At 66.1% G+C, this 57,671-nt stretch carries 47 protein-coding genes and 3 pseudogenes (2 of these 50 running past the window's edge); 22 read left to right on the top strand and 28 right to left on the bottom strand.

Features of this window, described 5'->3' with window-relative positions; genetic code table 11:
- Together sdhC and BBJ41_RS32610 are read right to left on the bottom strand one after the other, a co-directional pair.
- Positions 1-150, bottom strand: partial view of a succinate dehydrogenase, cytochrome b556 subunit gene (gene sdhC, locus BBJ41_RS32615; protein ID WP_034185792.1) — the 5' portion only. The gene continues 267 nt to the left of window position 1, outside the view; only the first 150 of its 417 coding nucleotides appear in the window; it begins with the start codon at positions 148-150; its stop codon lies beyond the left edge, outside the window.
- A gap of 170 nt (positions 151-320) precedes the next feature.
- The gene (locus tag BBJ41_RS32610) at positions 321-1,136 is read right to left on the bottom strand and encodes a GntR family transcriptional regulator (RefSeq protein WP_069750487.1); all 816 of its coding nucleotides are present in this window, start codon (positions 1,134-1,136) and stop codon (positions 321-323) included.
- Between the two features lie 297 nt (positions 1,137-1,433).
- Here BBJ41_RS32610 and BBJ41_RS32605 point away from each other — a divergent pair, with 297 nt between their 5' ends.
- The 5 genes from BBJ41_RS32605 to acnA all read left to right on the top strand — a co-directional run bounded on the left by BBJ41_RS32605 (position 1,434) and on the right by acnA (position 8,606).
- Positions 1,434-2,420, top strand: coding sequence for a malate dehydrogenase (locus BBJ41_RS32605; protein ID WP_069750242.1), 987 nt, complete (start codon positions 1,434-1,436; stop codon positions 2,418-2,420).
- 185 nt (positions 2,421-2,605) lie between these two features.
- Entirely contained in the window at positions 2,606-3,613 is a 1,008-nt protein-coding gene (locus BBJ41_RS32600) for an HpcH/HpaI aldolase/citrate lyase family protein (protein WP_069750241.1), read from the top strand.
- 230 nt (positions 3,614-3,843) lie between these two features.
- Positions 3,844-4,362: a hypothetical protein gene (locus BBJ41_RS32595; protein ID WP_069750240.1), complete on the top strand. Its 519-nt coding sequence runs from the start codon at positions 3,844-3,846 to the stop codon at positions 4,360-4,362.
- Between the two features lie 22 nt (positions 4,363-4,384).
- Entirely contained in the window at positions 4,385-5,836 is a 1,452-nt protein-coding gene (locus tag BBJ41_RS32590; RefSeq protein ID WP_069750239.1) for a bifunctional 2-methylcitrate dehydratase/aconitate hydratase, read from the top strand.
- A 52-nt stretch (positions 5,837-5,888) separates the two neighbouring features.
- On the top strand, positions 5,889-8,606 hold the full coding sequence (gene acnA / locus BBJ41_RS32585) for an aconitate hydratase AcnA (RefSeq protein ID WP_069750238.1): 2,718 nt from the start codon (positions 5,889-5,891) through the stop codon (positions 8,604-8,606).
- A gap of 131 nt (positions 8,607-8,737) precedes the next feature.
- On the opposite strand, the pseudogene BBJ41_RS32580 reads toward acnA, so the two are convergent.
- The 8 genes and pseudogenes from BBJ41_RS32580 to BBJ41_RS32550 form a co-directional block, all read right to left on the bottom strand.
- Positions 8,738-9,150: pseudogene (locus tag BBJ41_RS32580) on the bottom strand (DUF1801 domain-containing protein).
- On the bottom strand, positions 9,147-9,578 hold the full coding sequence (locus BBJ41_RS32575; RefSeq protein ID WP_069750237.1) for an SRPBCC family protein: 432 nt from the start codon (positions 9,576-9,578) through the stop codon (positions 9,147-9,149). The pseudogene BBJ41_RS32580 and the gene BBJ41_RS32575 overlap by 4 nt, the downstream one beginning before the upstream one ends.
- Positions 9,578-9,901 (bottom strand): ArsR/SmtB family transcription factor, encoded by a 324-nt coding sequence (locus BBJ41_RS32570; RefSeq protein ID WP_069750486.1) that lies wholly within the window; start codon positions 9,899-9,901, stop codon positions 9,578-9,580. Before BBJ41_RS32570 ends, BBJ41_RS32575 begins: the two co-directional genes overlap by 1 nt.
- 206 nt (positions 9,902-10,107) lie before the next feature.
- Positions 10,108-11,526, bottom strand: a complete 1,419-nt coding sequence (locus BBJ41_RS32565; protein WP_069750236.1) for a hypothetical protein — start codon at positions 11,524-11,526, stop codon at positions 10,108-10,110.
- Positions 11,523-11,795, bottom strand: coding sequence for a PAAR domain-containing protein (locus tag BBJ41_RS32560; RefSeq protein ID WP_236872100.1), 273 nt, complete (start codon positions 11,793-11,795; stop codon positions 11,523-11,525). The genes BBJ41_RS32565 and BBJ41_RS32560 overlap by 4 nt, the downstream gene beginning before the upstream one ends.
- A 23-nt stretch (positions 11,796-11,818) precedes the next feature.
- Entirely contained in the window at positions 11,819-12,532 is a 714-nt protein-coding gene (locus BBJ41_RS39910; protein ID WP_083282076.1) for a T6SS immunity protein Tli3 family protein, read from the bottom strand.
- Positions 12,532-14,459 (bottom strand): annotated as a pseudogene (locus tag BBJ41_RS41730) (T6SS effector phospholipase Tle3 domain-containing protein). The gene BBJ41_RS39910 and the pseudogene BBJ41_RS41730 overlap by 1 nt, the downstream one beginning before the upstream one ends.
- A gap of 3 nt (positions 14,460-14,462) precedes the next feature.
- Complete coding sequence (locus BBJ41_RS32550) at positions 14,463-16,976, bottom strand: type VI secretion system Vgr family protein (protein WP_069750235.1); 2,514 nt, start codon at positions 16,974-16,976, stop codon at positions 14,463-14,465.
- 1,039 nt (positions 16,977-18,015) lie between these two features.
- Between BBJ41_RS32550 and BBJ41_RS32545 the strand changes: the two genes are divergently transcribed.
- Complete coding sequence (locus BBJ41_RS32545; protein WP_069750234.1) at positions 18,016-19,749, top strand: S53 family peptidase; 1,734 nt, start codon at positions 18,016-18,018, stop codon at positions 19,747-19,749.
- 99 nt (positions 19,750-19,848) lie between these two features.
- On the opposite strand, the gene BBJ41_RS32540 is transcribed toward BBJ41_RS32545, so the two are convergent.
- The 5 genes from BBJ41_RS32540 to BBJ41_RS32520 form a co-directional block, all read right to left on the bottom strand.
- Entirely contained in the window at positions 19,849-21,255 is a 1,407-nt protein-coding gene (locus tag BBJ41_RS32540) for an MFS transporter (RefSeq protein ID WP_083282073.1), read from the bottom strand.
- Positions 21,256-21,619: 364 nt separating this feature from the next.
- Entirely contained in the window at positions 21,620-22,456 is an 837-nt protein-coding gene (locus BBJ41_RS32535) for an ABC transporter permease (RefSeq protein WP_069750483.1), read from the bottom strand.
- Positions 22,457-22,499: 43 nt separating this feature from the next.
- On the bottom strand, positions 22,500-23,753 hold the full coding sequence (locus tag BBJ41_RS32530; RefSeq protein ID WP_069750482.1) for an ABC transporter permease: 1,254 nt from the start codon (positions 23,751-23,753) through the stop codon (positions 22,500-22,502).
- A 100-nt stretch (positions 23,754-23,853) separates the two neighbouring features.
- Positions 23,854-24,900, bottom strand: coding sequence for an ABC transporter substrate-binding protein (locus tag BBJ41_RS32525; RefSeq protein ID WP_069750233.1), 1,047 nt, complete (start codon positions 24,898-24,900; stop codon positions 23,854-23,856).
- 77 nt (positions 24,901-24,977) lie between these two features.
- A complete protein-coding gene (locus BBJ41_RS32520) occupies positions 24,978-26,084 on the bottom strand; it encodes an ABC transporter ATP-binding protein (RefSeq protein ID WP_069750232.1) in 1,107 nt (368 codons plus the stop codon).
- A gap of 211 nt (positions 26,085-26,295) precedes the next feature.
- Here BBJ41_RS32520 and pdxR point away from each other — a divergent pair, with 211 nt between their 5' ends.
- Positions 26,296-27,828: a MocR-like pyridoxine biosynthesis transcription factor PdxR gene (gene pdxR, locus BBJ41_RS32515; protein ID WP_069750231.1), complete on the top strand. Its 1,533-nt coding sequence runs from the start codon at positions 26,296-26,298 to the stop codon at positions 27,826-27,828.
- A 22-nt stretch (positions 27,829-27,850) separates the two neighbouring features.
- On the opposite strand, the gene BBJ41_RS32510 is transcribed toward pdxR, so the two are convergent.
- The 5 genes from BBJ41_RS32510 to BBJ41_RS32490 all read right to left on the bottom strand — a co-directional run bounded on the left by BBJ41_RS32510 (position 27,851) and on the right by BBJ41_RS32490 (position 33,479).
- Complete coding sequence (locus BBJ41_RS32510; RefSeq protein ID WP_069750230.1) at positions 27,851-28,885, bottom strand: lipase secretion chaperone; 1,035 nt, start codon at positions 28,883-28,885, stop codon at positions 27,851-27,853.
- Positions 28,886-28,888: 3 nt separating this feature from the next.
- Positions 28,889-29,983: an esterase/lipase family protein gene (locus BBJ41_RS32505; RefSeq protein ID WP_069750229.1), complete on the bottom strand. Its 1,095-nt coding sequence runs from the start codon at positions 29,981-29,983 to the stop codon at positions 28,889-28,891.
- A 218-nt stretch (positions 29,984-30,201) separates the two neighbouring features.
- A complete protein-coding gene (locus BBJ41_RS32500; RefSeq protein WP_069750228.1) occupies positions 30,202-32,334 on the bottom strand; it encodes a TonB-dependent copper receptor in 2,133 nt (710 codons plus the stop codon).
- A gap of 83 nt (positions 32,335-32,417) precedes the next feature.
- Positions 32,418-32,786, bottom strand: a complete 369-nt coding sequence (locus BBJ41_RS32495) for a DUF2946 domain-containing protein (RefSeq protein WP_069750227.1) — start codon at positions 32,784-32,786, stop codon at positions 32,418-32,420.
- A gap of 156 nt (positions 32,787-32,942) precedes the next feature.
- A complete protein-coding gene (locus tag BBJ41_RS32490; RefSeq protein ID WP_069750226.1) occupies positions 32,943-33,479 on the bottom strand; it encodes a cytochrome b in 537 nt (178 codons plus the stop codon).
- A 227-nt stretch (positions 33,480-33,706) separates the two neighbouring features.
- Between BBJ41_RS32490 and BBJ41_RS32485 the strand changes: the two genes are divergently transcribed.
- The gene (locus BBJ41_RS32485) at positions 33,707-34,345 is read left to right on the top strand and encodes a Pr6Pr family membrane protein (protein WP_069750225.1); all 639 of its coding nucleotides are present in this window, start codon (positions 33,707-33,709) and stop codon (positions 34,343-34,345) included.
- 47 nt (positions 34,346-34,392) lie between these two features.
- Here the strand turns inward: BBJ41_RS32485 and BBJ41_RS32480 are convergent, their stop codons facing one another.
- Positions 34,393-35,127 (bottom strand): peptidoglycan DD-metalloendopeptidase family protein, encoded by a 735-nt coding sequence (locus BBJ41_RS32480; RefSeq protein WP_069750224.1) that lies wholly within the window; start codon positions 35,125-35,127, stop codon positions 34,393-34,395.
- Positions 35,128-35,531: 404 nt separating this feature from the next.
- On the opposite strand from BBJ41_RS32480, the gene BBJ41_RS32475 reads away from it, so the two are divergent.
- Entirely contained in the window at positions 35,532-35,852 is a 321-nt protein-coding gene (locus BBJ41_RS32475; protein ID WP_011694691.1) for a hypothetical protein, read from the top strand.
- Between the two features lie 112 nt (positions 35,853-35,964).
- Here the strand turns inward: BBJ41_RS32475 and BBJ41_RS32470 are convergent, their stop codons facing one another.
- The 5 genes from BBJ41_RS32470 to BBJ41_RS40815 all read right to left on the bottom strand — a co-directional run bounded on the left by BBJ41_RS32470 (position 35,965) and on the right by BBJ41_RS40815 (position 39,945).
- The gene (locus tag BBJ41_RS32470) at positions 35,965-36,309 is read right to left on the bottom strand and encodes a DUF4148 domain-containing protein (RefSeq protein WP_069750223.1); all 345 of its coding nucleotides are present in this window, start codon (positions 36,307-36,309) and stop codon (positions 35,965-35,967) included.
- A 200-nt stretch (positions 36,310-36,509) separates the two neighbouring features.
- On the bottom strand, positions 36,510-37,922 hold the full coding sequence (gene gndA, locus BBJ41_RS32465; RefSeq protein ID WP_069750222.1) for an NADP-dependent phosphogluconate dehydrogenase: 1,413 nt from the start codon (positions 37,920-37,922) through the stop codon (positions 36,510-36,512).
- Between the two features lie 97 nt (positions 37,923-38,019).
- Positions 38,020-38,661, bottom strand: a complete 642-nt coding sequence (locus tag BBJ41_RS32460; RefSeq protein ID WP_069750221.1) for a DUF938 domain-containing protein — start codon at positions 38,659-38,661, stop codon at positions 38,020-38,022.
- The gene (locus BBJ41_RS32455) at positions 38,658-39,554 is read right to left on the bottom strand and encodes an NAD-dependent protein deacetylase (protein WP_069750220.1); all 897 of its coding nucleotides are present in this window, start codon (positions 39,552-39,554) and stop codon (positions 38,658-38,660) included. Before BBJ41_RS32455 ends, BBJ41_RS32460 begins: the two co-directional genes overlap by 4 nt.
- Before the next feature lie 250 nt (positions 39,555-39,804).
- The gene (locus BBJ41_RS40815) at positions 39,805-39,945 is read right to left on the bottom strand and encodes a hypothetical protein (RefSeq protein ID WP_156814918.1); all 141 of its coding nucleotides are present in this window, start codon (positions 39,943-39,945) and stop codon (positions 39,805-39,807) included.
- 656 nt (positions 39,946-40,601) lie between these two features.
- On the opposite strand from BBJ41_RS40815, the gene BBJ41_RS32450 reads away from it, so the two are divergent.
- From BBJ41_RS32450 to BBJ41_RS32440, 3 genes are all read left to right on the top strand, one after another.
- Positions 40,602-41,333 carry a GNAT family N-acetyltransferase gene (locus tag BBJ41_RS32450; protein ID WP_069750219.1) on the top strand — a complete coding sequence of 244 codons (732 nt, stop codon included), beginning with the start codon at positions 40,602-40,604 and terminating at the stop codon, positions 41,331-41,333.
- A gap of 94 nt (positions 41,334-41,427) precedes the next feature.
- Positions 41,428-42,387, top strand: coding sequence for a TIGR03571 family LLM class oxidoreductase (locus tag BBJ41_RS32445; protein ID WP_069750218.1), 960 nt, complete (start codon positions 41,428-41,430; stop codon positions 42,385-42,387).
- A gap of 370 nt (positions 42,388-42,757) precedes the next feature.
- Complete coding sequence (locus tag BBJ41_RS32440) at positions 42,758-45,232, top strand: mechanosensitive ion channel family protein (RefSeq protein WP_069750217.1); 2,475 nt, start codon at positions 42,758-42,760, stop codon at positions 45,230-45,232.
- Positions 45,233-45,259: 27 nt separating this feature from the next.
- On the opposite strand, the gene BBJ41_RS32435 is transcribed toward BBJ41_RS32440, so the two are convergent.
- Positions 45,260-46,093: a CerR family C-terminal domain-containing protein gene (locus tag BBJ41_RS32435; RefSeq protein WP_069750216.1), complete on the bottom strand. Its 834-nt coding sequence runs from the start codon at positions 46,091-46,093 to the stop codon at positions 45,260-45,262.
- A 92-nt stretch (positions 46,094-46,185) separates the two neighbouring features.
- On the opposite strand from BBJ41_RS32435, the gene BBJ41_RS32430 reads away from it, so the two are divergent.
- The 6 genes from BBJ41_RS32430 (at position 46,186) to BBJ41_RS32405 (ending at position 53,524) form a co-directional block, all read left to right on the top strand.
- Positions 46,186-47,304: an HlyD family secretion protein gene (locus tag BBJ41_RS32430; protein ID WP_069750215.1), complete on the top strand. Its 1,119-nt coding sequence runs from the start codon at positions 46,186-46,188 to the stop codon at positions 47,302-47,304.
- Positions 47,297-48,883 carry an MDR family MFS transporter gene (locus tag BBJ41_RS32425; protein ID WP_069750214.1) on the top strand — a complete coding sequence of 529 codons (1,587 nt, stop codon included), beginning with the start codon at positions 47,297-47,299 and terminating at the stop codon, positions 48,881-48,883. Before BBJ41_RS32430 ends, BBJ41_RS32425 begins: the two co-directional genes overlap by 8 nt.
- A 13-nt stretch (positions 48,884-48,896) precedes the next feature.
- Positions 48,897-50,384, top strand: coding sequence for an efflux transporter outer membrane subunit (locus tag BBJ41_RS32420; RefSeq protein ID WP_069750213.1), 1,488 nt, complete (start codon positions 48,897-48,899; stop codon positions 50,382-50,384).
- A gap of 364 nt (positions 50,385-50,748) precedes the next feature.
- The gene (locus tag BBJ41_RS32415; RefSeq protein WP_069750212.1) at positions 50,749-52,284 is read left to right on the top strand and encodes a catalase; all 1,536 of its coding nucleotides are present in this window, start codon (positions 50,749-50,751) and stop codon (positions 52,282-52,284) included.
- A gap of 77 nt (positions 52,285-52,361) precedes the next feature.
- Positions 52,362-52,973: an ankyrin repeat domain-containing protein gene (locus BBJ41_RS32410; RefSeq protein ID WP_069750211.1), complete on the top strand. Its 612-nt coding sequence runs from the start codon at positions 52,362-52,364 to the stop codon at positions 52,971-52,973.
- Positions 52,974-53,053: 80 nt separating this feature from the next.
- Entirely contained in the window at positions 53,054-53,524 is a 471-nt protein-coding gene (locus tag BBJ41_RS32405) for a VirK family protein (RefSeq protein WP_069750210.1), read from the top strand.
- Between the two features lie 113 nt (positions 53,525-53,637).
- Here BBJ41_RS32405 and BBJ41_RS32400 read toward each other — a convergent pair whose 3' ends face one another.
- Positions 53,638-54,432 (bottom strand): APH(3')-II family aminoglycoside O-phosphotransferase, encoded by a 795-nt coding sequence (locus BBJ41_RS32400; protein WP_069750481.1) that lies wholly within the window; start codon positions 54,430-54,432, stop codon positions 53,638-53,640.
- 247 nt (positions 54,433-54,679) lie between these two features.
- Here BBJ41_RS32400 and BBJ41_RS32395 point away from each other — a divergent pair.
- From BBJ41_RS32395 to BBJ41_RS32380, 4 genes and pseudogenes are all read left to right on the top strand, one after another.
- Positions 54,680-55,087, top strand: a pseudogene (locus BBJ41_RS32395) (hypothetical protein); the annotation flags it as partial.
- A gap of 32 nt (positions 55,088-55,119) precedes the next feature.
- Entirely contained in the window at positions 55,120-55,812 is a 693-nt protein-coding gene (locus BBJ41_RS32390; protein ID WP_069750208.1) for a response regulator, read from the top strand.
- A 2-nt stretch (positions 55,813-55,814) separates the two neighbouring features.
- On the top strand, positions 55,815-56,150 hold the full coding sequence (locus BBJ41_RS32385; protein ID WP_069750207.1) for a hypothetical protein: 336 nt from the start codon (positions 55,815-55,817) through the stop codon (positions 56,148-56,150).
- 599 nt (positions 56,151-56,749) lie between these two features.
- Positions 56,750-57,671: the 5' portion of a S53 family peptidase gene (locus BBJ41_RS32380; protein WP_069750206.1), read on the top strand. The gene runs 911 nt beyond the window's last position; the window shows 922 of its 1,833 coding nt (coding positions 1-922); its start codon is at positions 56,750-56,752; its stop codon lies beyond the right edge, outside the window.

The raw sequence follows: 57,671 nt of genomic DNA, 5'->3' as shown, positions 1-57,671 counted from the left end.
CAGGAACGGCAGGAACAGGAACAGCAGCGCGCCGCTGACTCGATGGAGAATCGACAATATCGCTGCCAGCGGCATGCGATATTTCATCGTGATATCGCCGAATCCGATGTTCCGGTATTCCGGCCTCGGCTTTCTTACTGCGTCAGTCATGCTAGACCCCTACTATGTTGTCACACTAATCCGCGATTTTAGCGCCTTTTTATATCGCGCTGCAGCGAAAGTCTGCTCTGGATAGTTGCGCGATCGAGAACAAAGGCGGCCCGAAACGTGCTTCGCGAGCGTGGGAAACGCGAATGCACGCGGCCTGAGCCGAATCATCGTCAACTCAAGTCATTTTGATAGTAATACCCGGTTGTGACATACCAGCCGCGTCGCACTTCCACCGGCCGGTCTCCGTATGTATAGGACACGCGCTCGACCGACAGCAACGGGAAACCCGCCGGCACGTGCAGCAGGTCCGCCACCGACGGCTCCGCCGCCACCGCGCGGATCTTTTCCGTCGCGCGGATCATCCGTGTGCCGAACTCCGTCTCGAACATCGCGTAGAGCGGCCCCTTGTACTCGCTCAGCCGTTCGAACGTGAGCCCGCGGAACATCGCGCCCGGCAGCCAGATCTCGTCAAGCACCGTCGCTTCGTTCTCGAACTCCAGCAGGCGGCGCACCTGCACGACGGGATCGGCCGGCTTCAGGTCGAGCTGCCGCGCGATCTCGGCCGGCGCGCGCAGGCGCCGGCATTCGAGCAGGCGACTCACGTGCGGATGCTCGGCGCCGTCGTCGGCCAGCAAGCGCAGGAAGCGGAATTGCGCGCGATCCTCGTTGTGCGTTGCAACAAACGTACCCTTGCCCTGCCGCCGGACCACGAGGTTTTCGGCGGCCAGTTCGTCGATCGCCTTGCGAACGGTGCCCTGGCTGACCTTGTAACGGGCCGCGAGCTCCACTTCGCTCGGGATGATCTCGCCCGGCTTCCATTCACCGGATTCGAGGCTTTGCGTGATCAATGACTTGATCTGCTGGTATAAAGGGCTGAACGTCGGCGACGCAGAGGCCGCGGGCACAGGCGCGGAATCACCCGCGCCGGGCTGCCCTGGGCCGCCTGCGCCGGTCTGATTCGCGTTATTCGCCTGGTTGGATGTCATGGCGCGCATTTCATCACAAACCGCACTTTTTCGTCCACTCAAATTCCGCAAAACATCTGTCTTATATAAGACATATGATACCGTTTGACTTTGGGCGCTTCGGCTCCTACACTCCGGGGCGAGCAAGGGTTCGCGGGTGCAAGAGCGCGTCCCCGGCTACGTGCCACGGCCGTCTCCAGGTTCACCGCGTCTGCCATCGCGAGTCCTCCGCCCTGCTTCAATGCAACGCTGCCCACAACGCGCATAGAATGGCGTTTTCGCTAGCGTCCAACGCTTCACCCGTCCTGGAGATTTTCAATGGCTAAGCCCGCAAAGCGCGTTGCCGTCACCGGCGCCGCAGGTCAAATCGCTTACTCCCTGCTGTTCCGCATTGCGAACGGCGATCTGCTCGGCAAGGACCAGCCGGTCATCCTGCAACTGCTCGACCTCCCGCAAGCCCAAGCCGCCGTCAAAGGCGTCGTGATGGAACTCGACGATTGCGCGTTCCCGCTGCTCGCGGGCGTCGTGATCACCGACGATCCGAAGGTTGCATTCAAGGATGCAGACGTCGCGCTGCTGGTCGGTGCACGTCCGCGCTCGAAGGGCATGGAGCGTAAGGATCTGCTGTCGGCAAACGCCGAAATCTTCACGGTTCAGGGCGCTGCGCTGAACGAAGTCGCAAGCCGCGACGTGAAGGTGCTGGTCGTCGGCAACCCGGCGAACACCAACGCGTACATCGCGATGAAGTCGGCGCCGGACCTGCCGAAGAAGAACTTCACGGCCATGCTGCGCCTCGACCACAACCGCGCGCTGTCGCAGCTCGCCGCCAAGTCGGGCAAGCCGGTCGCATCGATCGAGAAGCTCGCCGTGTGGGGCAACCACTCGCCGACGATGTACCCCGACTTCCGCTTCGCGACCGCCGAAGGCGAATCGCTGCTGAAGCTGATCAACGACGACGTGTGGAACCGCGACACTTTCATCCCGACCGTCGGCAAGCGCGGCGCGGCGATCATCGAAGCGCGCGGCCTGTCGTCGGCAGCGTCGGCAGCCAACGCGGCGATCGACCACGTCCGTGACTGGGTGCTCGGCACGAACGGCAAGTGGGTCACGATGGGCATCCCGTCGGACGGCTCGTACGGCATCCCCGAAGACATCATCTACGGCGTGCCGGTCGTTTGCGAAAACGGCGAGTACAAGCGCATCGAAGGCCTGGAAATCGACGCGTTCTCGCGCGAGAAGATGGACGGCACGCTGAACGAGCTGCTCGAAGAGCGCGACGGCGTCGCCCACCTGCTGAAGAACTAAATTCGGCACCGTGCCGGGCCGCCTCCGGGCAGCCCGGCACCGCGGGGCCGGCACGCAGCACCGCCGTCCCTGCAGCCCGATCCGATCCGGGCACGTTTTGCCGCCCCGTGCGTACCGCGCACCGGCCCAGAGCGCGCCCGAATCCGATTTTCTCCACGTTGACCCGCTCCCCTGACGTCGAAGAGATGGCCGCGCTCACTCCTGCACAAGTGCTGTACGACGGGGCGTCCCCGCCCGCGATCCTGCCATGCTGCGATCACTACGCGGGCAGCGAAAAGCTGATGCGCAAGTCGCTCGCGCTGCAGGCCGAAACCGGCCCCGTGTTCGACATCACGCTCGACTGCGAGGACGGCGCGGCCGTCGGCCAGGAAGCCGCCCACGCGGCCCTCGTCGCCGACATGCTCGGCAGCGCCGAGAACCGCTTCTGCCGCGTCGGCGTCCGCATCCACGACTTTTCCCACCCGCACTGGCGCGACGACGTGCGCATCGTGCTGCGCGCGGCGCGCGCGCCCGCCTACATCACGCTCCCGAAGATCGCGAACGCCGCCGACGCGGCCGAAATGACCGCCTTCATCGAAGGCGCGCGCCGCGAGCTCGGCATCGCGCAGCCGATCCCGGTCGACGTGCTGGTCGAGACGCACGGCGCACTCGCGCACGCGGCCGCCCTCGCCGCGCTGCCGACGGTCGGCACGCTGAGCTTCGGGCTGATGGATTTCGTGTCCGCGCACCATGGCGCGATTCCCGATTCCGCGATGCGCTCGCCCGGCCAGTTCGAACACCCGCTCGTGCGCCGCGCGAAGCTGGAAATCGCCGCGGCCTGCCACGCGCACGGCAAGACGCCGTCGCACAACGTGACGACCGAAGTGCGCGACATGAGCGTCGTCGCCGGCGATGCGCGCCGCGCGCGCGACGAATTCGCGTTCACGCGCATGTGGAGCATCCACCCCGCACAGATCCGCCCGATCGTCGACGCCTTCGCGCCGCGCACCGACGAAGTCACGCTGGCCGCCGAGATCCTGCTCGCCGCGCAGGCCGCCGACTGGGGCCCGACACGTCATGGTGATACGCTGCACGATCGCGCGAGCTACCGGTATTACTGGTCGGTCCTGCGCCGTGCGCGGGCGACCGGCCAGCCCGTACCGGCCGAGGCCGCGCCGCTGTTCGGCCCGGCCGCCGCGGAACGCGCGCAGTGAGCGCGCGCCGCCGGCCGGCACATGAATTCGATGCATTCGCCGGGACGCAGGACGATCACAGTTTTGCGAAACGACAAAAAACGTAACGGAGCCCGAAAACCTGAAATATGCGCGGCCAAATAGGTGAAAATAGCGGCCGCTGCGCGCTTTCGGGGCGCGTGCAGTTTCAAACCGGCCGGCAGTTTCGATTGCCTGCCCTTGTCAACTGATTATCGAAAGGTTCTGACTCCATGAAGAAACTCCTGATCGCTACCGCCATCGGCGCCTTGTCCGCCACGATGCTGGTGTCGGCTCCGAGCGCGTTCGCCCAGGGTACGGCCACCACCACGACCGCGAAGAAGGCCGCGGCCAAGCGCCCGGCGCCGGCCAAGCGCATCATCCCGCGCAGCAAGAAGGCGCAGGCGCGTGCCGCCGCCAAGGTTGATCCGGTACCGGACGGCGCGGTCAAGTGGGCCTGTAAGGAAGGCCTGTCGTTCGACCTCGCCGGCGACATGAAGCGCGACCAGGTCGTCACGGTTCACTGGGCGAAGAAGAACTACAAGCTGCCGCGTCAGGCCACGACGACGGGCGCCGACACGTTCTACGATCCGGCAGCCGGCTTCAAGCTGGTCGTGATCCCGACCAAGGCGATGCTGTTCTCCGACGCGAACGGCGGCGAGCGTCTCGCCGACGAGTGCGTGACGCCGGAAATGGCGCAAGGCACGCCCGCGCCGACGCAGTCGAACGAACTGAAGCCGGCAACGAACTAAGCGCGTTCCCTCCGGCCCCTCGATGTCCGCCCCGGTCTCCAACGTCCGCCCTGCTCCGGATACGGTACTCGTCGATATCGTCGACTACGTGCTGAACGCCGGCATCGACAGCGCGCTCGCGCTGGAGACGGCGCGTCATTGCCTGATCGACACGCTCGGATGCGGACTCGAGGCGCTGTCCTACCCTGCCTGCACCAAGCTGCTCGGCCCCGTCGTGCCCGGCACGATCGTGCCGAACGGCGCGAAGGTGCCCGGCACGTCCTTCCAGCTCGATCCCGTCCAGGCCGCGTTCGGCATCGGGGCGATGATCCGCTGGCTGGACTTCAACGACACCTGGCTCGCCGCCGAATGGGGTCATCCGTCCGACAATCTCGGCGGAATCCTGGCGACGGCCGACTGGCTCTCCCGCACGGCCGTCGCGGCCGGCCGGAAGCCTTTGCTCATGCGCGACGTGCTGGTCGCGATGATCCAGGCCCACGAGATCCAGGGCTGCCTCGCACTCGAAAATTCATTCAATGCGGTCGGGCTCGACCACGTGCTGCTCGTGAAGGTCGCGTCGACGGCCGTCGTCGGCCGGCTGCTCGGGCTCACGCGCGACGAGCTGATCAACGCGGTATCCAACGCATTCGTCGACGGCCACGCGCTGCGCACCTACCGCCATGCGCCGAACACGGGCTCGCGCAAGTCATGGGCGGCCGGCGACGCCACGTCCCGCGCGGTACGCCTCGCGCTGATCGCGAAAACGGGCGAAATGGGCTACCCGTCGGCGCTCACCGCAAAAACCTGGGGCTTCTACGACGTGCTGTTCGACGGCAAGCCGTTCCGCTTCCAGCGCCCGTACGGCACGTACGTGATGGAAAACGTGCTGTTCAAGATCGCGTTCCCCGCCGAATTCCACGCGCAAACGGCAGCCGAGGCTGCGCTGCAACTGCATGCGCAGCTTGCCGCGGCGGGCCGCACGACCGACGAGATCAGCCGGATCACGATCCGCACGCACGCGGCCGCGATCCGCATCATCGACAAGCAGGGCCCGCTCGCCAATCCGGCCGACCGCGACCACTGCATCCAGTACATGGTCGCCGTGCCGCTGCTGTTCGGCCGGCTGACCGCGGCCGATTATGAAGATTCGGCCGCAGCAGATCCGCGTATCGACGCGCTGCGCGCGAAAACCGTGTGCGTCGAGGATCCGCAGTTCACGAAGGATTACCACGACCCGGACAAGCGCTCGATCGCGAATGCACTGACGATCGAGTTCACGGACGGGTCGAAGCTTGCCGAGGTGGCGGTCGAATACCCGCTCGGCCATCAGCGGCGGCGCACCGAAGGCATCCCGCTCCTGGTCGAGAAGTTCAGGACCAACCTTGCCCGCCGCTTCCCGGCAAAGCAGCAACAAGCGATTCTCGACGTGTCGCTGGACCAGGCAAAGCTCGAAGCAATGCCGGTCGATGAGTACGTCGACTTGTATGTGATATAGCCGTCATCTACAGGACTCTTTGTTTCCTAGCCTTAAACCCAGGAAAATCACCATGGCCCACAATCTCCACAAGACCCTCAAGGAATTCGACAGCGGTTCCGGTAAAGGCAAGTTCTACTCGCTGCCGCAACTCGGCAAGGAACTGAAGACGAAGATCGAACGCCTGCCGGTGTCGATCCGTATCGTGCTCGAGTCCGTGCTGCGCAACTACGACGGCAAGAAAATCACCGAGGAGCACATCGAGCAGCTCGCGAACTGGAAGCCGACCGCGAAGCGCATCGACGAGATTCCGTTCGTGGTGTCGCGCGTCGTGCTGCAGGACTTCACGGGCGTGCCGCTGCTCGCCGACATCGCGGCCATGCGCGGCGTCGCCGAGCGCACGGGCAAGAACCCGAAGAAGATCGAACCGCTGGTCCCGGTCGATCTCGTCGTCGACCACTCGGTCCAGATCGATTACTTCCGCCAGAAGGATGCGCTCGACCTGAACATGAAACTGGAATTCCAGCGCAACAACGAGCGCTACCAGTTCATGAAGTGGGGCATGCAGGCATTCGACACGTTCAAGGTCGTGCCGCCGGGCGTCGGTATCGTCCACCAGGTGAACCTCGAATACCTCGCGCGCGGCGTCCACAAGAAGGCGGAAGGCGGCGACACCGTGTACTACCCGGACACCCTCGTCGGCACGGACAGCCACACGACGATGATCAACGGCATCGGCGTGGTCGGCTGGGGCGTGGGCGGCATCGAAGCCGAAGCCGGCATGCTGGGCCAGCCGGTGTACTTCCTGACGCCGGACGTCGTCGGTGTCGAGCTGAAGGGCAAGCTGCGCGAAGGCGTGACGGCCACCGACCTGGTGCTGACGATCACCGAAATGCTGCGCAAGGAGAAGGTCGTCGGCAAGTTCGTCGAGTTCTTCGGCGAAGGCACGAAGTCGCTGTCGCTGCCGGACCGCGCAACGATCGGCAACATGGCGCCGGAATACGGCGCGACGATGGGCTTCTTCCCGGTCGACGAAAAGACGATCGACTACTTCGAAGGCACCGGCCGCACGAAGGCGGAAATCGCCGCGTTCGAAAACTACTTCAAGGCGCAGAAGCTGTTCGGCATTCCGAAGGCCGGCGACATCGACTACACGAAGACGGTCACGCTCGACCTGGCGACGGTCGCACCGTCGCTGGCCGGCCCGAAGCGCCCGCAGGACCGCATCGAGATCGGCAACGTCAAGTCGACGTTCACCGACCTGTTCTCGAAGCCGGTCGCTGAAAACGGCTTCGCGAAGAAGGCGGACGACCTGAACACGCAATACACGACGAGCAACAACGTCGACGTGAAGAACGGCGACGTGCTGATCGCCGCGATCACGTCGTGCACGAACACGTCGAACCCGAGCGTGCTGCTGGCTGCCGGCCTGCTCGCGAAGAAGGCCGTCGAAGCCGGTCTCACGGTCGATCCGAAGATCAAGACCTCGCTCGCACCGGGGTCGCGCATCGTCACCGAGTACCTGACGAAGACGGGCCTGCTGCCCTACCTGGCGAAGCTCGGCTTCGAAGTCGCGGCCTACGGCTGCACGACCTGTATCGGCAACGCCGGCGACCTGACGCCGGAGCTGAACGAAGCGATCACGAAGAACGACATCGTCGCGGCAGCCGTGCTGTCGGGCAACCGCAACTTCGAAGCGCGTATCCACCCGAACATCCGCGCGAACTTCCTCGCGTCGCCGCCGCTCGTCGTCGCGTACGCGATCGCCGGCAACATCACGCGCGACCTGATGACCGAGCCGGTCGGCAAGGGCAAGGGCGGCCGCGACATCTACCTCGGCGACATCTGGCCGACGAGCGATGAAATCCACGCGCTGCTCAAGTTCGCGCTCGATCCGAAGAAGTTCGAGGACAACTACTCGAAGCTGACCAAGAAGGGCGACCTCTGGAGCAAGATCGAGGGCGAATCGGGCCAGGTCTACGACTGGCCGAAGTCGACGTACATCGCGGAGCCGCCGTTCTTCGGCAAGGACTTCTCGATGGAACCGGCCGACTCGATCCCGACGGTCAAGGGCGCGCGCGCACTCGGCATCTTCGGTGATTCGGTCACGACCGACCACATCAGCCCGGCAGGCTCGATCAAGGAAGACTCGCCGGCAGGCAAGTGGCTGAAGGAAAACGGCGTGCAGAAGGCCGACTTCAACAGCTACGGCTCGCGCCGCGGCAACCACGACGTGATGATGCGCGGCACGTTCGCGAACGTCCGGATCAAGAACCTGATGATCCCGGTGAAGGCAGACGGCACGCGCGTCGAAGGCGGCCTGACGATCCATCAGCCGAGCGGCGAACAGCAGTCGATCTACGACGCAGCGATGCAGTACGTCGCCGCCGACACGCCGACCGTCGTGTTCGCGGGCGAAGAGTACGGCACGGGCTCGTCGCGCGACTGGGCCGCGAAGGGCACGCAACTGCTCGGCGTGAAGGCCGTGATCGCACGCAGCTTCGAGCGCATCCACCGCTCGAACCTGGTCGGCATGGGCGTGCTGCCGCTGCAGTTCAAGGGCTCGGACAGCGTCCAGTCGCTCGGCATCACCGGCGACGAGACGTACGACATCGAAGGCCTCGGCGACGAATTCAAGCCGCAGCAGGACGTGACGCTCGTGATCAACCGCAAGAACGGCGAAACGCAGCGCGTGCAGGTGCTGCTGCGTATCGATACGCCGATCGAAGTCGACTACTACAAGCACGGCGGTATCCTGCCGTTCGTGCTGCGCTCGCTGCTCGCAGCGTAAGCGCCCTGCTTTTGCAGGTGCCGTAACCGCCTCGCGGCGGTTGCGGCCGATTTGGATGCCCGACCTCGTGTCGGGCTTTTTTTTGCCTGCGTTATGCCTGCGTTATGCGGCAGCGTCGGGCAGACGGCACGTCACGCCGCCTTCGCCCTCGTCCGGGTGTTCTTCTTCAGATGCGTCCGGTTGTATTCGATCGCCGCGCGGATGAGCGTCTTCAACGCCCGCTTGTCGATCCGGTCGCCTTCGAAGAAGTCGATCGCGCGCCGCGCGTTGCCGTTGAGACCGTCATTGAACAGCCCCCGGGATCGGGTAGATGCGCGCCGTGCATGAAGGTCAGCTTCACTTTGCCCTTGTGCGCGTTCGCGACCGCGATCATCCCGTCGCACGACCACACGGGGCTGCCCATCCATTTCCAGTCCTCGACGATGCCGTCGTCGGCCGCGAGGATCGTTTCGCGGAGATCGGCGAACGTCTTGCCGCGCCAGTCGGCGATGCCGGCGATCAATGCGTCGATGCGCTCCGAAGGGTTGAGGTCCGTGGTACTCATGCGCGGGCCTCCGTGCCTTCGTCGGGGCGCGCCAGCACCTGTTCAAGCGACTCGAAGAACCGCACCCAACCGTGTTGCGCGCCGCGGTACGCCTGCTCCTGATCCGGGCGGAAGCCCACCTGCTCCATGCGCAGGTGCGTGCCCGCGTGCGTCGGCGTGAGCGTCCACGTGACGACGCTTTCGAGACCGTACGCGGCCCACGTGTAGGACAGCTCGCGGTGCGGCTCGATCGTCAGGACCTTGCAATCGACCGAGCCCCAGTCCGCGCGGAAGCTGAACGCGTGGCCCGCGACGGGCTCGAAGTCGCTCTTCATCAGCCACGCCTCGATCAGGTGCGGTTGCGTGAGCGCGCGCCAGATCTTCTCCGGCGGATGCGGCAGCTCCCGGTCGACGACGACGGAGCGCGTTTCGATAGAGGCTTGGTTCATTACTGGTCCATCCTTTTGAGCAGATCTTCAAGGGCGTCGAACCGGTTCTGCCAGAAGCCTGCCATCTGGCTCGTCCAGTCGATCAGCGGGGCCAGCGCTTGCGGCTGCGCGCTGTAGTGCGTCTGCCGGCCTTCGTGACGGTCATTCACGAGCCCGGCCTGCTTCAGTACGCCGAGATGCTTCGACACGGCCGGCTGCGACACGCCCGCATGGGCGGTCAGCGCGGCAACCGTCAGCTCGCCCTCCGCGCATAGCCGCTCAAAGAGCGCGCGGCGCGTCGGATCGGCAAGCGTCCTGAAAAGCATGTCGTGAGCGTTCTGCATGTCCATTCAAATCAATAACCCGTTGGTTATGGATCGAAGAATAAACGCTCGTCGGCGAGAGTCAAGGAGGAAATTCGCGGATGCCGACGATTGCGGCGACGCAATTAGGAAAAAAGGGCCGACCGAGGCTCCGCACCGCGCATCCGGATTCGAGGTTCTGCTCTAACTCTCATTCGATCGTCGCTCGCGTGATGCCGTGCCACACATCACATGGCCTTATATCCGGCGTCGAGATCCCGCAGTTGCCGGTAAAAATCGTCTTCCAACAGCTCACGCCTCAGGAACGAACCACCAAGCTGGATCAGGAGCAGCAATACGAACCCGGTCATGCAGGCCCAGAACCATCCTCTGGATGCATTGAGAGCATCAAGCGCGACCATGATCAGGATCAGGCAACAACTCCCGCCCAGGCTAACCGACAGGCTAAGCCGACGCATATAGCCCGCCTCGACGCGAGGCACCGGTGCGCACTGCGCTCCGATCAAATTCAGCCGTACCTGTTGAGCGCTCGGCGAAGCAACCAGTTGTGCGCCCTGGCCATGTGCCACCATCTGCGCCGCGAGCGCCTGAAGCAACAAGCCACTCACCGGCCCGGGTTTGCCGATCGCGCGATCAACATCATGCGTCGGTAGCTCCAGTCCGGCATCCTTGACGGCGCCGAGCGCCGCGTGACGGCTCTGGGGCGGCAAATCACTCAACCACACATGACGGATGCGCCCGCGAGGCGTCTGCTCCGAAGCCAGCAGCGTTTCCAGCGCGTCCGCCACGGAATCGGACGGCATCGCAATCGGCCGGAATAACCGCGCCTGAGGCCTGAGCTTTCCCTTGACGCTCTCGACCGCGCGCGGTGAAGCAAGCAACATCGCCACGGCGGCCTCGGACCAAGTCGGCTCCGTGCCCTCCGCATGCAGTTGGCAGGCCAGCAACAGTCGAAAATCGGCTTTCCCTGCCTCGTCGAACCACGTCTCGATATTTGTCTGCTTCGCACCGAAAGGCACCCATCCGAACTGCACGAGGTCAGGCAGATTCAGTTTCTTCCAGACCGCTCGTAGTTCGGTCAGATCCTCCTTGTCGGCGGATTGCAAGATCACGTCGACGACCCGGGTCGGCGCATAACGTGCGAGGCTCACCGCAAACGGCGTCACCAGTTGCTCCAACACCCGCCCAAGCCGCGATGCCCCTGCCGAGCTTTCCGTCACCGGCAAGGACAGGATCTTGCCGGGATTAATCGGCGTACTGCCCTCCAGACCCAGCAGACGTTCGGCCAACTCGGGCTCAGGCGTCAACGCAATGCTATTGACGATCGCCATGTGCGCTTGCGCCCATTGCCGCCATGCAGCCCGCTCGCTGCGGCACAGGAAATTCCACCAATCAACCCGCTCGATCCACTCCTCGTAGCCGACATAGATCACCCCGCACACGGCTCCCGACACCAGCAGCGGCAACAGCACCGCGCGCTCGAAGAGGAGTTCGGACATCACCGGCTTGCCCTGCTCCCAGTTGAGTACCGCGATGAGCATGCCCGCGGCCTGGATGACAACGATGGCAAGGACGCACCACCAGATCGACGGTGGCTTGCCGTACTGATACTCCCCGATGTTCGGGATCGTCCACGTTCGACTCATGCGATTTTCATCCCTTTGCTGCTGGCGATCACCTGGCTGCCACACCGCGTCCGGCACATATGCACCGCCCATTTTCGGCCGCCTTCGCTGTAGCCCTCGGTGCACTCGATGATCGAGTTGTCGCCGTGCTCCGGGCACGAGACGACGTCATGCAGCAGCGCCACCTTGCGGCCGTCGAGATCGAATGTCGATGATGCGGTCTTGACGACGCCGCCATGTGTCGTCGCATCGCCCAGGCACACTGGGTTTTTCATGATGGTGTGCTCCATGAAGGGTGGTGAAACCGAGTACGTCATTGGGGTACCAGCGGTGCATCCGGGTTAGACGGCTTGATCGACGCGTCGCAGGTGATGCGGTCCTGGCCGGAGGGCGTGCGAAGCTTTGAAAAAACACCTGGTCGCTTTGATGCTGCAAAGCTCCCGCCCCTGACACCAGGCGGATAGGGCCTGTTTAAGTCAATACCCGGCACCATCGGAGATACAACGACGTAGGCATCGTCGTCTCCCCACTTCTTCGCGACATAGACTTTGTCTTCGGTTACGAACACCGAATAGTTCTTCGAGTCCTCGAACGGATCAAAACTGTTCTTCATATAAACCATTGCAGCGAAGCTTCTCCCGCCGTCCGTCGAATACAACAATCCAACATCGACGCCGTGATCCGACGTTCCAAGATGCGGCGGCGCACCGGACGGAAAGGCTAAATTTCGCCCAGTCAGATCAGCATTAATTAGTCGACCTTGGTAATCTTCGACACTCGCTCTACCCAAGCCTGTTTTTATCCCAGCGTGCGTATCGTTGTAATAGGCTTGACCGTAATTGCAGTCTCGATAGTTCTCGAGTGTCACAAAACGGTGGTCATCGATTCGGTAGATGATCTGGGGTGGTGAATCATAGGGCAGCACGTTTGCACGCAGAAAATTACCCAATGAAAATATCTGCCTCTGCTGTGTCACGCATCCCTGTATCAGGGCAGCCAGTACAATGACAACAATCGAGTACCTCATCACGCTCCCCCTTTCCATTGTTGTTGCCGAAGTTGCTCGACTTCGGCCTTGCTTTGTTCCTCGGCCACCGTAGCCCAATCGATATAGGTAGGTTTGACAACGCTTTGGGGGGCGCCAAGCTCAAAGTAATCGTCATAGCCTTGCGTCCAGTCGGCAAATTTCATCAGACGGGTCCAGAACGCCGGTCTCTCATATGCATCACAAAAGCCGACTGGGAGATCATAGGCAGCCACCCGACGCATAAACGCGTGATGCTGCGGCAACGTGCTGTGATTGGTTGGCTCGGCGAGATAGGTGTCGAGTCGCTGCAGCATTTCGTCCTGGGTCTCAGGCCGCGTCATGCGTCTAGAGCTGTAGATATCCTCGGTAGTAACGGTACGCTCCGGCTGATAAATCGAGCGCATGTAACGGTAGTCAGGATCAGCGTATTGCCCCTGGTTTGGATCGATTGGATTCTTGACCCACTTACCCATCTCAGGCGCAACCAGACGAGACGCATCGAAGTATTTCATTTCTTCTTCCGTGACCGGGTTCGGCACCTGCTCGGCGTTGATCATTACCGTTTTATCGGGATGCGGTACCGCCCACAGCTTCAGGAGAGGCGTAAAAATAGCCCGGTTACCGTTCCAGAAATCGGTCGACTTTGCTCCGGACACAAGCTTGTCTTCGGGAGTAGGCGGCAGCGTGCCGAACTTCCTCACGCCCGGCGCGTCGCCCACCGGCGTACCGCGCGCCAGCATGCGCTGCTTGACGGTATCGCCCAACTCGGCGAGCAATTTGTCATCCACGCCCTGCCAGCCGATGCTTTGCAGCGGCGTGGCGCCCATCACGCGATCATGCGGCGTGAAGTACACGTACAGTCGGCCATGATTGTCGCGCTCGTGCACGCCGGACTTGCGCCGGTTGTCGGGCCGCCAGAAATCCATGTCCTCGGACGCGCCGCACTGAAGCTGCTTCAATTCCGTCTCGGTGAAAACGTGCTTGTCCTGCTTGATCCGGTTTGCGATGTTCCGGAAAGTGTTGATGCGCGCCTCCGGAGTGGGGCGTTCCGTACCGCAAGTCAGAGCGTCCGTGATCTTGTCATCGAGGGCATACGGCGAGTTCATCACAAACACCGCATCGGGCGCGCGTGTCTTGCATAAGGCGGTCGCCGCGAGCGCGATCATCGTCCCTTGGCTATGCGACATCACAGTCACCGTATCGCGCGGACACTCGTCGCGAATCCGGTCGATCAGGTCGGCCAACCGTTGGGCCGCATGCGCGTAGTAAGTGCGCGGCGGAGAGTCCTGCAGTTGGCGATCGGACTCCGTGTTCAACGACTCCATATCGAACCTGAGCACGTGACGCTTGAATCCCTCGGAGCTCCACAATTGCGGCAGGTTGTTGGTGCCGTTCTGGAAAGGACCGCCCCCCCAATACCACGGACCTTTTTCATTCGTGCACACGGGCGCCCACGCATCGAAGCCGCGCGGGTTGCGCATCGGGATGCGCCAATTGCGCTCGGTGCCGGGGCCGCGCTGTAACCCCAATAGAAGCGGATCACGGGGGAATTTCCGGTCGCGTCGGGATCGAGCTGACGAGGAATCGGCTTCTTCGTATCAGGATCAACCGCGATGTAATTGTTAGCTTTCAGCTTCGCGCCTTCAGGCCGCTTTAACCGGTCATTCAACCCATCGCACAACGCCTGTTCCGCCGCGTCATACCACTCCCCCGTGGAATTAACGCCATGCACAAAGATGATGACGCTCGGCATGTGCGGTGGAATGCGGCACTCGGCGCGCACCTGAAAACTGCTCGGAGTGTGATATGACTCCCAATAAGGTTGCCCAAGATGATCGCGCTGCATCGGCACGATGCGCGTTGCGGTGTCGTGCCGGTAGGGTTTCGGCGTATCCGCATCGTCCGGCTGGTTGGACTGGTCCATCATGAATCAGACCTCCTTATTGTTCTGAAGCAGCAACTTGAGCCCCCGCGCAACATCCTGCCGGCTCAACGAGGTCTCCCCCTTGTCGCTGGTTATGCCCTCGATAATCTGTCCGCTGGCGAGCTGAATCTTGTACGGTCGGTTTGCGACCGGCCGGCCGGTGATGTCGTCGCTGAGAATGAACCGCTCGTCATTCGCGATATCGATCTGGTCAAACTTCGGAACCGGCAGCGACAGCGCACCCGGCCCTTCCTTCTGGATTTCGATGATCTTGAGGATCAGGCAGCCGGCCCCGCCAATCTCGACGTTATCGCCCTGCACCTTGATGTAGGCCGTGCCGCCACCGCCAAGCACAACCCCGTTGGCGGCATTGACCGTCGTGGTGCCATCGGCACTGGTGATCCGCATGTCCTTCTGCGACACCAGCTCCATCGTGTCCGACTGCGCCTGGATTTGAACCTTGCCGCGCGCGGCGTAAAGCTTGATGCCGAACTTGTGTGCAAACAGCGACAGCACCTCGCCCGCCGCGATCGCGACGTTCCGGAGCGCATTCACGTTGAACCGCGACGACGTGCCGACGCTCACGTCCTTGCCCGCCGACACCATCACTCGATCCGGCGTCGCCAGGCCAATGCCGTTCGGCGCGGACAGCGCGATCACGGCCGTCTTCAAGCTCGCCAGCTCGTCCTTCAGCCATGCGTTTTCCGCCCTCAGGTCCGCGATTTCCGCCTGCGCCACAGCTGCGGCATCGGTCAACCCCTGAGCTTGTGCCTGCGTCAGCGCAAACTGATTCGTCGCGGGCCTCATGTAGGTCATCTGCCCGACCGCCTTCTCCTGCCTGTCGGACGACACCAGCAGACCACCACTCGCGCGCACGTGCCCCCGATCGTCCGTGCGCAACTCGAAACCCTCGCCTCGCCGCTGCTGTTCCCGGTCCACCGTATAGCCCAGATTCAACTGCGTCTTGCCGTGCTCGGTCGCGACCTTGATGTGTTCCTTGCCTTTCCGGTCGTCCAGCTCGACGGTGTTGTTCGAGTGCGTGCGAATCGTATTGCGCGTGCCCCACGGTACGCCCGCGACGATCGGATCCGTGTGTTGAGCGGTATGCAGCACGTGGCTGATGAACGGCAAATCCACGCAGCCCCACAGGAAGCTCACGCCGACAACCGTGCCCTCGACGAGCCCGAAGTGAAAACCGGTCTGGTTCGGTCCCGCGAACGGCTTCGCCAGCCTCATCGGGCAACTTTGCAGCCCCGGCGCCCGCGTGTCGCGATCCAGATGGAGATCGACGATGTATTCGCCCTGACTATCCAGATACGGGTCTTTCCAGCCGCCCGACGACGCGATCGTCCCGGTGATGACCCCGTCGACTCTCGGCCACGCTTCCTCCATCAACGGCATTCGATATTGGCGGTCGGACGGAATCGCGTCGAACTTCACGCGATACGTTTTCTTCCGGCTCGCGCCGCACATGACCCGCACCACAACCAGCCCGTGCTTCGCATCGGGAAACGCCCGGTTCGATAGTTTCAGCACCGAGCCGGGCGTGAGGTCCAGCATGTCGCACTCGCCGCGATACGCGACCTGCCCGGCCAGCGCTGCCTCGCGACGCAGTTGCGCCTCCTCCTTCGCCTCGTCCTCGCTCCGGTTCGGTGGTCCCCACGTATACGCTTCGCCATACGTGGTGCGGTCGTCGTGGATCGGGCTGGCGGCCTCGATCGGATCGGAAATCGCCGTTTCGGTGCTGAACGTGCGTACCGTGTAGGCCTCCGGCAAGGTCTTCGCATGCATTTCGAGCGCGCTGACCGACTCGATGCCTCCGGCTTCCAGCCCGCCGTGCGGCCGGTACGCGACCGTCAGGCGCTCTGGATCACGGCGATAGTGTGCATAGTCGTCGCCGAAGCGCACGCGCTCGCAACGTTCTCCTTCCTCGCACACAAACCAGATACCCGAGCGTCGGCATAAACGCGTAATGAACGCCAAGTCATCCTCGCCCCATTGCATCACGAAGCTGCGCTTGCGATAGATCCGGTGCAGCTTGAATTCAAAGCTCGCAAAAATCCGGTTGAATTCGTGCTCCCGCAGAATCCGCTCTATGATCTCGGGAATGCTCATGTCCAGAAAGAACCGGCATTTCGGCGTATTGCGCAACAGCGCCAGACGCGATTCCAGCACGATTTCGTACAGCGACTCGTCGCGATTGGTGGCCTTCAGCACGAAGCTCGTTACCACGCCTTGCACGCGTCGCGCGCCTTCCGGCTGACTCCAGCGGTCACGCAGCGGCGGCTGGATCACGAACGCGCCCATCCGGTTCAGGAATTCGCTGCGCGACAAGTCATGACGGGGATGCGTGAACTGGATCGTGTACTTGGTCGGCTCGCCGATCCCCCGCGTCCCTTCGAACTCGTAGATGTCGGCAAGCGCAGCAGCAGGTGCGCCCTTGAGATCCAGGCTGTAGAACTGGTGAATATTGACACCCGCTCGCGCGGGTGTGTCGGAAATGGCCGTACTCGCGGTCAAAGAGCCCTCCGAAAACGTTCGCGGAATAACCCGCGAGACTTTAACGGCGCGAGTGACGATACCGCCATAAGACGAATATGAAATTAGCAAAAGCCGGGATTCGAAGCCGAATCGATTAACGGGCTCCGGTCGAACACAAACAGACTCCGTGCTTCCCGGATAGCGATTCGCTTGATTAGCACCACGCTGCTGGCTCATAGAGCTTCACCGTGCAACATCTCCGGTGCGTTCAGGACAACGGGGCGTCCGCGCCGAAGTACGACCGAGCGTCACTCTCGGGACGCCGGCGGCTCGAAGGCATTTCGTGAGAATCGGGATAGCCGACTGATAATCGAACATGCAATACGAAAAACTCCCGCTCGGCCCATCGCGAAATGCGCGTTGAGCCCCTCCAATCCAATTTCGGCGATAGCGGAGATCAATCGTCAGCGATCGCGACCGCAGATCATTGCGCACCACACTGAGGATTGCCCACGCAACAACGGCATCGCTTCACAAAGGCATCGCGGACAGTCCCGACTTCCCTCGCCCAAACTCGAGCATTTCCTCTAATTCACGGCGACGTCCCTGCAACCGAAAGCAGCCTGCAAGACTGCGCGATGCGCTGTTCCACAGTTCGGGAAACGCCTGCATACGGCCGGCCCCTTTTTTGTGCATGCGCGAATCCGTTGCTGCCGCATCGCGTCGTTTGACCACATAGTGCGACTCGGCATCCTGCGCCCACCAATCCGGAATCGAGCGTGCGCACACATGCCCGCTCCGTCATCGCGCATGTTCCGGCGTCGCGGCGACCGACTCGTGCGCGCGAACGTCGCGCATTGCCGCGCAGTCGTGCCGCGAACCGGTTCCTTTGCCGATGGCGTCCACCCGTCGCACGTGGTGCACGAGACACGCCCGATCGCCCACCGATGTCAGAACTGACAGCTATGGAAACTGGCAGCTACCTGAACGGCACCGACGCCCTACGCTCGTCACCGCTCGCGGCCCCACAAGGGCCGGGGGTTCCAGTAACGTCGCCTCTCCTAAAAAAGGACTCCCGATGAAAAGGAACGCCTGGTTTGCCCTTCCCCTTCCGTCGCCCCGCCGCCTCGCGTGTGCGTGGCCGCTCGTGCTCGCCGCCGGTGCGGCGCACGCGACGACGGATTGGGTCGATACCAACACGAAGGCCTTTCTGACCGGCCCGCAACTGATGGCGCGCAGCGCGGCGCCGTCGCTCGAACTCGCGGCCGGCGAGACGACCGACGTCGTCGTCAGCCTGAAGCTGCGCAACGCCGCGCAGCTCAAGCAACTGGCGCGCGACGTGAACCGGCCCGGCAGCGCGCATTACCGCCAGTACCTCACGCACGAGCAGTTCCTCGCCAGTTACGCGCCGACCGAAGCGCAAGTGAAGTCGGTCGTCGACTATCTGCGCAAGAGCGGCTTCGTGAACATCGAGGTCGCGCCGAACCGGTTGCTGGTATCCGCGCGCGGCACGGCCGGCACGGTGAAGACCGCGTTCAACACGTCGCTCGTGCGCTTCCAGTACGCGGGCCGCTCGGGCTTCGCGAATGCGTCGACCGCGCAGGTGCCGAGCGCGCTCGGCAACGTCGTCGGCTCGGTGCTCGGGCTGCAAAGCGTCGCGCGTGCACGGCCGATGCTGCGCATCGGCAACGTGGCGAAACCGCAAGCGCTCGCGGCCGGCACGGCCACCGGCCACTATCCGAAGGAATTCCCGGGCCTCTACAACGCGACCGGCGTGCCGACCGCAGCCGGCGTGACCGTCGGCATCATCACGATCGGCGGCGTGTCGCAGACGCTGCAGGACCTGAAGCAGTTCACGTCGAGCAACGGTTACGGCACAGTCTCCACGCAGACCGTCAAGACCAACGGCACCAGCGGCAGCTACAGTGACGACCAGGACGGCCAGGGCGAATGGGATCTCGACAGCCAGTCGATCGTCGGCGCGGCCGGCGGCCAGGTCGGCAAGCTCGTGTTCTACATGGCGGACCTCAACGCATCCGGCAACACGGGCCTGACACAAGCATTCAACCGCGCGGTGTCGGACAACACTGCGAAGGTGATCAACGTGTCGCTCGGCTGGTGCGAGACCGACGCGAACGCGGACGGCACGATCGACGCCGAGGAGCAGATCTTCACGACGGCTGCGGCGCAAGGCCAGACGTTCTCGGTATCGTCGGGCGACGAAGGCGTGTACGAGTGCAACAACCGCGGCTATCCGGACGGCGCGAACTACACGGTGTCGTGGCCGGCTGCGTCGCCGCATGTGCTCGCGATCGGCGGCACGACGCTCTACACGACATCGGCTGGCGCCTTCTCGAACGAAACGGTGTGGAACGAAGGCCTCGACGGCAACGGCAAGCTGTGGGCGACGGGCGGCGGCGTCAGCACGATCCTGCCCGCGCCGTCGTGGCAGTCGGGCAGCAACCGTCAGTTGCCGGACGTGTCGTTCGACGCCGCGCAAAGCACGGGCGCGCTGATCTACAACTACGGCCAGGTGCAGCAGATCGGCGGCACGAGTCTCGCCGCGCCGCTGTTCACGGGCTTCTGGGCGCGCCTGCTCGCCGCGAACGGCACGGGTCTCGGCTTCCCGGCCAGCAACCTGTACCGCGCGATTCCGTCGAACCCGTCGCTCGTGCGCTATGACGTCGTGTCGGGGAACAACGGCTATCAGGGGTATGGCTACACCGCCGGCACCGGCTGGGATCTGACCACCGGCTTCGGCAGCCTGAACATCGCGAACCTCAACCAGCTGATCAAGTCGGGCGGGTTCTGATCGACAGGTGAAAGCCGGCGCGCGAAGACGATCGTCGCGCGCCGGTTCGTCCGTTTACCGCCTTCGGATCGTCAGGTCACGCCGCATTCGCGTGCGCGACTACTCCCTCGCCCGCTCCGGCGCGGCCGCCACGCCGGCCCGATGCGACGGCGCAAACAGCCGCAGCCCGCTCGCGACACTCGCCGCGCCCGCAAACCCCGCGCCGAGCATCAGCGCGAGCGTCGGCCCGTGGCGCCCCGCGATCCCGAACGACAGCGCGACGAGCGCGGCGCCCGTCGCCTGCCCGATCAGCCGCGCGGTCGCGATGATCCCGCTCGCGCCGCCGCTGCGCTCGGGCGGCGCGCTCGACATCAGCGCCTTCAGGTTCGGCGACTGGAAGAAACCGAAACCCGCGCCGCACAGCATCATCCGCCAGCCGATGTCGAATACGTTCGGCGTCGCCGGCAGCGCGGCGAGCGACACCATGCCGGCGCTCAGCAACGCGAGCCCGATCGCGCCGAGCAAACCGGGCGGGTAACGATCCGACAGCCGGCCCGCGATCGGCGCGGCAAGCGCGACGATCGCCGACCACGGCGTCATCAGGAAACCCGTCTCGACCGCGCTGCGATGCAGGACGGTCTCGAAATAGAACGGCAGCGACACGAACGCGAGCCCTTGCGCGGCGAATGCGCAGACCGCCGTCAGCGCGGACAGCGTGAATACGGGGCGGCGAAACAGGTCGACCGGCAGCATCGGCGCCGGGTGCCCGGCCTGGCGACGGATCAACAGCCAGCCGAACACGAGCGCGACCGCGGCCGCCGCGAGCACGACACGCAGCGGCCCGCGCTGCGCGAATTCGCCGAGCGCGAAGATCAACGACGCGAACGTGATCACGTTGAACAGCGCGGCGACCGGATCGAACGCATGCTTGCCGCGCGCCGTCTGCGGCAGCGACGGAATCGCCACGGCAAGCGCGAACACGCCGAGTGGCACGTTTACCGCGAACAGCCACGGCCACGCGGCGACCGACAGGATCAGCGACGCGATCGTCGGCCCGATCGCGAACGACACGCCGACCACGAGCGCGTTGAAGCCGACGCCGCGCCCGAGCCGGTGCGCGGGAAACAGGCCGCGGATCAGCGCGACGTTGACGCTCATGATCGCGCTCGCGCCGAAGCCCTGCACGATCCGCGCGGCGGTCAGCATCGGCAGCGTCGATGCGAGCGAGCAGCCGAGCGACGCCAGCGTGAACACCGCGAGCCCGGCGATGTACACGCGCTTGTGGCCGACGATGTCGCCGAGCGATGCGAACGGCAGCAGCGTCGCGACCATCGCGAGCTGGTACGCGTTGATGATCCACACGGAGGCGGCCGGCGACGCATGCAGGTCGGCGGCGATCGCGGGCAGCGCGGTGTTCGCGATCGCGGTGTCGAGCGTCGCGAGCGCGACGGCCAGCAGCACGGCGGACATCGCACGCCAGTTGACGGCCGGTTCGGCGATACCGGCGGCAGGAGCGAATTCGGACAAGATCGGGCTCGGCAGACGGGCGACGCGAGGCGTCGCGGATTGAGCGGCGCGACGGCATGCGTTCCAGGCAATGAAACCGGCTCGCGTGCCGTCGCGAACCGTATTGTTGCAGAGCCGCATCGAACGTGCAGGCAGCCGCGTCGTCAGTCAGCGAAACGAAAGCTTGCGCGATGCCGTGCGTTGCGCGCGGCATCGTTGAGCGCACAACGATCGGCGATCTGGCAAGCGCCGGGCGACCTTCCGGGCGCGTGCCCGGCTTCGTCGTGTCGGCGCCGGCGGCCGGACCGGCCGCGTCGGCCGGCAGCGCCACGCATCGGCAATGCGCCGAAGCATGGCGCGCGCGCCGCCGTCGCGCCCGGTCCGATCAGGTCACCGCGCGCCGCGCATTGCGCCCGCGCAGCCACTCGAGCGCGAGCAGCAGGCTCGTCGAGAAGATGATGAGGATCGTCGCGAGCGCGGCGATCGTCGGGCTGATGTTCTCGCGGATGCCGGTGAACATCTGGCGCGGCAGCGTCGTCTGGTCCGCGCCCGCGAGGAACAGCGTGACGACCACTTCGTCGAACGACGTCGCGAATGCGAACAGCGCGCCCGACATCACGCCCGGCGCGATCACAGGCAGCGTCACGCGGAAGAAGGTCGACACCGGATTCGCACCGAGCGACAGGCTCGCGCGCACGAGGTTCTGGTTGAAGCCCTGCAGCGTCGCGGCGACCGTCGTCACGACGAACGGCACGCCGAGCGCCGCGTGCGCGGCGATCAGCCCCGTATAGGTATTCGCGAGCCCGAGCGGCGCGAAGAACAGGTACATGCCGACGCCGACCACGACGACCGGCACGATCATCGGCGACAGCAGCACGGCCATCAGCAATCCCTTGCCGCGGAAGTCGGCCTTCGTGAGGCCGATCGCGGCGAGCGTGCCGAGCACGGTCGCGACGATGGTGGCCGACGGCGCGACGATGAAGCTGTTCTTCGCGGCCATCCGCCACTCGTCGGACGCGATCAGGTTCTCGTACCAGCGCATCGAGAAGCCCGGGATCGGATAGACGAGGAACGTGCTCGACGAAAACGACAGCGGCACGATCGCGAGCACCGGCAGGATCAGGTACAGCAGCGTCAGCACGACGAGCACGCGCAGCGCGACGTACCACGCGCGCTCGACGAACGACATGTGCGGCGCGAACAGCGGCCTGGCAAGTTTCATGTTGGGCATCCCCTTCCCGTTTCCTTTTCCGTGTGCGAGGCGCTCAGCCGAGGCTCACGTTCGTGCGCGTGAAGCGCCCGTACACCGCGTACAGCACGAGCGTCGCCGCGAGCAGCAGCCCGCCGAGCGCGCACGCCATGCCCCAGTTGATCGTCACGTTCGTGAAGTACGCGACGTAGTAGCTGACCATCTGGTCGTTCGGTCCGCCGAGCAGCGCGGGCGTGATGTAGTAGCCGATCGCGAGGATGAACACGAGCAGCGCACCCGCGCCGACGCCCGGATAGGTCTGCGGCACGTACACGCGCCAGAACGCGGCGAACGGATGGCTGCCGAGCGACACGGCCGCGCGCTGGTAGGTCGGCGGAATCGACTTCATCACGCTGTAGAGCGGCAGGATCATGAACGGCAGCAGGATGTGCGTCATCGAGATGTACACGCCGACGCGATTGAAAAGCAGCGTCAGCGGATGCGAGATCAGCCCGCTGCCGATCAGCGCGGTGTTGATGAGCCCTTCGCTCTGCAGCAGCACGATCCACGCGGCGACGCGCACCAGCACCGACGTCCAGAACGGAATCAGCACGAGGATCATCACGAGGTTCGCGCGCCGCTCCGACAGCGTCGAGATCCAGTACGCGAGCGGGTAGCCGAGCAGCAACGCGAACAGCGTGACCGCGACGCCGATCACGAACGTGCGGCCGAAGATCGCGAGGTAGATCGACTGGTCGGGATCGGCCTGCACGATGTGGCCGAAGCCGTCCTGCTTGTGATCGAGCGCGGCGAGCAGGTAGAACGGCGAATATGCGCTGCCGTTCTTCGCGATCGACTGCCAGTACGCGACATCGCCCCAGCGCGAGTCGAGCGCGACGAATTTCTCGCGGGTTTGCGCGGGCGTCAGCGCCGTGTCGTTGTCGCCCTTCAGCGGCATCGCGCGCGCCGTCTTCGCGACGAGCGAGCGATAGCCGGGAATCTCGGTGTTCAGGCGCCGCGCGAGCGCGCCCATCGCCTCGCTGTCGGCCACCTTCGTCATGTCGGCCGCGAGCGCGACGTACGCGGCGGCGGCCGGCGGCGTCTTGCGGTCCCAGCCCGACAACGCGGCGATCGTGTTCGGCAACGCGCTCGCGATCTCGGGGTTCTGCACCGCGCGCGTGAGCAGCGTGCCGATCGGTACGACGAAAATCAGCAGCAGGAAAATCGCGAGCGGCGCGACGAGCAGCAGCGCCATCGTGCGCTTGCGGGCCTCGGCGGCCTTCAGTTCGCGCTTGAGCGCAACGCTCGACGAGGAAGGCGCGATCGTCATCGTGTTCAACGGTTCTCTCCGGCCGGACCGTGATCCGGCGGCATGCCGCGCGGCGCGATACACGCGCCGCGCGGCCGGTTGCGTCAGGACATCCGGGCGCTTACTTCGTCGCCCACGCGGCGAAGCGTTGCTCGAGCTCGTCGCTGTGGTCGGTCCAGAAACCGATGTCCTCCAGCACCGCGTTCTTGCCGTTGGCCGGTGAGTTCGGCAGGTTCGCGAGCGTCTTCGCATCGAGCGACTTGATCGCCGCGATGTTCGCCGGGCCGTACGCGATGTGCTGCGCATAGGCCTGCTGCGGCTTCGGCGTCAGCGAGTACGCGATGTACTGCTCGGCAAGCGCCTTGTTCGGCGAGCCCTTCGGAATCGCCCAGTAGTCGAGGTCGTAGATGCTGCCGTTCCACACGACCTTCAGGTTCTTGCCTTCCTTCTGCGCGGCGTCGATGCGGCCGTTGTACGCGGTCGACATCACGACGTCGCCGGCGACGAGGAACTGCGGCGGCTGCGCGCCCGCTTCCCACCACTGGATGTACGGCTTCAGCTCGTCGAGCTTCTTGAACGCGCGATCCTGGCCGGCCTTCGTGCCGAGCACCTTGTAGACATCCTTCGTCGGAACGCCGTCGGCCATCAGCGCGAATTCGAGGTTGTAACGCGCGCCCTTGCGCATCCCGCGCTTGCCGGGGAATTTCTTCACGTTCCAGAAATCGGCCCAGCCGGTCGGCGCCGACTTCAGCTTGTCCGCGTTGTACGACAGCGCCGTCGACCACACGAAGAAGCCGACGCCGCACACCTGCGGCGATTCCGGAATCAGGTCGGACTTCTTCGCGATCTTCGACCAGTCGAGCTTCTCGTACAGCCCTTCGTCGCAGCCGCGGTTCAGGTCGCCCGACTCGACTTCGACCACGTCCCAGTTGACGTGCTTCGCCTCGACCATCGCCTTCACTTTCGCCTGCTCGCCGTTGTACTCGACGGCGGTGACCTTGTTGCCGGTCGCTTTCTCGAACGGCTGGTTGAACGCGGCCTTCTGCGCGTCGCCGTTCGCGCCGCCGAAGTTGACGACCGTGAGTTCGGCGGCCGCGGCCGATGCGCCGACGACGGCGAGCGCCAGTGCCAGCGCGGTGCGACGCGCGGTAAAGCTTGCTCGGTTCATGATGGTTCCTCTCCTCTCGTGGTGGAAGTGGGCAGTTGTTGTTGACGACGTGCTGCGGAAAATCGGGGAAACCCTGCTCACGCGAACACGCGCAGGTGTTCGGGCGCGAACGCCAGCGAGACCGGCGCGCCGGGCGAGAACGCATCGATCGCGCCGGTGCCGAGCGGCACCTTCACGAAGCATTCGTCCTGGCCGGGCAGCGCGCAGCGCATGCGCACGTGATCGCCGAAATAGATGAGGCTGCGCGCCTCGCCCGTCAGGCGGTTCGCGGCCGCGCCGTGCGCGTGGCCGTTCGCACCGTGCGCGGCGAGGCTCATGCGTTCGGGGCGGATGCACGCGACGGCCGCTGCGCCTTCGGCCGCGTCGCCGATGCGGCGGCCGACGAGTTGCGTGCCGTCGTCGAGCCGGAATTCGCAGAATTCGCCGTCGACGCGCGCGATGGTGCCGCGCAGCCGGTTGCTGTCGCCGATGAAGTTCGCGACGAATTCATTGCACGGCGATTCGTACAGGCGGTCGACGGTGTCGAGCTGCTGCACGATGCCCTTGTCGAACACGGCGACACGATCGGACATCGTCAGCGCCTCGCCCTGGTCGTGCGTCACGTACACGAACGTCACGCCGAGCTTTTCGTGCAGCGCCTTCAGTTCGTACTGCATGTGTTCGCGCAACTGCTTGTCGAGCGCGCCGAGCGGCTCGTCCATCAGCACCAGCTTCGGCTCGAACACGAGCGCCCGCGCCAGCGCGATGCGCTGCTGCTGGCCGCCCGACAACTGCGCCGGGTAACGTTTCGCGAAGCGCTCCATCTGCACCATCTTCAGCGCGTGCGCGACGCGCTCCGCGCGCTCGGCGGCGGGCAGCTTGCGCACGGTCAGCGGATACGCGACGTTCTGCTCGACCGTCAGGTGCGGGAACAGCGCGTAGTTCTGGAACACCATGCCGATGTTGCGCTTGTGCGGCGGCACGTTGTTCAGCAGTTCGCCGTCGAGGCGGATCTCGCCGCCGGTCGGGAACTCGAACCCGGCGAGCATCATCAGGCAGGTCGTCTTGCCGGAGCCCGACGGCCCGAGCAGCGTCAGGAATTCCCCGCGGTGGATATCGAGGTCGAGCGATTTGACGACCAGCGTTTCGCCGTCGTAGGTCTTCCGCACGCCGCGAAAGCTGACGATCACATCATCGGACTTCATCGTGCCTGTCCCCTTGCTGCGCACCAATCGTTTATGAATGCCCCCCAACCTGCCGCTGCGCGCCAGGCCCCCGAGGAAGTCACCCCGAGGCAACTTCCTTCGGGGCGGAAAACCCGGGGCGGCCCGGCGTTCTCCGGAGAGATGCGAGCCACTATACGGCGCGCACGGTTCTATACTAGGGAACCATTTCAATATTCCAAGTAGGACCACTTTGGATACCGTGATCCTTGCCGACTGGCTCTCCGCCCGGCTCGACCGAGGCTCGTCCGAGCCGATGTACCGGCAGTTGCTGCAACTCATGCAGCAGGCCATCCTGACCGGCGAATTGGGGCCAGGGACGAAATTGCCGAGTTCGCGGACGCTCGCGGCCGACCTGTCGATCGCGCGCAATACCGTGCTGCACGTGTACGACCAGTTGACGGCCGAAGGCTACGTGCTGACGACGACCGGCAGCGGCACCTACGTGGCCGACACGCGGCCGGACGCGGCCGTGATCCGCGCGCCGGGCGCCGCGCAGCCGCCGTCCGGCGCCGATGCGCCCGCGCAGCCGGAGGCACCGGACATGCAGGACAGCCTCTCGATGCGCGGCCGCCGGCTGATCGAGCACGCGGGCGTGTCGCGGCGCCAGTGGGGGGCATTCATGCCGGGGGTGCCGGACGTGTCGGAATTTCCGAGCCGCACGTGGAGCCGCCTGCAGGCGCGGCTGTGGAAGGAGGCGAACCCGGAGCTGCTGACCTATGCGCCGGGCGGCGGCTACCGCCCGCTGCGGCGCGCGCTCGCCGATTACCTGCGCGTCGCGCGTTCGGTCAAATGCTCTCCCGACCAGGTGATCATCACGACGGGCATCCACCAGTCGATCGATCTCGCGGTGCGGCTGCTCGCCGACATCGGCGATCGCGCGTGGGTCGAGGAACCGTGCTACTGGGGCGTGCGCAGCGTCCTGCAGGCGGCCGGCCTCACGCTCGCGCCGGTGCCGGTCGACCAGGAGGGGCTCGACCCGCGCGCCAGCGACATGCAGCATCCGCCGCGGCTCGTGCTCGTCACGCCGTCGCATCAGTACCCGCTCGGGATGGTGATGAGTCTCGCGCGGCGCCGGATGCTGCTCGAATACGCGCGCCAGCACCGCTGCTGGATCATCGAGGACGACTACGACAGCGAATTCCGCTACGGCAGCCGCCCGCTCGCGTCGCTGCAGGGGCTCGACGAGGGCGGCCGCGTGATCTACGTCGGCAGCCTCGGCAAGATGCTGTTCCCCGGCCTGCGGATGGGCTACATGGTCGTGCCCGAGCATCTGGTCGACACGTTCCGCACCGGGCTGTCGGAGCTGTATCGCGAAGGCCAGCTGATGCAGCAGGCCGTGCTCGCCGAATTCATCATGGACGGCCACCTGACTTCGCACGTGAGAAGGATGCGCACGCTGTACGGCGAGCGCCGGCAACTGATGATCGACGCGATCCGCACGCGCTTCGGCGACGCGCTGCCGGTGATGGGCGACGAGGCCGGCCTGCATCTGGTGCTCGGCCTGCCCGACGCATGCGACGATCGCGCCGTCACGCAGAGCGCGTTCGACGCGGGCGTGATCGTGCGCCCGCTCACGAGCTACTACAGCAACCTCGACAGCGCGCAGCGCGGCCTGCTGCTCGGCTATGCGTGCGTCGCGCACGAAGGCATCGGCCCGGCGTTCGACACGCTCGCGCAAACCATCGAGCAACATCTGCCTCGGGACATCACGCGCGCGGCATAGGCTCGGTCACACGCCGTCCGCGTTACTGCGCGCTGCCCGCCCCGCGATCGAGCGACGCCGCGCGCACGGCTTCGCCGGGTTTCGTGAACACGCGCTGCCGCAGCGCGGCAATCTGCGTGTCGCGATCCTGCGGCGACAGGCCGGCCGATTCGATCTGCGCGCGCTGTGCCGCATAGTCCGTGTAGCGGCTCTGCCACGATGCGTCGTCCTGCTGCATCTGCGCGACGCGCGCGGCGGCCTCGGGCCCGAGCGTCTGCGTCAGTTGCGCACGCATCGCGTCGGGCGTCGCCCCGCTCTTCTGCAGTTGCGCGATCTGGTCGATCGCAGCCCGCTGTTTCTCGACACGCTGCTGCGCGGCGCGCTCGTCGGCCGGCATCTGCTGCTCGAGCGCCGCGAGCCGCTCGGCCTTCTGCGCATCCGTCAGCGTGCGATCCTGTGCAATCTTCAGCCGCGCGAGGTCGTAGCGCTGCCGCCACTGCTCCGCGCCGAAGAACGGCTGGCTCCAGTCGCCGAGCGTGCGATACGCGATCGACGCGCGCTGGTCGAGCGCGAGTTGCAGCGCGCCCAGGTCGGACTTGTCGACCGCGCCGGCGTCGCGCAATTTCGCGAGCGCGTCGAGATACGCGCGATACCGGTGCCAAACGTCGAGCGCCTCGACCTGCGCGACCGTGCCGTCGAGCTGCGCGGCGATCTCGCGCACGACGAGCGCATCGAGCGCGGCCGCACTCAGATCGCTCTGCGCGGTCAGGCAATAGTCGAAGAAATCGCGCACCGCGCGCGACTTCGCGAGATGGCCGCCCGCATCGAGCGGCAACCGCGGCGCGCTGGAACCGGCGAGCGACGACGGCAGGCCCGCGCTTGCCGGCACGGCGGCCTGCGGCGCCGCCGCAGGCACGCCGTCGACCGGCGCCGCATCCTGCGACACGCCGGCCGCCCCCGTGCCGCGATGCCATCCTGCACCGCTCCACATCGCGGCACCGGCGATCGCCGCCAGCCCCACGACACCATAGACCACAGCGCGCCGCGCCAGCGGCGCGCGCCCTTCACGTGCGGTCATCGATTACACGCCCGCCAGCTTCAGGCGATTCGCATGCGTGCGGATCACCGCGACCGGATCTTCCGCAAATGCACCGCGCACGCCGAGCAACTGGTTGATCTCGTCGATATGGTTCCACTTGTAACTCGTGCTCAGCACCTTGCCGTACAGCGCGCTGCACTTCGACACGAGCCCGTCGTTCTGGCCCGAGCTGCGATTGATCATCACCGTGCCCGTGCCGAACAACGCGAGCGTCGACGGGTCGAGCGCGTTCGCCGGATCGACGAGCGGGATGGTGCTCGTGTCCGCCGCACCCGTGACGCCGAACACCGAGATCGTCGGCTGGATCGCCGTGCCGGCCCACGAATACAGCAGATGGGTGTTGCCACCGACGGTTTCCGTCGGCGCGCCGGTCTGGCAACTGCCCGGCGCGCCAAGGCCCGCACTCGGATAATTCCGGTTGTACGTGGCGGCCTGCGAGGTCGTCAGCGTCTTCAGCGCGGCGAGTGCGTCCTGGTTCGTGTTATGGCTGCTGCTCGTCAGGATCCCGAACACATTGACGAATGCGGCGATCACCGACGAGGAAAGCCCGGTCGGATCGTAGGCGAGCACGCCCTGCACGAAGTCGGCGAATTCGGAGCCGCGATGCGGCGTGCCGATCGTCGTCACCGACGCGACGAGATCGGGGGCGACGGCCGCGACATAGCGCGACGTCAGCCCGCCCTGGCTGTGGCCGACGAGATTGACCTTGGTCGCGCCCGTCGCGGCGAGCACCGTCTTCACGTAGGCGAGCAGTTGTTCGCCGCGCCCGTTCGGGCCGTCGTCGCTCTGGAAGCCCGACAGGTTCGCAACGTAGACGCTCGCGCCATGCTGCTGCAGGTCCTCCTGGATGCCGTACCAGTACTCGAGCACGCCCGCGTATTTGTCGGTGCCGGTCAGGCCGTGCACGAGGATGATCGGATAACGCGTCGTCGCGTAGTCGTCGGCGGGCGCGGTCGCCGCCATTGCCGCGCGCGTCGTCGCGAGCGTCATCAGCGCCGTGGTCCCCGCAAACGGCGCGACGCTCATCGCGCATGCCACTGCCCCTGCCATTACCCTGGAACGCATCGATCTGGCCATGCAAGTTCTCCTGATTATTGTGCTGCCGGTACGAATGAGATCGGATCGGCACGCACGGCGCATCGCCGCCGCCGTGTGCGTCGAATGCGGAGTGAATCACGAGTCGCGAACGTTTGCGCCCTGACTAGACACGGTTCTCTAATCGCTTGACGCGGCCCGCCCGTTCGGGCGGGGCCGCATTCATGCGCGCGCATGCTGCAACGCACACGCGCAACGCGTTACAGCTTCGCGCTCACGCGCAGCCATGCGGTACGGCCCGGCTCCATCACCGGCGCGTTCGCCGGATACCCGAAGCCCGCGTTGCCGGCGAGGTTCAGATGCTCGGTGTAAGCCTTGTTCAGCACGTTGTCGACGCCGATCGAGATCTGCACGGTCTTGCTCACGTTGTACTGCGTATGCAGCGACAGCACGCCGAATCCGGCGCTCGGGCCGAAGTCCTTGCCGACCACGTTGCCCTCGTTCAGTGCATAACGATGCTGCGGCGCAACGATCCGCCACAGGCCGCCAGCCGACCATGCGCCGCGCGTGTATTCGAGCCCGAAGCGCGCCTCGAGCGGCGGCATCTGCGGCAGCGGATCGCCGCTCGCCACGTTGCGCCCCCACGCGTACGCGAGCGAGGTCTCGACGCGCAGCGGCGCAACCGGCCGCCACGACACGCCCGCTTCGCCGCCCATGATCTGCGCGTTGACGTTGGTCGCCTGCGTGGTCGCGCCCATCATGCCGGCCGAGTAGTTGAACAGGATGAAGTCCTGCACGTAGCCCGCGTAGGCCGACACCCACGCGTCGAACCGGTCGCTCTTGTATTGCACGCCGATGTCGATCTGCGTGGTCTTTTCGGGCTGTACCGCGGAGAACGCGTTGACCGAGCCGGCCGGCCCGCGATTCGCGGAGAACAGCTCCCAGTAGTCGGGATAGCGCTGCGCATGACCGATCCCTGCGTACCACGTGACGGGCAGCGCCGCCAGGTCGCGCTCGTAGCGCACGAAGCCGCTTGGCAGCACGCGCGCGCGATCGTCGTCGAAGGTCGGATTCGGCTTGCTCATCATCATGCCGCTCGTCGTCGCGCGCTTGTCGCGTGCGCTCGCATAGTCGATACGCGCGCCGCCGATCACGCGCGAGACTTCGCTCGCGTACCACGTCAGCTCGCCGAACACTCCTGCGTTCCACATCGCCGCCTGCGCATCCCACGGCTGGTCGCCGTAGTTCTGCCGGCCCATCGCCGAGCGCGAATCGAGCCGGTTCGATTGCGCATCGACGCCCGTCACGAGCTTGAAGTCGTCGCCGAACCGGAACGTCGCGGCCGCGCGCGCACCGAACGTGCGGCGCCGCACCTCCGCCGCCATCCGCATCGGCATGCTGCTGGTCGGATCGGGCTGCCGCAACGTGTAGTTGTCCATCACGTGGTCGGCTTCGTTGTAGTACACGCGCGCTTCGATCCGGTCGAGCACGTCGCCGAGATGCCGCTTGTCGAACGACAGGCCGAACGTCTCGCGGCGGAAATGCGCGCCGTCCATCCCGCGCCCCGCGTACTTCGCGTAGCCGTCGCCCGTGCCGGCCGTCAGTTCGACGCGCGTATGGTCGTCGGGCGTCCAGCCGAGCGCCGCATCGGCGTTCCATTTGTCCCACTGCGACGGCACCGTGTTGCCGTTGCCGTCCTTGTAGTCCTGCGAATGCGCGTGGTTCGCGGTCACGCGGCCGTAGACGTCCGGCGTGCCGGCCGTCACGTCGATGTTCTGGTCGTTGCGCCCGAACGAGCCGCCGACGAGGCTGCCGTCGAAACGCATGCCCGGCTTGTCGAAACGCGGCGTCACGCGTTCGAACAGCACGGTGCCGGCCGACGCGCCCGGGCCGTAGAGCACGGTCTGCGGCCCCTTCACGACCGTGACCTTGTCGTAGCTTTCCGGCGCGATGTACGAAGTCGGCGCGTCCATCCGGTTCGGGCACGCGCCGAGCGTCGGCATCCCGTTCGCCAGGATATTCAGCCGCGAGCCGAACATCCCGCGCAGCACGGGGTCGCCGTTCGTGCCGCCGCTGCGGATCGACGTGAAACCGGGAATCGTCTTCAGGTAATCCGCGCCGTCGCTGGCGGGCAGCGGCTGGCGCGGCGCCTTCGGATCGGTGACGACGACGAGCGGCGTCGTCAGCGGCGATGCGACGACCTCGACGGGTGGCAGCAGCATGGTCGTGTCATCCGCAGGTGCGCCGGGGGCGCGCGCCGTTTCGGCTGCGGCGGCGGTCGCGGCCAGCGCGCCGACAGCCAGCGCAGGAACGGTAAGTTTCAGCATGCGCGGCATACGGCGCGCGCCGGCATTGCGTGACGCCCGCGGCGCACGCAACTGGAAATTGGTCATGATCGAAAGCCCGAGTGACGCCCTCCACGCAGCCTCGACGGGCTACACGGATATCGGCGATAAAAAGAACGGAAAGAAGCGCGTCAGGCGCGCTCGGGCGGTGCGCGTGGATACGCGCGCGGATAGCGGTCGGCATGCGCCGCGACGGCACGCGGCGCGGCGGCGGAAACGGAAACGACGGAAACGGAAGCGAATGAGGCGGCCGCAGGCGCGCCGATCGCGGGACTGTGCGCGAAGAAGCCGCAGTAACCGCACGCGTCGAGATGCAACGCGTGATCGTGCATGCGGCCCGCATCGGGCGACCGATGTGCGCCGTGCTCTGCACTGCAGACGATCGCGTCAGGGGTGGCTGCTTGCGCTGCGCGCCACTGCGACACCAGCGGCGCCGCGATCGCGAACCAGATCGCGAGCACGCCAAGCCAGGCGGTCAGGTGACGATGTCGGTGCAGCATGCGCGGCGGCGAGTAAGGGGAATGTAAAAGCAGCCGAGATGTTACAGAATGTTCGCCGCGATGACCAGCCGCGCATGACGGTAAACGAAGCGAGGGCGCATGGTTGTCAACGCAACCATGCGCCCTCGCCTGCTGCGCGCGTGGAGAGTGCGGCGATCAGGGCGCCATGCGCCGCAGCACGTTGTCGCGCCGGATGAAATGGTGGTACAGCGCGGCGAGCGCATGCAGGCCGATCACGAAGTAGAACGCGTTGCCGATCAGTTCGTGCGCTTCCTTGATCGTCGGCCGCAGCGCCTTGTCGGGGCCGAACAGCGTGAACGACAGGCCGAGCCAGTCGAGCGACACCGGCTTGCCGCCCAGGTTGATCATCATGATGCCGAGCAGCGGCTGCGCGATGATGAACACGTAGAGCGCGACATGCGCGAGCTTCGACAGCCAGCGCAGCACCGCCGCCTGCTGAATGGCGTCCGGCACACGGCTCACGATCCGCCACAGCACGCGCAGCACCGACAGCACGAGCACGAACGTGCCCGCGGTGAGGTGCACGTTCATCCAGAACACACGGCTGTCGCTGCCCTTCGGGCCGCGGATCTCGATGGCCAGGTAGGCCAGCGCCACCAGCACGAAGACGGCCCAATGGAAGAAGATCGCGGGCGAGCTGTAGCGCGTCTGTTTCGCGAGGATGTTTTTCATGCTTCGTCTCGTGTTGTATGCGGGGATGGGCGAACGCCGCACCGGCCTGCGCCCGGCAAAGCTGCCACGATTGTAGCCGCACGGGCGTCCGGTTTTTCGCGGTGCGGTCAAATATCGGACGAATCGTCAACGCGCGCCGCACCGGGTACGTCATATGGAAAATCCGCATCGCGCGCGAAAACGGCTGTGGCAGGATGAAGCTTTGGTGTCGACGTTGCGCGCGCATCATGAGCAAGGCGTTCTTCGTTTCGGCCTACCGGCTGACCGCCGCGTTGCTCGCGGTGTCCACGACGCTGCACAGCATCGCCGGCTACTGGGGCATGCCCGCGTTTCAGCTCGGCAACTTCCTCAGCTACTTCACGCAACTGAGCAGCCTCTATGCGGCGATGATCCTGGCCGCGGGGCTCTGGCGCATCGCGCGCCCCGGCTCTGCCCGCTACGAATCGATGCGCGGCGCCGCCGTGCTGTACGTGCTGATCACCGCGATCGTCTACGAACTCCTGCTCGCGCGGCTCGATGCGCTGCGCCACGTCACGCCGGCGTTCAACAACTGGGTACTGCACCGGATCGTGCCGCTCGTCATGCTATGTGACTGGCTGTACGTGGAGCCGCGCTCGCCGATCCCGCGGCGCAGCGCGTTCGCGTGGCTCGGTTTTCCGGTCGTCTATCTCGGCTATACGCTCGTGCGCGGCGCGCTGGAGAACTGGTATCCGTATCCGTTCGTCGATCCGCGGCCGCACGGCTACCTGCCGGTGGCCATCCAGTGTTCGCTGATCGCGCTCGGCGCGGCGGCGCTCGCGCTCGGCATCCGCTGGCTCGGCAATCATGCGAGACAGTCCAGCGCCGCGACGTTCAAGGAAGGATGAGCGCCAAGCGTGTGCGCCGGGCGGCGCACACGCGGCAATGCGGCCTGTCAGCCGCCGTTGCGCGGCAGGAAGTTCATCGGGTCGACGACCTTGCCGTTCTGGCGGACTTCGAACTCGAACGTCGAACGGCCGTTCGTGTCGGTGCCCATTTCAGCGACCGGCTGGCCCTGGCGCACCGCGTCGCCTTCGTTGACGAGCAGTTTGCCGTTGTGCCCGTAGGCCGTGATGAGCCCGTTGTCATGCTTCAGGATCACGAGCGGGCCGTAGGCCTTCACGCCGGACCCGGCATAGACCACGCGCCCGTTGGCTGCGGCCCGCACCGAATGGTCGGCGCCGGATGCGGCGATCACGATGCCGCGGGTCTTGCCAGCCGTAAACGGCGTCGCGACGATGCCCGTGGCCGGCCATGCGAGCGAGCCCGGCTGCGCGGCCTGCGCGGGCGGCTGCCCGAGCGACGTCGCGGCAGGCGGCGGCGCGACGCGCAGCACCTGGCCGGGCGACACGGCGTCGGTCGGCGCCATGTGGTTCCAGCTGGCCACGTCCTGCACGCGCTGCCCGTAGGCGCCCGCGATGCCCGCGAGCGTGTCGCCCGGGTTCACGCGGTAATAGCCGGCGATCACGCCCGGCGTCGCGGCCGAAGTCGGCGCGGATGGACGCGCCGTCTGCCAGTTGTCGGTCCACGGCGTCAGCGTACAGCCCGACAGCGCGACGGCCGCGGCGACGAGCGCCGCCTGCGGCAGCCAGCGTGCCAGCGAATCGTGGATGGGAATAATTTCTCTCAAGGGTCCTCCCGGATTTGCGTCGTTGCGCCGCCCACCGCCCCCCGGCGCGCGACGCACGATGTCCGGCCTGACGGCCGGACCAACCAGTATCCGACCGCTCTCGCGGCCGTCAGTTTCCACAGCGGAACGTCGATGCAAATGGGCTCATCGGCCCCTTTTTCACATCGTTCCGATCGGCAAAGATACCATTTGTCGCGGTCAGGACCTCAGCAGATGCCCGATCCGGCAACAATCTTGCGGCGCCGCACATGCGTGCCGGCGGCCGGCAAGCCGTGCCGCGCGGGCCGCCCGGCGGCGTTTCCCGACTGCGCCGGCCTTGGCCGGCCCCCGTCATCGCCCCGCCCCGATCGCCGCCTATACTCGGTGATGCACAGCGCGATCCAACGACAACGAGGAGCATGACCATGAACAACGCGACGTTTCTTTCCGTGCAGCTCGACGCCGACGATTTCGCCGGTTCCAGCGGCCTGGTCGAATTGCTCAACCGGCACCTGCTGTTCGCGACCGACGTCGCCGAGGCGGCCGATGCGCTCGTCCAGCTGGCGAGCGTCACGCACCTGACGGGCGCCACGCGCCACAGCGTCGAGTTGCCAGTCCTCGCGATCGAACGGCTGCGCGATGCGCTCGACACGCTGAGCGGCTACGACGAAACGTGGCTGCAGGTGCTGGAACCGGCCGAAGCGTTGTTCCGGGATATCGGGCGTGGCCGGCGCCCGTTGCACTGAGCGCCGGCGCTGCTCGAGCCACCAATGAAAACAGCCCGTCGTTCCGCTATGCGGAACGACGGGCTGTTTGTACTACGTGGGGTCGGATCCGGCCGCCGAAGCGGCCGCACCATTAACGACCCTTGTAGACCGGTGCGCCGTCAGCGATGCGCTTGACTTGCCAGCCGGTCTTTGCCGCGGCCGGAGCGCCCGATTCTTGTTGGGCGGCCGGTTGTGCGCCGTAGCCGGTCGTGTCGGCGGCGGCGACGTTCTGTTGCGGGTTCACACGGGCTTCAGCAGCCAGGATGCCTTCCGGGTAGTTCGTCCGGTCACTGCCCAGCTTGTAGCCGGCTTGTTGCAGTTGGACCAGTTCGGCCTTCACTTGCGCGCGGGTGACGGGCGCGTTCTGTTGGGCGAACGAGACGGCGGGAACGGCGAGGACGGCAGCTGCAGCGAACGTTGCGATCAGCGATTTCATGATTACCTCCGGGATTTTTTTTGCTCCGCCGCACACACCATGTCTGCAGCGATGGAACAGAGTTTAGTCCCGGGAACACCTAGGGAAAACCATGAAAGAACGAAAACACTGTTTCCCCGGAGCTAACAATGTCAGCATCCGGGATAGAAAAACCCTATTCATAGAATAGATTTTCGCAACAATGCGCCCTCGCCGGCCAATTACGACCAGTTCGCGTGGAAGCTGCCCGGCTTGTCGGTACGCTCGAACGTATGCGCGCCGAAGAAGTCGCGCTGCGCCTGCACGAGGTTCGCCGGCAGCCGCTCGGAACGGTAGCTGTCGAAATACGCGACCGCCGACGCGAACGCCGGCACCGGCACGCCGGCCTTCACCGCGGCGACCACGACGTCACGCAGCGACGCCTGGTAATTCGCGGCGATGTCCTTGAAGTACGGATCGAGCAGCAGGTTCGCGAGCGCCGGATCCTTCGCGTACGCGTCGGTGATCTTCTGCAGGAAGCGCGCGCGGATAATGCAGCCCGCGCGGAAGATCTTCGCGATCGTCCCGAGATCGAGGTTCCAGCCGTACTCTTCCGACGCCGTGCGCAGTTGCGCGAAGCCCTGCGCGTACGAGATCACCTTGCTCAGGTACAGCGCGCGGCGCACCGCTTCGACGAACGCGGCGCGATCGCCTGCGAACGGCGCCGCGGCCGGGCCCGACAGGATCTTGCTGGCCGCGATGCGCTCGGTCTTCAGCGACGACAGCACGCGCGCGAACACCGATTCGGTGATGAGCGGCAGCGGCACGCCGAGATCCAGCGCATTCTGGCTCGTCCACTTGCCGGTGCCCTTCTGCGCGGCGCGATCGAGGATCACGTCGACGAGGTGCTTGCCGGTCTCTTCGTCCTTCTTGCCGAAGATCTTCGACGTGATCTCGATCAGGTAGCTGTCGAGCTCGCCCTGGTTCCATTCGGTGTACACCGCGCCGAGTTCGTCGTTGGTCAGGCCCGCGACGTCCTTCAGCACCGAATAGCTTTCGGCGATCAGCTGCATGTCGCCGTATTCGATGCCGTTGTGGACCATCTTCACGTAGTGGCCCGCACCGTCCGGGCCCATGTACGCGACGCACGGCTCGCCGTCCGACGGCGCCTTCGCGGCGATCTGCTTGAGGATCGGCTCGACGAGGTCATACGCATCGCGCTGGCCGCCGGGCATGATCGACGGGCCGCGCAGCGCGCCCTCTTCGCCGCCCGACACGCCGGTGCCGATGAAGTGCAGGCCCGATTGCGCGAGTTCCTGGTTGCGGCGGATCGTGTCGGTGAAATGCGTATTGCCGCCGTCGATCAGCACGTCGCCCTTCTCGAGCAGCGGCTTGAGCGACGCGATCGTCGCATCGGTCGCTTCGCCGGCCTTCACCATCATCAGGATCCGGCGCGGCGTTTCGAGCGACGCGACGAATTCCTCGAGCGTATAGGTCGGCACCAGATTGCGGCCGGGGAATTCGGCGATCAGTTCGTCGGTTTTCTCGCGGCTGCGGTTGTACACCGACACCGCGTAACCGCGGCTCTCGATATTGAGTGCGAGATTGCGGCCCATCACCGCGAGCCCGATCACACCGATTGCTTGTTTGCCCATTAGTCAATTCTCCGGAAAAAACAGGGCGCGACCCGACCCGGGCCGCGCGCACAGGCGAAAGGATAGTGGAAACCCGGCGTCGATGCGCGCTTGCGTGTCACTGCTCCGCGTGCGGAAGCCGCCGGAACACGACGCTCAGGTTGTTCGCCGGCATCTCGACGACCTCGATGCAGTCGAGCCCGCGATCGAGGCCAAGCGCGACGACGGTTTCGAGATCGCGCACGCCCCACGACGGGTCGCGGCTTCGCAACTGCAGGTCGAACGCTTCGTTCGACGGCGCCGTGTGCCGGCCCTCGCGGCGATACGGGCCGTACAGGAACAGCACGCCGCCCGGCCGCAGCAGGCGCGACGCGCCCGCGAACAGCGCGTCGGTGCAGGCCCACGGCGAGATGTGGATCATGTTGATGCAGACGATCGCGTCGAGCGCCGCAAGCGGCCACGCCGCGTCGCGCACGTCGAACGCGAGCGGCGCGGCGACGTTCGCGACGCCCGCATGCGCGATCCATGCGGCGATCGAGCGCAGCGCCTGCGCGTCGGGATCGCTCGGCTGCCAGCGCAGCCCCGGCAGCGCCTGCGCGAAGTGGACGGCGTGCTGCCCGGTGCCGCTCGCGATTTCGAGCACGTCGCCGCTCGCCGGCAGCACGCGTCGCAAGACGTCGAGGATCGGCCCGCGATTGCGTTCGGCCGCCGGCGCCGACAGCCGCGCGGACGGATCGGGTGCAGGTGTCGAGCCGGTCACGATGCGTGCTCCGTTGCGTTGCCCGCGAGACCCAGCCGCGCAGTCAGCGCATCGAGCGCAGGTGCGCAGCGCGCCTCGACCTTCAGCGTCAGCATCGGATCGGCGCGCGTATGACCGAGATTGAGCGCGGCGACCGGCTTGTGCTGCGCCTGCGCCCACACGCAGAAGCGGTAGCCGGAATACACCATCAGCGACGACCCGACGACGAGCAGCGCATCGGCCGCATCCAGCGCCTGCGCGGCCAGCGCAACGCGCTCGCGCGGCACGTTCTCGCCGAAGAACACGACCGCCGGCTTCAGCAGGCCGCCGCACGCGGGGCACGCCGGAATGCGGAACGTGTCGAGCGCATCCCATTCGAGATGCGCGTCGCCGTCCGCGGCCGGCTCGGCCTGCGCGCCCAGCAGCTCGGGATTGTCGGCTTCGAGCACGGTCTGGATCGTCGCGCGCGCATGATGCGCGCCGCATGCGAGGCAGGTCACGCCGTTGATCCCGCCGTGCAGTTCGATCACGTCGCCGCTGCCCGCGCGCTGATGCAGGCCGTCGACGTTCTGCGTGACGAGACGCTCGATCCGGCCCGCGCCGCCGAGCCGCGCCAGCGCAACGTGCGACCGGTTCGGCTGCGCGCGGCCGACGACCGGCCAGCCGATCATGCTGCGCGCCCAGTAGCGCCGCCGCGCCGCGTCGGAACCGAGGAATTCGTGAAGCTGGATCGGCGGCGAGCGCATCCATTGGCCGTTGCGGTCGCGATAGCCGGGAATGCCGGAATCGGTGCTGATGCCCGCGCCGGTCAGCACGAGCAGGCGCGGATGACGCTCGACGAACGCGTGCAGCGCGTCGAGCGCGGCCGGGTCGACGTCGGTGAATGAGGGATCGTGCAGGGCTTTATCGTTCATGTTTGAAACACGCGGTCGGGCGCGCGTGCCGGCCGTGCGCCCGCACGAGCGGCCCGCGCGCCAGCACATGATACCGAACGCGGCGCGATCGGACCGAGGTCCGTCCGACGGCGCGGCGCACAAAAAAAGACGCCCATCCGCCACTCGGCGATGGGCGCTTCAACAATTGATCCATCGGGGTAGTGGATCAACTGACAGCACGATATTGCGGCGTCCGCCACGCTGCGGCCGGCGAACGCTTCCCCCTGGACTACGCGTGTTCCGCGATGCCGCGCGCATCGTTGCGCCACCGGCCTTCCTGCACGATCCCGTTCAGGTCCGTCGCGTCGACACCATGCGCGACGCGCGAACGCCTACGCCGCGCGACGATTCGCGTTGCGCGCTGCGTCATGACGATCCGGGATCCAGGCCGGGCCATCCCCATGCGTTCGCGGTTCATCCCCGACGGCCGACTGGCACAGTCGGCCTCGTGCGTCACGCTTGCACGTCGTCGTTCAGAACGAACCCGATTGCTCGGATGGAACGGAAAGCCGCGCACTCACGTCGCCGCTATCAACGGCGAAGCGAATACCCTGGCAGGTCGGCGATTCATGTTTGCAACACGACACGTTGCGATTCGGTGTCTTTTCATTCTCTTGTCCCCGTATTCGATACGTCCGACCCACTGAAGCGATAGCCGGGCCGACTGCACCCGCGACCGCGCTCACGGCCCGTAGAGATATGCAAGGAGCGCACCATGCGTCATGCCGCAAGGCCACACGGGCGCATGCAAGGCCGTCGGCACCCATCCCGTGCCGGCAAAAGGCGCGAACGTTTCGAAACTGAAACGCGTGTGTGCGCGTGCCCGCTCGATGCCCGCAGCCCGGGCCTGCCGCCGCGCGGCTCTCGCGCGCGGCGCGGGCCGGCGTCGCGGCGTTGCATCTGCGCGCCACCGTCGCCCGGCTTACAATCGCCCCACAGTGGCCGCGCCTGCGTGACTGAACGCGCGCGGCCGATCTCGCGACCTTCGCACGACGCGCCGCCGCCCGGCCGCCCCCTGCCCGACACATGTCCGACGCAAAAGACTGGCTGGATATCGACTACCGCACGCTGTTCCGGCTGCGCCCGGATCGCCGGATCGAACGCGAGAACGATCCCGACTGCTCGCCCGGGCCGCGCTTCTGGCTCGGCGGATGCGCGGACGGCAACCTGTCGGGCATCCGCGCCGACGTGCACGCCGACATCGCTGCCGACCTGGCGCGCGTGGCCGGCAGCGAACCGCCGTTCGCAGAGCGCATGCTGCCCGTACATCTCGAACGCTATCTCGCGATGCTCGCGCCCGTTCAGCACTGGAACACCGGCCTCGTCTACGCGCTGCCGCACGCGCTTCGTTTCGACACCGACGCGCGCGTCGTGCTGATCGACGGCGACAGCGACGCAGGCAGGCAACTGCTGCAATCGCTGTCTGCCAACGGGATGCCCGAAGGCTTGTTCTCGATGGGGTTTCGAAGCGCCGCCGGCCTGTGGGCGCCGTGGTGCGCGGCGGTCGTCGACGGGGAAGTCGCATCGGTCGCGTTCGCCGCGCGGCTATCCGAGGCCGGCGCCGAACTGGGTCTCGCGACGGCTCCCGCGTTTCGGGGGCGCGGCCTCGCCGCTGCCGTCACCGCCGCGTGGTCGCGGCTGCCGTCGCTTCGAACGCGCACGCTGTTCTACAGCACCGACAGCCACAACCACGCGTCGCAACGCGTGGCGTCCCGCCTCGGCCTCGCGCTGCGCGGCAGGACGCTGCGGATCGCGTAGCGTCGGGCCACCGCACGCCTGCTTCACGCAAACACGTTAGCATCCGGACACGCAACGCCGCGCGTTCGCTTCGCACCGTCCCCGAGGAATCGACATGACCACGCCCGCCCCCGCCCGCCCCGACATCGCGCATCGCATCTTTTCGGACGAACGGCTGTCGATCGGCCTCACGCTTCCGCTGCTTCGCAGCGGCAACGTCGTCGCCGACTTCAACGAACAGCTCGAACTTGCGGCGCTGGCCGACGCGCTCGGCTTTCGCGCGCTGTGGATTCGCGACGTGCCGCTGAACAGCGCCGACTATCCCGATCCGGTCGGCCACCTCGACCCGTGGGTATTCCTAGGCGCACTCGCGGCGCGCACGCGCCGGATCGCGCTCGCGAGCGGCGCAATCGTGCTGCCGCTGCGTCATCCGCTGCATATCGCGAAAGGCGCGCTGTCGGTCGCGACGCTGTCCGGCGGGCGCTTCATCCTCGGGCTCGGCTCCGGCGACCGGCCGCCCGAATACGCGGCGTTCGGGGTCGACGCGCAGACACGGCGCGACCGGTATCGCGAGCACTGGGACGTGGTCGCGGCCGCGCTCGGCGTACCGTCTCGCGTACTGCCCGACGAAGCGCCGCCCGACGCGCCCGAATTCACGTTGCTGCCGCGCGGCGACGACGCGGTGCCGATGCTCGCGGTCGGCTCGGGTGGACAGAGCGTCGACTGGATCGCACGGCATTCGATCGGCTGGATGACGTATCACCGCGATCCGGACACGCAGCGCGCACGCTATTCGATGTGGCGCGCGGCAGTCGAACGCCTCGCTTCGCCGGCCTTTCGCGCGTTCGGCGTGTCGATGCGGCTCGATCTCGCCGCACATCCCGATGCGCCGGCCGCCGCGCTGCCGCTCGGTTATGCCACCGGGCGCCATGCATTGATCGACATCCTGCGGGACATGCACGCGGCCGGCACGCATCACGTCACGCTGAATCTCGGTTCGGACCGGCCCGTACGCGACGTCATCGAAGAAATCGCGACGCACGTGCTGCCGGTTTTTCACGACCGGCCGGCGTGATTCGCCGGGCAGCCCGATGCGCCGGTGGCGATGCGTGCCCGCCGCGCATGATCGGGCGAACGCTCGCGTCGAGACGCGTCGCCCCGCCGCCGGCACGCCGGCGTGACAAATGCCTTGCGATACGGCAGGAAGGATGTGCCTGCATGCCGGACTGTCGACAACCTGCGTCAGACGTGCACCTGTCCGAACGCGCGGCCGGCAACGCGTCAATACGGCTCGCGAGCGGGGCGCAAACACCCGTGCCGCCTCGCGTATGCCCGATTCGAATATTCATCGCCGGAACTATTCGGTTCCGAGCGCGATCATGTTAACTTCCGTCCATCGTTCAGCCCGGCGGGCCGCGCGACGATGCGCGTCCGCATCCCCACTCATGCGACATTTCCTCCTCGGCTGGCTGCTCGCCGCCGTCGTCTCGGCGGCTCACGCGGCCGCTCCCGCACCGGCCGCCGCGTCGACCGCCTCCGGCGCCGCGCCCGCGCTGACGCCGCAACAGGCCCGGCAGGCACTCGACGTGCTCGAAAACCCGCGCCAACGCGCACAGGTCGAAACGACACTGCGCGCGATCGCGGCAGTCGGCGTACTGAGCGCGCCCGCGCCCGTGGTCGCGGCGAGCGACGCGGCCGCGGCAAGCGGTGCGTCGGCCGCCGCGGCGCCGGCCGCGCTCACGTCGAACGGGCTCGCGTCGATGCTCGTTCGCCAGGGCGCGCGCTGGACGGCCCAAATCGGCGGCGCGCTGAACGAATCGCTGCGCTCGCTGCTCGATGTCGGCTCGGTGGGAAGCTGGTGGCACGACAGGCTGGTACGCGCCGACGAGCGCGCGGATCTCGCGCACGCGATCTGGATCATCATCGCCGTGCTCGTGCCCGCGCTCGTCGTCGAATGGTTCTCGAAACGGCTGCTGCGGCGCGCGCTGGCCGCGGTGGCCGCACGACGCGCCGATACGTCGCACCACACCGTGCCCGATTCCGTCACGCCCGACGACGACACCGCACCGCCGCCGGACGCACCCGAGCCGCTCGACGCCTCCAACGCATCCGACGCAGCGCCCGCGTCGTCGCCAGGCCGCGGCCACGCGCGTCGCCACACCACACTGCTGCACCGGATGCCGCGCGCGCTCGTCAGCCTCGCGCTGCGCGCGGTGCCGCTGCTCGTGTTCGTCGGCGTCGCGAGCCTGACGATGTCGGTGATCGGCGATGCGGGCACGCCGGTGGAAGCCGCGCTCGAATCGCTGATCGACATCTACGTGATCTGCCGGCTCGTCACGATCGTCAGCCGGCTGTTCTTCCAGCCCGATGCGCGGCAATTGCGGCTGCTGCACATCAGCGACGCATGGGCCGACTTCGCGCAACGCTCGATCGCGCGGATCGTGATCGTGACCGGCGCGTGCACGGCGGCGGTCGAGATCGCCGCGAACTTCGGCCTCAGCGAAGCCGGTCACGTCGCGCTGCTGAAGGCCGTCGCGCTCGTCGGGCACGTGATGATCTCGGCGCTGATCCTCCAGTGCCGCCAGCCGGTCGCCGCACGCATCCGCGCCGCCGGCGCGGACCAGCCGACCTTCGCGGCAATCGGCAACGCACTCGCGGACGCATGGGCGCCCGTTTCGGTCTTCATCGTGATGGCGCTGTGGTTCGTGTGGGCGCTCGACGTCCACAACGGCTATCGCGTGCTGATCACGCTCGGCGGCCGCTCGATCGCCGTGATGATCGCCATGCGGATGGTGTCGATCGTCGTGTTCGGCGCGCTCGCGCGGCTGTTCCAGGACCGCGAGGAAGACCGCACGCTCGTCCATGCGCACGCCTACCGCTACTACCCGCTGGTGCGCCGGATCGTGTCGGGCACGATCGGCCTCGTGACCGTCGTGCTGCTGCTGCAAACCTGGGGCGTGCCGGTCTTTCGCGCGTTCGAGACCGGCACGATCGGCCACCGGCTCGCATCGGCGCTGATGACGATCGCGATCGCGGCCATCGTCGCGCTCGTCGTCTGGGAAACCGCGAACATCGCGATCGAGCGCCGCCTGCAGCGCTGGACCCGCGAGGGTAATCTCGTGCGCGCGGCGCGGCTGCGCACGCTGCTGCCGATGCTGCGCTCGCTGCTGTTCGTGATGATCGCGCTCGTCGTCGTGCTGACGGGCCTCAGCCAGCTCGGCGTGAACGTCGGCCCGCTCCTGGCCGGCGCCAGCATCTTCGGCGTCGCGCTCGGCTTCGGCTCGCAGAAGCTCGTGCAGGATTTCATCACCGGGATCTTCCTGCTGATGGAGAACGCGATGCAGGTCGGCGACTGGGTCACGCTCGCCGGCGTGTCAGGCACCGTCGAATACCTGTCGATCCGCACCGTGCGGTTGCGCGCGGGCGACGGATCGCTGTACACGATCCCGTTCAGTTCGGTGACGACCGTCAACAACACGAATCGCGGGCTCGGCAACGCGGCCGTCAAGGTCAGCATCGCCTACGGCGAGGATATCGATCGCGCGATCGCGACGCTGAAGGAAATCGGCGCCGCGCTGCGCGACGATCCGAAGTACCACGACGGCATCCTGTCCGATTTCAGCTACTGGGGCATCGACCAGGTCGACGGCGCGGCGCTTGCGCTCGCCGGGCAGATGCAGTGCACGGACTCGACGCGCTGGAGCGTGCAGCGCGAATTCAACCGGCGGATTGCGGAAACCTTCCGCGAACGCGGCATCCGGATCGCCAATCCGCAACGCAGCGTCGTCGCGTATGCCGACGGATCGCGGCCTGACGGCAACCACGAAGACGATAGCGGCAGCAACGCCCGCAACGGCAACGCCGCCGAAACCGCGCCCCGGCCGCCGTCGCCCGGCGAACCGGATCGCAAGCCGCGCTGACCAGCAACGACTACCGCCGTGCCGCGCTCAACGCGCGGCGGGCTTCTTCACGCGACGCGTGCTTGCCGCCGCTGGCGTTGACGCAGCCGGCTTCGCCGCGCGTTTTGCGGTAGTACGCGCCCCCCGCTTCCCACCGGCTTCCACACCGGTGGCATTCGTGTCGCGCTGCGCGTGCCATTGCCCGAGCAGTACGCGAGTCTGGTCGGCGATCGTGTCGATCACCAGCGCCGCACGTTCGCCCTCGAAGGTTTCCCATTCGAGCAGTTGCAGCGCCGAACGCTGCGCGATGTGGAACACCGTGAGCTGCCCGAACAGGCTCAGCGCGCGCAGCCGCGTGACGGGATCGTCGGCCGGCCGCCCCGAGATGCGGCCGATCAGCTCCGTGCTCACGTCGTTGAGCGGCTTGCGCATCCGTTTCATCAGGATTTCGCTCGCGCTCGCCGGCTCCTGGCCGCCCTGCTCGCGTGCAAAGAACATCCGCTGGTTCATCGTCTTCGGCGCCGTGAACATCCGGTCCGACAGCGCGTGCAGCAGCGCGATGAACGCGTCGATCAGCACGTCGACGTCCGCATCGGCTTCGAGCATCGCCCACGCATGGCCGACCGCCGGCGCGAACACCTCCCAGCCGTTCTCGGCAATCGTCTCCACGCACGCGCGGTAAACGCCTTCCTTGTTCTCGAAGTAGTACTGGAGCGCCGGCGCGTTCACGCCGGCCATCGCGGCGATCTCCCGCGTCGACGCGCCCGCGAACCCGCGTTCGCCGAACAGTTCGATCGCCGCCTCGATGATCCGCTGGCGCGTTTCGTCGCCACGCGCATAGCCGCCCGCCGACGTGCGACGCAGCTTCTTCGCTTCGTTCATGCCTTCCCCATCATCCGGTCGATCGACATTCTACTTGACACAATTCTACCAACTGGAATAATTCTTCCACTTGGAATAATTTGGATGCCTGCATGTCGACGCCTCAAGTCCCGCCACAGAAAGCAGATCGTCAGGAAACCGGAACAACGCCGCGAAACGGCGGATCGAAACGACGCATCCTGCTCATCGTCGCCGTGCTCGCGGCAATCGGCGGCGCCGTCTGGCTCGCCCGCTGGTGGACGGTCGGCCGTTTCATCGAAAGCACCAACGACGCGTACCTGCAGGCCGACAGCATGACCGCCGCGCCGAAGGTCGCCGGCTACGTGACCGACGTCTACGTGCGCGACAACCAGGCCGTGAAGGCCGGCGATCCGCTCGTGCGGCTCGACGTCCGCCAGTACCAGGTCGCGCTCGCGCAATCGCTCGCGACCGTCGACGCCCGCCGCGCCGATATCGCACGCGCCGAAGCCGACATCAGCCAGCAGCACGCGAATCTCGAACAGGCTTCGGCGCAAGCAAAGGTGTCGCAGATCAACGTGCAGCACGCGAGCGACGAATACACGCGATATGCGCCGCTCGCGGCGACCGGCGCCGAAACGCACGAACGCGTCGCCGACCTGAAGAGCACGCGCGACCAGGCGCTCGCGACGCTCGCCGCGAACAACGCGTCGATTGCCGCCGCACGCACGCAGATCGCGTCGTTCACCGCACAACTCCAGCAGGCCCGCGCACAACTCGAAGCCGCGCAGGCCAGCGCCGCGCAGTCGCAACTCGACCTCGACAACACGGTCGTGCGCAGCACGCTCGACGGCCGCGTCGGCGATCGCACGGTGCGCGTCGGCCAGTACGTGCAGCCCGGCACGCGCCTGCTGACCGTCGTGCCGGTCGATTCGATCTACCTCGTCGCGAACTTCAAGGAAACGCAGATCGGTCAGATGCGCATCGGCCAGCCCGTCGAGCTGCATGTCGACGCGCTGCCGGACGGCGCGCTGACCGGCGTCGTCGACAGCTTCGCGCCCGGCACGGGCGCGCAGTTCGCGCTGCTGCCGCCGGAGAACGCGACCGGCAACTTCACGAAGATCGTCCAGCGCGTGCCGGTGCGCATCCGCCTCTCCGCGAACGCACGCGCACAGCGCATGCTGCTGCCGGGGCTGTCGGTGACGGTCGACGTCGATACGCGTTCGGCCGCAAACGAGCAGCGTCATGGCTGACACGCCCGCCACGACATCCGCGCCGCCGCACGAAGGCCGCGCGAGCGTGACCGACTGGATCGCGGTCGCGGCCGGCGCGCTCGGCGCGCTGATGGCCACGCTCGACATCTCGATCACGAACTCCGCGCTGCCGCAAATCCAGGGCGAAATCGGCGCGACCGGCACCGAAGGCACGTGGATCTCGACCGGCTACCTGATGTCGGAAATCGTGATGATCCCGCTCGCCGCGTGGCTCACGCGCGTGTTCGGGCTGCGCAATTTCCTGCTGACGAACTCGGCGCTCTTCATCGCGTTCTCGATGATGTGCGGCTGGTCGCATTCGCTGCCGATGATGATCGCCGGCCGGATCGGCCAGGGCTTCACGGGCGGCGCGCTGATCCCGACCGCGCAGACCATCATCCGCACGCGGCTGCCGTTGTCGCAGTTGCCGGTCGGGATGACGCTGTTCGGCCTGATCGTGCTGCTCGGGCCACTGTTCGGCCCCGTGCTCGGCGGCTGGCTCGCGGAGAACGTGAACTGGAGCTGGTGCTTCTTCATCAACCTGCCCGTGTGCCTGCTGCTGATGGGGCTGCTGTGGTTCGGGCTGCCGTCGGACCGCCCGCAATGGAGCACGTTCTTCAACGCGGACTGGCTCGGGATCGCCGGCCTTGCGATCGGGCTGAGTTCGCTCACCGTCGTGCTCGAGGAAGGCCAGCGCGAACGCTGGTTCGAATCGCAGATGATCGTCACGTTGAGCTTCGTGTCGCTCGCGGGGATGATCCTGATCGCGCTGTCGCAGCGCTTCGCGAAGCGGCCGATCATGCGGCTGTCGCTGATGCGCAACCCGCGCTATGCGAGCGTGATCGTGATCGTGTCCGCGGTCGGCGCCGGGTTGTACGGCGTGTCGTACCTGCTGCCGCAGTTCCTCGCGATCGTCGCCGGCTACAACGCGGAGCAGGCCGGCGCGATCATGCTGCTGTCGGGGCTGCCGGCATTTCTCGTGATGCCGATCCTGCCGCGCCTGCTCGGCAAGGTCGATTTCCGCATCCTCGTGATCTCGGGGCTGCTGCTGTTCTGCCTGAGCTGCATGCTCGACATCAGCCTGACCGCGCAGAGCGTCGGCCACGACTTCGTATGGTCGCAACTGATCCGCGGCCTTGCGCAGATGCTCGCGATGATGCCGCTCAACCAGGCGTCGATGGCGGCCGTCGCACGCGAAGACTCGGGCGATGCGGCCGGGCTCTACAACATGGCGCGCAATCTCGGCGGCTCGATCGGGCTCGCGATCATCGGCACCGTGATCGACCGGCGCACGACCTTCCATACGGCCGCGCTCCGCGAATCGGTGACCGCGAACTCGCTGATCGGGCAGGACCGGCTGTCGGCCTATGCGGCGAACTGGTTCGCGCACACCGGCGACCTCGCGTATTCGAACATGCGCGCGCTCGGGCAGCTTGCGCGGCAGATCCAGATCCAGGCGGTCGTGATGACCTATTCCGAAACCTTTTATCTGCTGGGCCTCGCATTGCTCGCCTGCGTGCCGCTCGCGCTGCTGCTGAGAACGCCGCGCGGGCCGCAGCCGATGTCGTCCGGCCATTGAACCGTCTTACGCGATGAAACCCTTCTCCCTGCCCCGCCGCCCCGCGCTCACGCTGTGCGCGGCTGCATGCCTGCTCGCCGGCTGCACGGTCGGCCCCGACTACCGCGGCGCGCCCGCTGCGCCGGATGCGCCGACTTTCGTGCGCGCGCCGGCATCCGGCATCGACACCGGCGCGCCCGCACCGAGCGCCTGGTGGCACGCGCTGAACGATCGCCAGCTCGACGACCTGATCACCGCCGCGCTCGTATACAACCCCGATCTGCACGCCGCGCAGGCGCGCTTGCGCGCGGCGCGTGCGCAGCTCTCGCAACAGCGCGCGGCGCAATTGCCGAAATCGTCGGCCACCGTCGCGGCCATCCGCATGCGGGAGCCGGACGTCAGCGCGCTCGGCTCGCTGCTGCCGTCGAACAGCTCGAACCAGTCGAGCGGATCATCGCCGTCGCTCGGCGGCTCGGGCCCGCTGCAGCTCTATTCGGCAGGCTTCGACGCAACCTGGGAAATCGACCTGTTCGGCGGCACGCGCCGCGCGGTCGAAGCAGCGTCGGCGCAAGCGGAAGCCGTCGACGCCGATCTCGCCGATACGCAAGTGTCGATCGCGGCCGAAGTCGCGAACGCGTATGTCGATCTGCGCGACCAGCAGCAGCGGCTTGCACTGTCGCAACGCACGGCCGAGCTGCAGCAGAAGATGCTCGAACTCACGCAGCAGCGCCGCGCGCGTGGCGTCGCGGCCGATGCGGACATCGAACGCCTGACGACGCAGGTCGAGAACACGCGCGCGTCGCTGATTCCGCTCGACGCGCAGGTGACGGAATCGCTCGACCGGCTCGCGATCCTGACGGGCCGCGCGCCGGGTGCGCTCGACGCCGCGCTGTCGGCGCCAGACGCTCCGCTGCCGACGCTGCCCGGCAGCGTGGCAATCGGCGATCCGGCCGCGCTGCTGAAGCAGCGCCCCGACATCCGCGCGGCCGAGCGCCGGCTCGCGTCGACCAATGCGCAGATCGGCGAGCATGTCGCCGACTATTTCCCGAAGGTGACGCTGCTCGGCGATCTCGGCTTCAGCGCGACGGACCCGGGCCATCTGTTCCGCAAGCAGAACTTCACGTGGGTCGGTGCGCCGTATCTGCAATGGAACATCCTCGACTTCGGGCGCACGCGCGGCGCGGTGCGCGCAGCCGAAGCGTCACGCGACGAAGCCGAAGCGAACTACCAGAAGGCGGTGCTCGGCGCATTGCAGGATGCCAACACTGCGCTGCAACGCTACGGGCACCAGCGCGAACACGTCGTCGCCTTGACGAAGGTACAGGCGTCGGCCACGCATTCCAGCTCGCTGATGGACCAGCGCTATCGCGCAGGTGTCGCATCGATGATCGACCTGCTCGATACGCAACGCGAATCGCTCGCCGCGCAGCAGAACGTGATCGCCGGGCAAGCCGAACTGATCAAGGACTATGTATCGCTGCAGAAGAGCCTCGGGCTCGGGTGGCAGACGAGTGCGGGGTGACGCCGGGCAGGTCGTTGCCGTGCGGCCACTGCGACGAGTGGCCGTCTCGCGCGACAACCCGTGGCATGCCAGCCTGCGTCGATGCCTGACATGCTGCGCGTAAACGCCATGAAAGGCATCACGCGTTCGATCGTCTGCAGCATCGCCGCGCGGTACGTGCACGATAGCGTTGCCATACGCAACGCAATAACTCATTGCGTGCGCAACAATATTCGTTCTGTCCTTCCGCAACGACAGGCCTCGCACCGTATCGACGCCGCGGCTATCGAAAACATATCGAATATCAATTAGCCAATCATCTGACGATCTCTTCTAATTCAGTCGGCTTCCCCACCACCGATCGGATTCAAGGAGTTCCATCGTCATGTCCTCACCCTCCCATCGCGTGCTGCGGCACGCAGTCGCCGCGATCTGCGTTGCACTCTCCGCGTCTCCCTATGCCGCCGAACTCACTCGCGATACCGGCGCACCCGTCGGCGACAACCAGAATTCGCAGACGGCCGGCCCTGCCGGCCCCGTGCTCCTGCAGGACTCCGCGCTCATCGAGAAACTGCAGCGCTTCGATCGCGAACGCATTCCCGAACGCGTCGTGCACGCGCGCGGCACCGGCGCATTCGGCGAGTTCGTGCCGAGCGCCGACATCTCCGACCTGACGAAGGCGAAGGTCTTCACGCCGGGCACGCGCACGCCGGTGTTCGTGCGGTTCTCCACCGTGATGGGCTATCGCGGCTCGCCGGAACAGGCGCGCGACCCGCGCGGCTTCGCCGTGAAGTTCTATACGCAGCAGGGCAACTGGGACATGGTCGGCATCAACTGGCCGGTGTTCTTCATTCGCGACGGCATCAAGTTCCCCGACTTCGTCCACGCGAACAAGCCGAGTGCCGTGACCGGCGTGCAGGACCCGAACCTCGCGTTCGACTTCTTCGCGAACACGCCCGAAGCGACGAACATGCTGACGATGCTGTACACGAATGCGGGCATGCCCGACTCGTATCGCCACATGGACGGCTTCGCCGTGCATGCGTTCAAGTTCGTCAATGCGCACGGCGACGTGCATTACGTGAAGTTCCACTGGAAAAGCCAGCAAGGCGTGCACGGCCTGCGTCCGCAAGACATCGCCGCGTCGATCGGGCGCGACTGGAACATGATGACGAACGACCTGTACGGCGCGCTGAAGCAAGGCGACTACCCGAAGTGGGATCTGTACGTGCAGGTACTGACGCCGAAGGACCTGAACCGCTTCGACTTCGATGCGCTGGACGACACGAAGGTCTGGAGCGGCGTGCCTGAACGCAAGATCGGCACGATGACGCTGAACCGCGTGCCCGACAACTACTTCCAGTCGACCGAGGAATCGGCGTTCGCGCCGTCGCGGCTCGTGCCGGGCATCGAGCCGTCCGAAGACCGGATGCTGCAGGATCGCCTGTTCGCATACGCCGACACGCAGATGTACCGGCTCGGCGCGAACTACATGGACCTGCCGGTCAACCGCCCGGTCGTGCCGGTCGTCAACAACAACCAGGACGGCAAGATGAATGCCGGCGACCGCAAGGGCGAGGTGAACTACGAGCCGTCGACGCTGCACGAACTCGCGCAGGATCCCCAGTACAAATCCGTGCGCACGACGCTTGGCGGCACGACGCAACAGGAAGCGATCCACAAGAAGCTGCTGTTCCGTCAGGCGGGCGAGTACTACCGCGGCTTGTCGCAGCAGGACAAGGATGACCTGATCACCGCGCTGTCCGGCGATCTCGGCAAGGTGACGAACGCGCACAACCAGTACGCGATGCTGTCGTACTTCTACAAGGCGGACGCCGATTACGGCACGCGTCTCACGCAAGCCGTTCACGCGAACCTTCAGCAGGTGCAGTCGCTTGCGGCCAAGCTGAACGAGAACTGATCGCACGGCCCCTGCCTCGGTCGACGTGCGGGGTTGTCCCTCGCACGTCGACCCAACCTCTTCATCAGGACTTCCCCATGCAACCCGAACGCTTCACGCGCGCAATCCGCGCGGCCGCAGCGGCCCTGGCGCTTGCCGCGATCGCCGGCTGCGTGCACCTTCCCGATCGACCGGCCTATGGCAAGGCCGATCCTGCCGCGCTGCGCCGCTATGACGGCGACTGGTTCGACGCCGCCCGCATCGGACGCGTCGACATCCTGCGCGCATTGCACGACGCCGGTTATCCCGTCGACGCCACCAACAGCCGCGGCTTTACGGCCGTGATACTCGCGTCCTACGACGGCCAGCCTGCCGCCCTCGACTACCTGCTGTCGGCCGGCGCCAACGCGTGCGCCGGCGATCGCCACGGCAACACGGCGCTGATGGGCGCGCTCTTCAAGAACGAACCCGACATCGCGCGGCGCCTGATCGACACGCGTTGCCCGATCGACCAGACGAACGGCGCCGGCGAAACGGCGCTCGGGTTCGCAACGCTCTTCAATCGCTTCGAGCTGATTCCGCTGCTCGTCGCGCGCGGCGCGAATCCGAACCATGTCGACCGGCGCGGCCAGTCGCTGCTCCAACTCGCGCTGTCGCACGACAACGCGGAAGCGGCGGATGCGCTGCGACAGGCCGGCGCCAGACGGTAGCCTCGCTACGAGAAACCGTCTGAAAAATGCCCTCTCACCGTGCTATCGTGCCGTTGGTTTCATCGCACGGAGACAGGAAAATGCTGAATCGCTTCGCCATTGTTCTTGTTGCCGCCGGCGCGGCAACCAGTCTTGCCGCACACGCCGCGAGCGCCCAGCCGGACGGCGCCACTTCGTATCGACAGTTGCGCACGCGGCTGTTCGCCGGCGTGACCGTGACCGCGATCTTTTCGCCGAACCAGTGCCAGAACGCGCAGCAGACGCCAGCGAAGGCAACCGTGCCCACCGTGTCGGGCGGCTTCGCGATACGCGATTTCATGGAAGTCGGCGGCAATACGCTTGCATTTGCCAACCAGCACCTCACCGTCCAGCCGAGCGGTTCGCCGGTGCTCGAACTGATCCAGTACCGCGTCATGCAGGACGACAGCGCGACGGTCACGGTGCGCTCGCTTTCGCCCACCACGTACCAGCCGGTCGCGCCGGCGCAGGTTTTCCAGTGCACGCTCGGTGACGGCCTGCGCTTCGTCAATACGTGGCGGGAACGCGACTGACACAGGGAATTCGTAGAAAACGCGGGAATTCACGCCAAAACAGCAGGAGTGCTACGAAATCCGGATGGCGCGCGAGACAGGGAATCGCGCGCTGCCCGTGAACGCCTGCCGACTCAGAAAAACTCGTCGAGCAACCGGTAGAAGGCGATCCGGTCCGGATCGGGGTGCTCGATTCCGTAGCGCGCGAAGAATGGCGCGACCCATTCGCTGCCCAGATCCGCTTCGATATCGCGCGTCGCCAGTGCCAGATCCTGATAGCGATCGGCCACACCCAGGCGCCCGCAGTCGATGAAGCCGGAAAAAGCCTCCTCGTCGACCATGAAGTTGGGCAGGCACGCATCGCCGTGCGTGACCACCTTGTCTTCGATCGGCGGCCGGTGCGCCTGAAGCCTCGCGAACAACACCCACAGCGGCACACCGGTACTCGAATCGTCGAGGTTGTCCTCGTCGACGAGCCCCGCGTTCATCCGCGCCCGGGCACGCTCGATCCGATGCGCGGCGCCGTGATCGAACGGACAGGCGGCCGGATCGAGCCGATGCAGCGCGCGCAACGCATCGGCCATGATCGTCACCTTCCCGGCCGGCGCGAGCCGCGCCGTTTCGAGGTTCTCGCCGCGCACGGCGCTCAGCAGCATCCACTCGCGCCCCGCCGTCGACACCACGTCGAGTACCCGTGCACCCGGCACGCCCGTGGCCGCCAGCCTGCGCAGCCGCGCCGCCTCGTCCTGCAGTTCGCCCAACGGCCCCGCCGGCTCGGTCTTGACGAACCGGCGCGATCCATCACGCGCATCGAGCCGGAACACCACGGCGTCCGACTGGCCGTCTGTCTGCCGCGTCCATCGGCAGCCTGCCAGCGTGGCCGTCCAGGCCGCAGGCACGTCGTTGCAGAGCTTGTCCTTGTCGATCACGTCGGGCTCGATCCTCGTTGGCTGGGCCGGCAAGCGCGCCATTGGCGACACCGTGCGAAACAGCCGGGAATGATACAGCGCCGCGCCCATTCGTCAGGGCATTGCGACGCCGCTGACGCCTTCTTTTGCGCGCCTTTCACCCGCTCCATCGAATCTCCATCTTTCCGCATGAAAGACGCCAACTAATCGATACAAACTCCGCCCCGTCAAAGCAGGCAGTGGGCTGCCTGCGTTTCCTGGAGTCGCTATGAAGAATCAGAAACGATGCTGCTACAGCGCGTTATGCGCGTTGGCGGCGGCGATGCTGGCGGGTTGCGGGCCCGCCGAACAACAGGCCGCCGCATCACTGCAACGTGCGCAGGCCGCGCTCGAGCGCGCGAAAGTGCAGACGGTGCGCTTCAAGCCGCTCGTCGAAGCCGATGCGATCAGCCGCCAGCTCGACCTGAAATTCGCCACCGTGGAAGCGCCGATCGCCGGCCGCATCGACCAGGCGCTCGTGATCGAAGACACGCTGGTGTCGAGCGGCGACAGCCAGCCGATGGCACGCATCCAGCCGATCGACCCGATCTACGTCGACGTGCGCCAGCCGGCCGCGTCGCTCGAATCGCTGCGCGGCGCGCTCGCGACGCAGCCGGAAGCCTCGGGCAACGGGCTGTCCCGATGGTTCGACATCGCATGACAAACTCCATGACGAATTCACTGATACTGATTGCAGAAGACGAGCCCGACATCTCGAACATCCTCGATGCGTACCTGACGCTCGACGGCTTTCGCACCTACCGCGTCGCCGACGGCCAGGCGGTGCTCGACGTGCAACCGCACCTGCAGCCCGACCTGATCATGCTCGACGTGAAGATGCCGCACCGGAGCGGCTGGGACGTCCTCGCCGAACTGAGGCGGCGCGGCAATACGCCTGTCGTCCTCCTCGCCGCGTTCGACCGCGACCTCGACCGGCTGCAGGCACTCCGCTCCGGCGCAGACGATTACATCGTCAAGCCGTTCAACCCGGCCGAGGTCGTCGCGCGGCTGCGCGCGATCCTGCGCCGGTCGAACCCGCCGCCGACCACGCGCATGCTGCGCGTCGGCGATCTGGAGATCGACACCGAAAGCTATCTGACGCGCGTGCGAACCCGATCCGCCGAGGTGCCGATCACGCTGACGCTGACGGAATTCCGGCTGCTCGCGCACATGGCGAGATCGCCGAGCCGCGTGTTCACGCGCGGCGAACTGCTCGATGCGTGCATGGCCGACACGAGTGCCATGGAGCGCACGATCGACAGCCACATCTGCAGACTGCGCAAGAAGCTCGAACAGGCCGGCGCGCCGGGCATGCCGGAAGTGATGCGCGGCGTCGGCTACCGGCTGCGGGGCGCGCAGTAACCGTGCCTGCGCGACCGGGACGACAAATCGGGCAGGCGATCGGCCTGATCGCGATCGCCGTCATGCTGATCGACTGCACCGGTGCCTTCTTCATCGGCGCACTACGCGAGCCGGTTGCATTGCCGCACGACGCAATGATCGGCGGCGCGCCGACCTGCCTGCTGCTCGGGACGGTGCTGCTCGCCGCACTGCTGGCGGCCTCGTTCGACCTGTTCAGGCTGACGCGCTGCACACTCGGCGCGCTCGATTCGGTTGCGGAAGGCGCCGGCAATTCGAGCATGTCCTCGATAACGATCACCCCGTTACCGATCGGCCATTACAGGACGAACGGGAAATGATCGACGAATCGCCTTCGGCATTACCTTCGCCGACGGTCTCGAAAATTACAAAATACCGCCAATCTTTTCAAAAACATTTCGTCTTATTCGATTTAATTTTGTTTCATATAATCAGAAAAAGTTTGACACTCCGCTTTCGTTCTTGATAACGTCCGATGCAAGCAATCTAACCAATTGCTCGTCACGCAATCGATTCCGCTCCACGTTTTTTTCGCTTCCGCCGCACGGAAGTGCTGGCCGCCCGCAGCGCCGTTCGCGCGCCGGCGCATGCAACATCCCGATGCACCACATTGGACGGCTGCCATTCGGCAGCGGGCCGAAGGATCGAATCAAATGAGCAGGACACCGAAGCTGTTGCTCTAGCCATCCCTCCTGCGCCATGTCAGGCGCGGCTGCCCCGCAGCGCGGCGCAGCCCTCCCGTTACCGCGTTTTCCGTATTTCGCCCCCGGATAAAAACCACTTCTCCGGATCGGGCGAAAGGCCCTGTCGCGTCCGTGCCATCCGCACGCGGGCGACAGAAATCGGCGGTGCACGATCCGCACCGCTGTCGACCGTTGTTGTTCGTGCCGTTCGTTGTTCAACCGGAGGGGTAATTCAAATGAATCAGGTTGCAAACAAGAAACAAAAGCACATTCGCATCGTCAAGCTCGCATTCGCCGCCGCAGCAGCCGCTTCGTTCGGCATGGCGACCGCCCACGCCGCGCCGGCAGCCGGCTGGACGGAAACGCGCACCAAGGGATTCCTGCCGCTCGTGCAGCAAAACGAGAGCAGCGCGTCCGGCGCACCGGCCGCCAGCACGGCCGCCGCTGCCGCCGCGGCAATCGAAATGGCGCCCGGTGAATCGGTGGACATCGTGCTCGGGCTGAACCTGCGCAACGAGGCGCAACTCGACCAGTACCTGCACGACCTGCATACGCCCGGCTCACCGCACTACCGGCAATTCCTCACGCCGGCGCAGTTCGCGGCGCAATATGCGCCCACCGACCAGCAGGTCGCGTCGGTCGTCGCGCACCTGCGCAAGGAAGGCTTCGTGAATATCGTGGTCGCGCCGAACCGCCTGCTGGTCTCCGCGTCGGGCACCGCGGCGACCATCAAGTCCGGCTTCCGCACGACGCTCAAGCGCTTCACGCGCAACGGCCGCAGCGTCTACGCGAACACCGACGCCGCGCAGGTGCCGAACGCGATCGGCGGCATCGTGGGCGCAGTGCTCGGCCTGCAGAACGTCGAGCTGATGCATACCGGCGCGGGCAGCAAGCCGCAAGGCAACACCAGCAACCTGACGATCCCGGCCGGCGCTTCGGCGGTGCCGCACAACCCGACCGAATTCTCGTCGATCTACGGCGGCGACGGCGTGCCGGACGCGTCGCAAACCACCGTCGGCATCATCTCCGAAGGCGACCTGTCGCAGACGGTCAGCGACCTCAATACGTTCGCCGCGAACAACAACCTCGGCACGATCGCGAGTTCCATCGTGAAGACGGGCCCGTCCGGCAGTTCGTACACCGACACCGACGGCACCG

Source organism: Burkholderia stabilis (assembly GCF_001742165.1).
Lineage (GTDB): Bacteria > Pseudomonadota > Gammaproteobacteria > Burkholderiales > Burkholderiaceae > Burkholderia > Burkholderia stabilis.
The sequence above is the reverse complement of the archived record's forward strand: the minus strand, read 5'-3'. Positions and strand labels throughout refer to the sequence as shown.

Excerpts from the sequence above, each read along its gene's own strand:
- BBJ41_RS39910 (WP_083282076.1), bottom strand. The coding sequence starts at position 12,532 with ATGAGGTACTCGATTGTTGTCATTGTACTGGCTGCCCTGATACAGGGA.
- acnA (WP_069750238.1), top strand. The coding sequence starts at position 5,889 with ATGGCCCACAATCTCCACAAGACCCTCAAGGAATTCGACAGCGGTTCC.
- BBJ41_RS32530 (WP_069750482.1), bottom strand. The coding sequence starts at position 23,753 with ATGACGATCGCGCCTTCCTCGTCGAGCGTTGCGCTCAAGCGCGAACTG.
- BBJ41_RS32505 (WP_069750229.1), bottom strand. The coding sequence starts at position 29,983 with ATGGCCAGATCGATGCGTTCCAGGGTAATGGCAGGGGCAGTGGCATGC.
- BBJ41_RS32415 (WP_069750212.1), top strand. The coding sequence starts at position 50,749 with ATGTCCTCACCCTCCCATCGCGTGCTGCGGCACGCAGTCGCCGCGATC.
- BBJ41_RS32435 (WP_069750216.1), bottom strand. The coding sequence starts at position 46,093 with ATGAACGAAGCGAAGAAGCTGCGTCGCACGTCGGCGGGCGGCTATGCG.
- BBJ41_RS32450 (WP_069750219.1), top strand. The coding sequence starts at position 40,602 with ATGTCCGACGCAAAAGACTGGCTGGATATCGACTACCGCACGCTGTTC.
- BBJ41_RS32445 (WP_069750218.1), top strand. The coding sequence starts at position 41,428 with ATGACCACGCCCGCCCCCGCCCGCCCCGACATCGCGCATCGCATCTTT.
- BBJ41_RS32455 (WP_069750220.1), bottom strand. The coding sequence starts at position 39,554 with ATGAACGATAAAGCCCTGCACGATCCCTCATTCACCGACGTCGACCCG.
- BBJ41_RS32560 (WP_236872100.1), bottom strand. The coding sequence starts at position 11,795 with ATGGAGCACACCATCATGAAAAACCCAGTGTGCCTGGGCGATGCGACG.
- BBJ41_RS32595 (WP_069750240.1), top strand. The coding sequence starts at position 3,844 with ATGAAGAAACTCCTGATCGCTACCGCCATCGGCGCCTTGTCCGCCACG.
- BBJ41_RS32575 (WP_069750237.1), bottom strand. The coding sequence starts at position 9,578 with ATGAACCAAGCCTCTATCGAAACGCGCTCCGTCGTCGTCGACCGGGAG.
- BBJ41_RS32520 (WP_069750232.1), bottom strand. The coding sequence starts at position 26,084 with ATGAAGTCCGATGATGTGATCGTCAGCTTTCGCGGCGTGCGGAAGACC.
- BBJ41_RS32430 (WP_069750215.1), top strand. The coding sequence starts at position 46,186 with ATGTCGACGCCTCAAGTCCCGCCACAGAAAGCAGATCGTCAGGAAACC.
- BBJ41_RS32600 (WP_069750241.1), top strand. The coding sequence starts at position 2,606 with ATGGCCGCGCTCACTCCTGCACAAGTGCTGTACGACGGGGCGTCCCCG.
- BBJ41_RS32440 (WP_069750217.1), top strand. The coding sequence starts at position 42,758 with ATGCGACATTTCCTCCTCGGCTGGCTGCTCGCCGCCGTCGTCTCGGCG.
- BBJ41_RS32410 (WP_069750211.1), top strand. The coding sequence starts at position 52,362 with ATGCAACCCGAACGCTTCACGCGCGCAATCCGCGCGGCCGCAGCGGCC.
- BBJ41_RS32605 (WP_069750242.1), top strand. The coding sequence starts at position 1,434 with ATGGCTAAGCCCGCAAAGCGCGTTGCCGTCACCGGCGCCGCAGGTCAA.
- BBJ41_RS32500 (WP_069750228.1), bottom strand. The coding sequence starts at position 32,334 with ATGACCAATTTCCAGTTGCGTGCGCCGCGGGCGTCACGCAATGCCGGC.
- BBJ41_RS32535 (WP_069750483.1), bottom strand. The coding sequence starts at position 22,456 with ATGAAACTTGCCAGGCCGCTGTTCGCGCCGCACATGTCGTTCGTCGAG.
- gndA (WP_069750222.1), bottom strand. The coding sequence starts at position 37,922 with ATGGGCAAACAAGCAATCGGTGTGATCGGGCTCGCGGTGATGGGCCGC.
- BBJ41_RS32525 (WP_069750233.1), bottom strand. The coding sequence starts at position 24,900 with ATGAACCGAGCAAGCTTTACCGCGCGTCGCACCGCGCTGGCACTGGCG.
- BBJ41_RS32510 (WP_069750230.1), bottom strand. The coding sequence starts at position 28,885 with ATGACCGCACGTGAAGGGCGCGCGCCGCTGGCGCGGCGCGCTGTGGTC.
- BBJ41_RS32590 (WP_069750239.1), top strand. The coding sequence starts at position 4,385 with ATGTCCGCCCCGGTCTCCAACGTCCGCCCTGCTCCGGATACGGTACTC.
- BBJ41_RS32470 (WP_069750223.1), bottom strand. The coding sequence starts at position 36,309 with ATGAAATCGCTGATCGCAACGTTCGCTGCAGCTGCCGTCCTCGCCGTT.
- BBJ41_RS32490 (WP_069750226.1), bottom strand. The coding sequence starts at position 33,479 with ATGAAAAACATCCTCGCGAAACAGACGCGCTACAGCTCGCCCGCGATC.
- BBJ41_RS32390 (WP_069750208.1), top strand. The coding sequence starts at position 55,120 with ATGACGAATTCACTGATACTGATTGCAGAAGACGAGCCCGACATCTCG.
- BBJ41_RS32610 (WP_069750487.1), bottom strand. The coding sequence starts at position 1,136 with ATGACATCCAACCAGGCGAATAACGCGAATCAGACCGGCGCAGGCGGC.
- BBJ41_RS32475 (WP_011694691.1), top strand. The coding sequence starts at position 35,532 with ATGAACAACGCGACGTTTCTTTCCGTGCAGCTCGACGCCGACGATTTC.
- BBJ41_RS32545 (WP_069750234.1), top strand. The coding sequence starts at position 18,016 with ATGAAAAGGAACGCCTGGTTTGCCCTTCCCCTTCCGTCGCCCCGCCGC.
- BBJ41_RS40815 (WP_156814918.1), bottom strand. The coding sequence starts at position 39,945 with ATGACGCAGCGCGCAACGCGAATCGTCGCGCGGCGTAGGCGTTCGCGC.
- BBJ41_RS32495 (WP_069750227.1), bottom strand. The coding sequence starts at position 32,786 with ATGCTGCACCGACATCGTCACCTGACCGCCTGGCTTGGCGTGCTCGCG.
- BBJ41_RS32420 (WP_069750213.1), top strand. The coding sequence starts at position 48,897 with ATGAAACCCTTCTCCCTGCCCCGCCGCCCCGCGCTCACGCTGTGCGCG.
- BBJ41_RS32570 (WP_069750486.1), bottom strand. The coding sequence starts at position 9,901 with ATGCAGAACGCTCACGACATGCTTTTCAGGACGCTTGCCGATCCGACG.
- BBJ41_RS32425 (WP_069750214.1), top strand. The coding sequence starts at position 47,297 with ATGGCTGACACGCCCGCCACGACATCCGCGCCGCCGCACGAAGGCCGC.
- BBJ41_RS32405 (WP_069750210.1), top strand. The coding sequence starts at position 53,054 with ATGCTGAATCGCTTCGCCATTGTTCTTGTTGCCGCCGGCGCGGCAACC.
- BBJ41_RS32565 (WP_069750236.1), bottom strand. The coding sequence starts at position 11,526 with ATGAGTCGAACGTGGACGATCCCGAACATCGGGGAGTATCAGTACGGC.
- BBJ41_RS32485 (WP_069750225.1), top strand. The coding sequence starts at position 33,707 with ATGAGCAAGGCGTTCTTCGTTTCGGCCTACCGGCTGACCGCCGCGTTG.